Origin of the sequence: Kitasatospora misakiensis (assembly GCF_042656005.1) — a bacterium.
Classification (GTDB): domain Bacteria; phylum Actinomycetota; class Actinomycetes; order Streptomycetales; family Streptomycetaceae; genus Kitasatospora; species Kitasatospora misakiensis.
The window spans coordinates 56543-111530 of sequence record NZ_JBHSOF010000007.1 but is presented as its reverse complement, the minus strand read 5'-3'; the positions used below and the strand labels follow the sequence as shown (position 1 = coordinate 111530).

The 54988-nt window shown below is 73.0% G+C and carries 53 protein-coding genes, 1 tRNA gene and 1 pseudogene (2 of these 55 cut by a window edge); 32 read left to right on the top strand and 23 right to left on the bottom strand.

Annotated features, from left to right (window positions below; translation table 11 throughout):
* A protein-coding gene (locus tag ACFP3U_RS08470) for an FAD/NAD(P)-binding protein (protein WP_380224658.1) crosses the window boundary here: on the top strand, positions 1-1441 show its 3' portion. It extends 584 nt beyond the left edge of the window; only the last 1441 of its 2025 coding nucleotides appear in the window; its start codon lies off the left edge, out of view; its stop codon occupies positions 1439-1441.
* Positions 1438-2853 (top strand): nitrosuccinate lyase, encoded by a 1416-nt coding sequence (locus ACFP3U_RS08465; RefSeq protein ID WP_380224657.1) that lies wholly within the window; start codon positions 1438-1440, stop codon positions 2851-2853. Before ACFP3U_RS08470 ends, ACFP3U_RS08465 begins: the two co-directional genes overlap by 4 nt.
* A gap of 56 nt (positions 2854-2909) precedes the next feature.
* Here the strand turns inward: ACFP3U_RS08465 and ACFP3U_RS08460 are convergent, their stop codons facing one another.
* The 8 genes from ACFP3U_RS08460 to ACFP3U_RS08425 all read right to left on the bottom strand — a co-directional run bounded on the left by ACFP3U_RS08460 (position 2910) and on the right by ACFP3U_RS08425 (position 9713).
* Complete coding sequence (locus tag ACFP3U_RS08460; protein ID WP_380224656.1) at positions 2910-4298, bottom strand: aldehyde dehydrogenase family protein; 1389 nt, start codon at positions 4296-4298, stop codon at positions 2910-2912.
* The gene (locus ACFP3U_RS08455; RefSeq protein WP_380224655.1) at positions 4298-5410 is read right to left on the bottom strand and encodes an AMP-binding protein; all 1113 of its coding nucleotides are present in this window, start codon (positions 5408-5410) and stop codon (positions 4298-4300) included. The genes ACFP3U_RS08460 and ACFP3U_RS08455 overlap by 1 nt, the downstream gene beginning before the upstream one ends.
* A gap of 17 nt (positions 5411-5427) precedes the next feature.
* Positions 5428-5865 (bottom strand): YybH family protein, encoded by a 438-nt coding sequence (locus ACFP3U_RS08450; RefSeq protein ID WP_380224654.1) that lies wholly within the window; start codon positions 5863-5865, stop codon positions 5428-5430.
* Positions 5866-5869: 4 nt separating this feature from the next.
* Complete coding sequence (locus ACFP3U_RS08445; RefSeq protein WP_380224653.1) at positions 5870-6673, bottom strand: arylamine N-acetyltransferase family protein; 804 nt, start codon at positions 6671-6673, stop codon at positions 5870-5872.
* A 188-nt stretch (positions 6674-6861) separates the two neighbouring features.
* On the bottom strand, positions 6862-6993 hold the full coding sequence (locus tag ACFP3U_RS08440; RefSeq protein ID WP_380224652.1) for a hypothetical protein: 132 nt from the start codon (positions 6991-6993) through the stop codon (positions 6862-6864).
* Positions 6986-7759: a 2,3-dihydro-2,3-dihydroxybenzoate dehydrogenase gene (locus ACFP3U_RS08435; protein WP_380224651.1), complete on the bottom strand. Its 774-nt coding sequence runs from the start codon at positions 7757-7759 to the stop codon at positions 6986-6988. Before ACFP3U_RS08435 ends, ACFP3U_RS08440 begins: the two co-directional genes overlap by 8 nt.
* 131 nt (positions 7760-7890) lie before the next feature.
* Entirely contained in the window at positions 7891-9066 is a 1176-nt protein-coding gene (locus ACFP3U_RS08430) for a 3-deoxy-7-phosphoheptulonate synthase (protein ID WP_380224650.1), read from the bottom strand.
* Between the two features lie 32 nt (positions 9067-9098).
* Positions 9099-9713, bottom strand: a complete 615-nt coding sequence (locus ACFP3U_RS08425) for a flavodoxin family protein (RefSeq protein ID WP_380224649.1) — start codon at positions 9711-9713, stop codon at positions 9099-9101.
* A gap of 305 nt (positions 9714-10018) precedes the next feature.
* Between ACFP3U_RS08425 and ACFP3U_RS08420 the strand changes: the two genes are divergently transcribed.
* Both ACFP3U_RS08420 and ACFP3U_RS08415 read left to right on the top strand, forming a co-directional pair.
* Positions 10019-11188 carry a transaldolase family protein gene (locus tag ACFP3U_RS08420; RefSeq protein WP_380224648.1) on the top strand — a complete coding sequence of 390 codons (1170 nt, stop codon included), beginning with the start codon at positions 10019-10021 and terminating at the stop codon, positions 11186-11188.
* 374 nt (positions 11189-11562) lie between these two features.
* A complete protein-coding gene (locus ACFP3U_RS08415) occupies positions 11563-13521 on the top strand; it encodes a helix-turn-helix domain-containing protein (RefSeq protein ID WP_380224647.1) in 1959 nt (652 codons plus the stop codon).
* Between the two features lie 7 nt (positions 13522-13528).
* Here the strand turns inward: ACFP3U_RS08415 and ACFP3U_RS08410 are convergent, their stop codons facing one another.
* From ACFP3U_RS08410 to ACFP3U_RS08400, 3 genes are all read right to left on the bottom strand, one after another.
* Positions 13529-14731, bottom strand: a complete 1203-nt coding sequence (locus tag ACFP3U_RS08410) for an IS701 family transposase (protein WP_380224646.1) — start codon at positions 14729-14731, stop codon at positions 13529-13531.
* 187 nt (positions 14732-14918) lie between these two features.
* Complete coding sequence (locus ACFP3U_RS08405; protein ID WP_380224645.1) at positions 14919-15767, bottom strand: NAD(P)H-binding protein; 849 nt, start codon at positions 15765-15767, stop codon at positions 14919-14921.
* A gap of 44 nt (positions 15768-15811) precedes the next feature.
* Positions 15812-17011, bottom strand: coding sequence for an acyltransferase family protein (locus ACFP3U_RS08400; protein WP_380224643.1), 1200 nt, complete (start codon positions 17009-17011; stop codon positions 15812-15814).
* A 273-nt stretch (positions 17012-17284) separates the two neighbouring features.
* Between ACFP3U_RS08400 and ACFP3U_RS08395 the strand changes: the two genes are divergently transcribed.
* From ACFP3U_RS08395 to ACFP3U_RS08370, 6 genes are all read left to right on the top strand, one after another.
* Entirely contained in the window at positions 17285-18265 is a 981-nt protein-coding gene (locus ACFP3U_RS08395) for an NADPH:quinone reductase (RefSeq protein ID WP_380224642.1), read from the top strand.
* Positions 18266-18329: 64 nt separating this feature from the next.
* Positions 18330-19793 (top strand): MFS transporter, encoded by a 1464-nt coding sequence (locus ACFP3U_RS08390; protein ID WP_380224641.1) that lies wholly within the window; start codon positions 18330-18332, stop codon positions 19791-19793.
* 62 nt (positions 19794-19855) lie between these two features.
* Positions 19856-20638: an alpha/beta fold hydrolase gene (locus ACFP3U_RS08385; RefSeq protein WP_380224640.1), complete on the top strand. Its 783-nt coding sequence runs from the start codon at positions 19856-19858 to the stop codon at positions 20636-20638.
* Between the two features lie 70 nt (positions 20639-20708).
* Positions 20709-21278 (top strand): hypothetical protein, encoded by a 570-nt coding sequence (locus ACFP3U_RS08380; RefSeq protein ID WP_380224639.1) that lies wholly within the window; start codon positions 20709-20711, stop codon positions 21276-21278.
* 218 nt (positions 21279-21496) lie between these two features.
* Positions 21497-25498: an ATP-dependent RNA helicase HrpA gene (hrpA, locus tag ACFP3U_RS08375; protein WP_380224638.1), complete on the top strand. Its 4002-nt coding sequence runs from the start codon at positions 21497-21499 to the stop codon at positions 25496-25498.
* Between the two features lie 167 nt (positions 25499-25665).
* Positions 25666-25739, top strand: a tRNA-Asp gene (locus ACFP3U_RS08370).
* Positions 25740-26118: 379 nt separating this feature from the next.
* Here ACFP3U_RS08370 and bldC read toward each other — a convergent pair.
* Positions 26119-26325 carry a developmental transcriptional regulator BldC gene (gene bldC, locus ACFP3U_RS08365; RefSeq protein WP_014137253.1) on the bottom strand — a complete coding sequence of 69 codons (207 nt, stop codon included), beginning with the start codon at positions 26323-26325 and terminating at the stop codon, positions 26119-26121.
* Positions 26326-26930: 605 nt separating this feature from the next.
* Positions 26931-27830, bottom strand: coding sequence for a DUF8083 family protein (locus ACFP3U_RS08360; protein ID WP_465261956.1), 900 nt, complete (start codon positions 27828-27830; stop codon positions 26931-26933).
* A gap of 275 nt (positions 27831-28105) precedes the next feature.
* On the opposite strand from ACFP3U_RS08360, the gene ACFP3U_RS08355 reads away from it, so the two are divergent.
* A complete protein-coding gene (locus tag ACFP3U_RS08355; protein WP_380224636.1) occupies positions 28106-29266 on the top strand; it encodes a Glu/Leu/Phe/Val dehydrogenase dimerization domain-containing protein in 1161 nt (386 codons plus the stop codon).
* Positions 29267-29677: 411 nt separating this feature from the next.
* Entirely contained in the window at positions 29678-29935 is a 258-nt protein-coding gene (locus ACFP3U_RS08350) for a DUF3073 domain-containing protein (RefSeq protein WP_030306026.1), read from the top strand.
* Between the two features lie 150 nt (positions 29936-30085).
* Here the strand turns inward: ACFP3U_RS08350 and purM are convergent, their stop codons facing one another.
* The 3 genes from purM to ACFP3U_RS08335 all read right to left on the bottom strand — a co-directional run bounded on the left by purM (position 30086) and on the right by ACFP3U_RS08335 (position 34067).
* Positions 30086-31171, bottom strand: a complete 1086-nt coding sequence (gene purM / locus ACFP3U_RS08345) for a phosphoribosylformylglycinamidine cyclo-ligase (RefSeq protein ID WP_380224635.1) — start codon at positions 31169-31171, stop codon at positions 30086-30088.
* An 83-nt stretch (positions 31172-31254) separates the two neighbouring features.
* On the bottom strand, positions 31255-32838 hold the full coding sequence (purF, locus tag ACFP3U_RS08340; protein WP_380224634.1) for an amidophosphoribosyltransferase: 1584 nt from the start codon (positions 32836-32838) through the stop codon (positions 31255-31257).
* Positions 32839-33131: 293 nt separating this feature from the next.
* Positions 33132-34067, bottom strand: a complete 936-nt coding sequence (locus ACFP3U_RS08335) for a diacylglycerol kinase (RefSeq protein WP_380224633.1) — start codon at positions 34065-34067, stop codon at positions 33132-33134.
* Between the two features lie 126 nt (positions 34068-34193).
* Between ACFP3U_RS08335 and ACFP3U_RS08330 the strand changes: the two genes are divergently transcribed.
* A complete protein-coding gene (locus ACFP3U_RS08330) occupies positions 34194-35477 on the top strand; it encodes an adenylosuccinate synthase (protein WP_380224632.1) in 1284 nt (427 codons plus the stop codon).
* 124 nt (positions 35478-35601) lie between these two features.
* Positions 35602-36204 carry a GNAT family N-acetyltransferase gene (locus ACFP3U_RS08325; RefSeq protein WP_380224631.1) on the top strand — a complete coding sequence of 201 codons (603 nt, stop codon included), beginning with the start codon at positions 35602-35604 and terminating at the stop codon, positions 36202-36204.
* A gap of 3 nt (positions 36205-36207) precedes the next feature.
* On the opposite strand, the gene ACFP3U_RS08320 is transcribed toward ACFP3U_RS08325, so the two are convergent.
* Positions 36208-36333 carry a hypothetical protein gene (locus tag ACFP3U_RS08320; RefSeq protein WP_380224630.1) on the bottom strand — a complete coding sequence of 42 codons (126 nt, stop codon included), beginning with the start codon at positions 36331-36333 and terminating at the stop codon, positions 36208-36210.
* Entirely contained in the window at positions 36333-36749 is a 417-nt protein-coding gene (locus ACFP3U_RS08315; protein WP_380224629.1) for an ATP-binding protein, read from the bottom strand. The genes ACFP3U_RS08320 and ACFP3U_RS08315 overlap by 1 nt, the downstream gene beginning before the upstream one ends.
* A 260-nt stretch (positions 36750-37009) precedes the next feature.
* Between ACFP3U_RS08315 and ACFP3U_RS08310 the strand changes: the two genes are divergently transcribed.
* The 4 genes from ACFP3U_RS08310 to metG all read left to right on the top strand — a co-directional run bounded on the left by ACFP3U_RS08310 (position 37010) and on the right by metG (position 40369).
* A complete protein-coding gene (locus ACFP3U_RS08310; RefSeq protein WP_380224628.1) occupies positions 37010-37861 on the top strand; it encodes a helix-turn-helix domain-containing protein in 852 nt (283 codons plus the stop codon).
* Positions 37862-37869: 8 nt separating this feature from the next.
* The gene (locus ACFP3U_RS08305) at positions 37870-38061 is read left to right on the top strand and encodes a DUF397 domain-containing protein (RefSeq protein WP_380224627.1); all 192 of its coding nucleotides are present in this window, start codon (positions 37870-37872) and stop codon (positions 38059-38061) included.
* Between the two features lie 70 nt (positions 38062-38131).
* On the top strand, positions 38132-38323 hold the full coding sequence (locus tag ACFP3U_RS08300; protein WP_380224626.1) for a DUF397 domain-containing protein: 192 nt from the start codon (positions 38132-38134) through the stop codon (positions 38321-38323).
* Positions 38324-38638: 315 nt separating this feature from the next.
* Entirely contained in the window at positions 38639-40369 is a 1731-nt protein-coding gene (gene metG, locus ACFP3U_RS08295) for a methionine--tRNA ligase (RefSeq protein WP_380224625.1), read from the top strand.
* A 161-nt stretch (positions 40370-40530) separates the two neighbouring features.
* Here metG and deoC read toward each other — a convergent pair whose 3' ends face one another.
* A complete protein-coding gene (gene deoC, locus ACFP3U_RS08290) occupies positions 40531-41223 on the bottom strand; it encodes a deoxyribose-phosphate aldolase (RefSeq protein WP_380224624.1) in 693 nt (230 codons plus the stop codon).
* A gap of 272 nt (positions 41224-41495) precedes the next feature.
* Between deoC and ACFP3U_RS08285 the strand changes: the two are divergent.
* The 6 genes and pseudogenes from ACFP3U_RS08285 to ACFP3U_RS08260 all read left to right on the top strand — a co-directional run.
* Positions 41496-41690, top strand: a pseudogene (locus ACFP3U_RS08285) (GntR family transcriptional regulator); the annotation flags it as partial.
* 66 nt (positions 41691-41756) lie between these two features.
* Positions 41757-42209 carry a GntR family transcriptional regulator gene (locus ACFP3U_RS08280; protein WP_380224748.1) on the top strand — a complete coding sequence of 151 codons (453 nt, stop codon included), beginning with the start codon at positions 41757-41759 and terminating at the stop codon, positions 42207-42209.
* A gap of 224 nt (positions 42210-42433) precedes the next feature.
* Complete coding sequence (locus tag ACFP3U_RS08275; protein WP_380224623.1) at positions 42434-43657, top strand: zinc-dependent alcohol dehydrogenase; 1224 nt, start codon at positions 42434-42436, stop codon at positions 43655-43657.
* On the top strand, positions 43654-44958 hold the full coding sequence (locus ACFP3U_RS08270) for an MFS transporter (protein WP_380224622.1): 1305 nt from the start codon (positions 43654-43656) through the stop codon (positions 44956-44958). Before ACFP3U_RS08275 ends, ACFP3U_RS08270 begins: the two co-directional genes overlap by 4 nt.
* Positions 44945-46336 (top strand): amylo-alpha-1,6-glucosidase, encoded by a 1392-nt coding sequence (locus tag ACFP3U_RS08265; protein WP_380224621.1) that lies wholly within the window; start codon positions 44945-44947, stop codon positions 46334-46336. The genes ACFP3U_RS08270 and ACFP3U_RS08265 overlap by 14 nt, the downstream gene beginning before the upstream one ends.
* Before the next feature lie 2 nt (positions 46337-46338).
* Positions 46339-47316: a Gfo/Idh/MocA family protein gene (locus ACFP3U_RS08260; RefSeq protein WP_380224620.1), complete on the top strand. Its 978-nt coding sequence runs from the start codon at positions 46339-46341 to the stop codon at positions 47314-47316.
* Positions 47317-47415: 99 nt separating this feature from the next.
* Here ACFP3U_RS08260 and ACFP3U_RS08255 read toward each other — a convergent pair whose 3' ends face one another.
* Positions 47416-47859, bottom strand: coding sequence for a MarR family winged helix-turn-helix transcriptional regulator (locus tag ACFP3U_RS08255; RefSeq protein WP_380224619.1), 444 nt, complete (start codon positions 47857-47859; stop codon positions 47416-47418).
* Between the two features lie 117 nt (positions 47860-47976).
* Between ACFP3U_RS08255 and ACFP3U_RS08250 the strand changes: the two genes are divergently transcribed.
* Both ACFP3U_RS08250 and ACFP3U_RS08245 read left to right on the top strand, forming a co-directional pair.
* Positions 47977-48348: a DMT family transporter gene (locus ACFP3U_RS08250; RefSeq protein WP_380224618.1), complete on the top strand. Its 372-nt coding sequence runs from the start codon at positions 47977-47979 to the stop codon at positions 48346-48348.
* A 39-nt stretch (positions 48349-48387) separates the two neighbouring features.
* Complete coding sequence (locus ACFP3U_RS08245) at positions 48388-48708, top strand: DMT family transporter (RefSeq protein ID WP_380224617.1); 321 nt, start codon at positions 48388-48390, stop codon at positions 48706-48708.
* A 49-nt stretch (positions 48709-48757) separates the two neighbouring features.
* Here the strand turns inward: ACFP3U_RS08245 and ACFP3U_RS08240 are convergent, their stop codons facing one another.
* A complete protein-coding gene (locus ACFP3U_RS08240) occupies positions 48758-49672 on the bottom strand; it encodes a class I SAM-dependent methyltransferase (RefSeq protein ID WP_380224616.1) in 915 nt (304 codons plus the stop codon).
* Between the two features lie 220 nt (positions 49673-49892).
* On the opposite strand from ACFP3U_RS08240, the gene ACFP3U_RS08235 reads away from it, so the two are divergent.
* The 3 genes from ACFP3U_RS08235 (at position 49893) to ACFP3U_RS08225 (ending at position 51700) form a co-directional block, all read left to right on the top strand.
* Positions 49893-50951 (top strand): aldo/keto reductase, encoded by a 1059-nt coding sequence (locus ACFP3U_RS08235; RefSeq protein ID WP_380224615.1) that lies wholly within the window; start codon positions 49893-49895, stop codon positions 50949-50951.
* A 72-nt stretch (positions 50952-51023) separates the two neighbouring features.
* Positions 51024-51299, top strand: a complete 276-nt coding sequence (locus ACFP3U_RS08230; RefSeq protein ID WP_380224614.1) for a type II toxin-antitoxin system Phd/YefM family antitoxin — start codon at positions 51024-51026, stop codon at positions 51297-51299.
* The gene (locus ACFP3U_RS08225; RefSeq protein WP_380224612.1) at positions 51296-51700 is read left to right on the top strand and encodes a type II toxin-antitoxin system VapC family toxin; all 405 of its coding nucleotides are present in this window, start codon (positions 51296-51298) and stop codon (positions 51698-51700) included. The genes ACFP3U_RS08230 and ACFP3U_RS08225 overlap by 4 nt, the downstream gene beginning before the upstream one ends.
* A 28-nt stretch (positions 51701-51728) precedes the next feature.
* Here ACFP3U_RS08225 and ACFP3U_RS08220 read toward each other — a convergent pair whose 3' ends face one another.
* Positions 51729-52658: an NAD(P)-dependent oxidoreductase gene (locus ACFP3U_RS08220; RefSeq protein ID WP_380224611.1), complete on the bottom strand. Its 930-nt coding sequence runs from the start codon at positions 52656-52658 to the stop codon at positions 51729-51731.
* A 107-nt stretch (positions 52659-52765) separates the two neighbouring features.
* Here ACFP3U_RS08220 and ACFP3U_RS08215 point away from each other — a divergent pair, with 107 nt between their 5' ends.
* The gene (locus ACFP3U_RS08215; RefSeq protein WP_380224610.1) at positions 52766-53110 is read left to right on the top strand and encodes a winged helix-turn-helix transcriptional regulator; all 345 of its coding nucleotides are present in this window, start codon (positions 52766-52768) and stop codon (positions 53108-53110) included.
* A 34-nt stretch (positions 53111-53144) separates the two neighbouring features.
* Here ACFP3U_RS08215 and ACFP3U_RS08210 read toward each other — a convergent pair whose 3' ends face one another.
* Entirely contained in the window at positions 53145-53567 is a 423-nt protein-coding gene (locus tag ACFP3U_RS08210; protein WP_380224609.1) for a DUF350 domain-containing protein, read from the bottom strand.
* Between the two features lie 173 nt (positions 53568-53740).
* On the opposite strand from ACFP3U_RS08210, the gene ACFP3U_RS08205 reads away from it, so the two are divergent.
* The gene (locus ACFP3U_RS08205) at positions 53741-54151 is read left to right on the top strand and encodes a hypothetical protein (protein WP_380224608.1); all 411 of its coding nucleotides are present in this window, start codon (positions 53741-53743) and stop codon (positions 54149-54151) included.
* 6 nt (positions 54152-54157) lie between these two features.
* On the top strand, positions 54158-54988 hold the 5' portion of the coding sequence (locus tag ACFP3U_RS08200; protein WP_380224607.1) for a glutathionylspermidine synthase family protein. The gene runs 399 nt beyond the window's last position; only the first 831 of its 1230 coding nucleotides appear in the window; it begins with the start codon at positions 54158-54160; its stop codon lies off the right edge, out of view.

Genomic DNA, 54988 nt, shown 5'->3' with positions numbered 1-54988 from the left:
CCGGCCCAACCCGCGCGAGGCGCGCACCGCCAGCCTGTCCCGGATCCACCACCTCACCTACGTCACCCCCGCCAACCCCGCCGACGTCCACATCACCGCCCGGCCGGGCCAGGCCGTCCTGCTGCGCGGTCTCGGCCTCAACTTCTTCGACCACATGGCCCTGTTCACGCTCGGCCGGGGCGGCCGGTTCGAGCGGGTGGACGGCGCGCTGGTCTACCGCCCCGCAGGCTCCGAGCCCCGGCTCTACGCCACCTCGCGGCGCGGCATCCCGTACCACGCGCGCGGCGAGAACGAGAAGGGCGCGTACGGCCGCCACCTGCCCCGGCTGCTCACCGCCGAGGTGGTCGCCGGGCTGCGCGAACGCGCCCGCCGGGGCGAGCCGGTGCGCTTCGCCACCGACCTCTGGCCGCTGGTCTCCCGCGAGGTGGAGGCCGTCTACTACGGCACGCTGTTCACCGCCCGGGGCCGCGACGCCGAGCGCGCGGCGTTCACCGACCGGTTCCTGACCGCCGCCGACCCGACCGCCGTGCTCGACGCCCACGGCGTCCCGGAGGCCGATCGGTGGAGCTGGGAGCGGCTCTCCCACCCGTACGCCGGGCGGGAGTTCACCGACCGCGCGGACTTCCGCGGCTGGCTGCTCGACCACCTGCGGCAGGACGTCGCGGAGGCCCGGGCCGGCAATCTGAGCGGGCCGCTCAAGGCCGCCCTCGACGTGCTGCGTGACCTGCGCAACGAGATCCGGCTGGCGGTCGACCACGGCGGCATCGCGGGCGACTCCTACCGGGACGACCTGGACGCCTGGTACACCCCGCTGAACGCCTTCCTCTCCATCGGCCCGCCGGTCGAGCGGATCGAGCAGCTGATCGCCCTGATCGAGGCCGGGGTGGTCGAACTCCTCGGCCCCGGCACGGAGATCCGGATCGACCCGGTCGACCCGGCGTTCACCGCGCACTCGGCCGCCGTACCCGGCCCGCAGGTCCGGACCACCGTGCTGATCGAGGCCCGGCTGCCGGAACCCGACCTGCACCGCACCGACGACCCGCTGCTGCGGCACCTGCTGGACACCGAGCAGTGCGCCGCCTACCGGATCCCCGGGGCGTCCGGGGCCGACCACCTGACCGGCGGCCTGGCCGTCACCGAGCGGCCCTACCGGCTGCTGGACGCGCGCGGCCGGGCGCACCCGCGCCGCTTCGCCTACGGGGTGCCGACCGAGTCGGTGCACTGGGTCACCGCGGCGGGCATCCGGCCCGGCGTCGACTCGGTGACCCTCGGCGACTCGGACGCCATCGCCCGGGCGGTGCTGGCGCTCTCCCCCGCGCCCGAGTGGCCGGCCGCCGCGCCCGGAGCGGAGCCGGCCGGGACCATCGAGACCATTGCGTCCACGGGGACCACTGCGTCCGCCGAGCCCGCCGAGTCCGAACCGAGAGGCGTCGTCGTATGACCGAGCACCACCGTCCACCGGCCGGGGCCGAGCCCGACTCCGGGCTGCTCTCGCCCGTCCGGGCCGGCACCCCGGTCGAGGCGGCCGTGGCCGACCGGGCCTGGCTCCAGGCCATGCTGGACGCCGAGGCGGCCCTGGCCCGGGCCCAGGCCGGCCTCGGCACGGTGCCGCCCGCCGCCGCCGCGGCGATCACCCGGGCCGCCCGCGCCGAACTGTTCGACGCCCGGGAGCTGGCGCTGGCCTGCCGGGAGACCGCCAACCCGGTGGTCGGCCTGGTCCAGTCGCTGACCCGGGCGGTGGCCGCCGAGGACCCGGCCGCCGCCGAGTACGTGCACCGCGGCTCCACCAGCCAGGACATCCTCGACACCGGCGCCATGCTGGTCGCCGCCCGGGCGCTGGCGCTGATCCGCGCCGACCTCGGCCGCACCGCCCGCGCGCTCGCCGCCCTGGCCGCCGAGCACCGGGACACCGTACTGGCCGGCCGCACCCTCGCCCTCCACGCGGTGCCCACCACCTTCGGCCTCAAGGCGGCCGGCTGGCGGCAGCTGGTGCTGGACGCCGACCGCCGGCTCGGCGCCGTCCTCGCGGACGGGCTGCCGGTCGCCCTGGGCGGCGCCGCCGGCACCCTGGCCGGCTACCTGGAGTACGCCCGGCTGGACGGCCCGGACCCGGAGGTGGACGCCGGCGCCTACCTGGACCGGCTGCTGGACGCCTTCGCGGCGGAGACCGGACTGGCCCGCCCGGTGCTGCCCTGGCACGCGCTGCGCACCCCGATGGCCGACCTGGCCGCCGCGCTGGCCTTCACCGCCGGCGCGCTCGGCAAGATCGCGGTGGACGTGCAGTCGCTGACCCGTACCGAGGTCGGCGAGGTGGTCGAACCGGCCGTCACCGGGCGCGGCGCCTCCTCCGCGATGCCGCACAAGCGCAACCCGGTGCTGGCCACCCTGCTGCGCAGCGCCGCGCTCCAGGTCCCGGTGCTCGCCGCCGGGCTGACCCAGTGCCTGGTCACCGAGGACGAGCGCTCGGGCGGCGCCTGGCACGCCGAGTGGCTGCTGCTGCGGGAGTGCCTGCGGCTGGCCGGCGGCGCCGCGCACACCTCGGTCGAGCTGGCCGAGGGGCTGCTGGTCCGGCCGGAGCGGATGCGGGCCAATCTGGAGCTCACCGGCGGGCAGCTGGTCTCCGAGCGGATCGCCGCCCGGCTGGCGCCCGGGCTCGGCAAGGCGGTGGCCCGGCAGCTGCTCACCGAGGTCTCGCTGACCGCCGACCGGGAGGGCCGGACGCTGGCCGAGGTGCTGGCCGAACGGGCCGAGCTGGCGGGGCACTTCACCGCCAAGGAGATCGCCGAACTGTGCGACCCGGCCGGGTACACCGGCGCGGCCGGCGCCCTGGTGGACCGGGCGCTGCGCCCGTAGGAGTGGACAAGCCGGGACCCCGCAGGCCCACGCCTGCGGGGTCCCGGCGCGTCCGGTCAGCCGCGGATGACGGTCTTGGTCCGCATCAGGAACTCCCCCAGGTAGCCGTCGTGCGGCACCCCGGGCCGGATCCAGTACGTCGGGTGGTCGCCCCGGTAGACGTTGCTGATGCTCGGCTCCCGCAGCAGCCGGTCGAACAGCTCGTCGTCCCCGGTGAGCGCGGTCAGCACCAGCGAGTCGCGCAGCGGCGCGACCCCCGCCTCCGGGCTCCACGGCGCCACCCAGACGCAGGGGAAGGCCAGTTCGATGCCGGTCTGCTCGGCGTCCGGCCGGTCCACCTGGTGCACGGCCGGGCGCAGGACGGCACTGCCGTCGCCGAGTTCGGCCACCACGCCGTCCCCGCCGAGCCAGGCGCGGGTGCCGGCCGCCCGGCGCAGCAGATAGGCCTCGATCGCCCGCGCCTCGGCGACCGGCTGGACGGCGAGCACCGCCTTCTCGTCCTCCGGCGGCAGGCTCGGGATGGTCGCCAGCCGTTCGGCGATCGCCCGGGCCAGCGGCGCCGGATCGCCCTCGACCAGCACGGCGGTGGCGTTGATGCAGGCCACGCCGCCCTGGTGGGCGATCGAGTCGACGATGGTGTCCAGGTGCGCGCGCCAGTCGGTGTCCCGGGTGATCAGGATCTTGGACCGGCCGGGCCCCTGCGGCAGCACGGTGCTGCCCGCGTACTTGCGGACCACCTCGTCGCCGCCGTAGACCATGCCGAGGTCGGCGCCGGCCAGGATCTCGTCCGCGGCCTCGTGGTCGGTGGGCAGCAGCATCACCTGGTCGGCGCCGAAGCCGGCCAGCCGCAGCGCGGTGACCAGCCGGTGCGGGGTGAGCGGCTCCCGCCGGGAGGGCCGGACGGCGACCCGGTAGCCGAGCGCCAGCGCCTCCAGCCAGAGCCCGTGCGGGCCGGGGTGGTTGCCGGCCGCGTGGACGGCGAACACCTCGCCGCGCCTGGTCCAGACGGCGCTCCCGTCGAGGGTCGCGCCGTCCCGCCAGTCGCTCACCGCACCGGCCGGGCGGGCCCGGTAGGCGGACCAGCCGGCCTTCTCGGCCGAGTCGGCGATCGCCCGGGTGGCGTCCCGGACGACCGTGATCGGTACCCCGGAGACCCGGGCGACGGCCCGCTCGTAGGCCGGGAAGTCGAGGCCGTCGATGGTCTCCGATGTGAAGATCCGCCCGGCCCTGGCCAGCGCGGCGAACCGCTCCTCGGTCGGCAGCGACTCGCCGGCGCGCAGGGCGCGCATCGCCCGGGTGACGAACAGCTTGGGGACGAGGCTGAGTTCGGCGAACGGCGCGCCGGTGACCTCGTCCACCGCGGTGCGGCGACGGGCCCGGAACGGCTCGCCGGGGCCGAGCGCGTCCAGTTGGAGCAGGGCGGTCGGCCGCGAGGACTCCGTCATCAGTAGACCCCCTCGATCACCGTCTCGTTGTCGAACTCCTGGACCGGGGCGATGTCCGCCACCGCGTCGCCGAGGTGTCCGGGCAGCGCGGCGATCCGGGTGCCGTGGTCGCGCTCCAGGTTGTTGGGCATCAGCAGGCTCTTGGAGACGTGGTGCATGACCACCTGGCCGCGTTCGCCGTACTCCACCGTCCGCCCGGTCTCCGGGTCGATCACGCCGAAGCTCATGTACGGCGAGTACGGGTCGTAGACGCAGGGGTCGTCGTCGGTCAGCCCGTGCCGCTCGCTGGCGTTGCCGAGGATCATGGTCGAGCCGTAGCCGCTGTAGAGCACGGCGTTCGGGAACACCTCGGTGCGGTACAGGTGGCGGGTGTCCGGGTCCATCTGGGTACCGACCCAGTTGATCGCCCGGATCTTCTCGTTGACCAGCTTGGCGAGGCCGTCCCGGCGGGCGATCCGCTCCAGCACCGGCGGGGTGCACATCAGCACCCCGACGTCCTGGGTCTCCAGCAGGTGGGCGACCTGGTCGACGATGTGCTCGGCGTACCCGCCGGCCTCGGCGGCCTTGCCGTCCGAGATCAGCCGCTTCACCCAGCGCGGGTCGAGGTCGACGGTGAAGGAGAGGCCGCCGCGGTACGCGGTCTGCGCCTTGATCACGTCACCGACCATGTGCGGGCCGGTGGGCGCGACGACCAGCCAGTTGACGCCCTGCGGCACGCCGTGGCCGTCGAGCTGGGCGCTGGACCAGCCGAGCAGCCGGTCCAGCCAGTCGCGCAGCAGCACGATCCGCTTGGGCGCGCCGGTGGTGCCGCCGCTCTCGTAGACCCCGACCACGTCGGGGCGGTCGCCGTAGCCGCGCGGGATCAGGTCCTCGACGCGGGCGGTGCGCAGTTCGCCGGCGAGGTTGGGGAACTTGGCGAGGTCGGCGTGGGTGCGGACCTCGGTGAGCGGGTCGAAGCCGAGGCCGGCGGCCCGGGCCAGCCAGAACGGCGAGCCGGTCTCCGGCGAGAAGTGCCAGCGCATCGCGGCGCGCAGGTACGCGTCGGGATCGGGCACGGCGTCGAACGGCAGGTCCAGCAGCGGATCGACGGCGGGGTTGGCTGCAGCAGGCACAGCGGTCCTTCCTCGGGTCAGCGGGCGGTGCCGGGCGGGTTGTCGATGGCGTAGCGCCAGCGGCCGTCCGCGCCGCGCCGGGCGACGTCGGTGGCCGTGCCCTCGTCGCGGACCGGCCCGTCCGGGCCCTCGCCCTCGATCAGGTAGTCGCCGATCAGCAGGGCGAGGTCGTCGGCCACGTAGCAGTGCCGGACCTCGATCCGGATGGGCAGGCCGAGGGCGAGGAACCGGCCGGTGGCGGCGCGCCGCTCGTCGCCGGTCACCGTGTCGCCGGGCGTGTTGACGAAGACCGCGCCCGGCTCGAAGAGCCGCTCCACGGCCGCCGCGTCGCCGGCGTTGAAGGCCTCGGCGAAGACCAGGGGCAGCCGGGCCGGGTCGGTGGGCGGCGCGGACGGCACGGACGGCGCAGGCGGCGCGGACGGCGCGGCGCCCGGGCCGGTTTCGGTGGTGGTCATGCGGTCATCCCGTCTGGACGCCGGCGGTGACCCCGCCGGACGGCTCGTCGGGCAGCCGGTCGAGGCTGAACCCGAAGTGGGTCTTGTACGCCTCCAGGACGGCGGCGTCGCCGGTGAACTCCTCGGTGCTGCGCTCGCTCCCGGCGACCCGGGAGAGCTGGTTGCCCTTGAGGGTGAGCCGGCCGTCCTCGGTCCGCAGCGAGCAGAACACGTCCTGGAGGAACGGGGATTCGGGCGCGGTGCGGTACCACCAGAGGGTGGGCCGGAAGTCCTCGATCCGCACCGGCCGGTCCTCCAGCCGGTACAGCGGCCTGCCGTTCAGCAGCACGTCGAAGCCGCCGCCCTCGACGTCGACCAGCAGGAACTCGCCGTCCGGGTCGTGCTGGACCTCGCGCGAGGCCAGCCGCAGCGGGTGCCGGCTGTTGCGGCCGAAGCCGGTGTCGACCAGCCACTGCTCGCCGTCGGCGGTGACCCGCAGGGCGAGGTGGCACATGGCCGCGCCGAGCGTGCCGCCGGGGCGGTGGACCCGGCCGGGGAGGATCTCCACCGGGTAGCCGAGGGCGGTGAGCAGGAACGAGAGGGCCGGGTTCACCTCGTAGCAGCCGCCGCCCCGGTGCTGGCGGACGATCTTGTCGAGGACCTGCTCGTCCATGTGGATCGGCTCGTCGAGGTGGTAGCCGAGGTTCTCGAACGGCACGGACAGCACGTGCCGTTCCTGGAGGCGGGTGAGCGCGGCGAGGTCGGCCCGCTCGGGCCTTTCGGCGCCGATCCGGGCGAGGTACGCGTCCACCATGGCGTCGTCCAGCACGGTGATCTCCTTGTCGGGTGGGTTCCGGTGGTTCCGGTGGTTCCGGTGCTTCCGTCGGGGTTTTCCGGTTCCGGTCGTGCTTTTCCGGGGGGAACGATTGCTGGGCGTGTACAACCTGTCAGGGGAATTCCGGCCCCCCCGGCGCTTTCCGTACGGCGTTCGACAATTCGAGCGCATGAGCGATCAGTTCAGGCGGAGACCTCGCCGAGCAGCAGCTCGACCACGCCCGGCCCGGTGGCCTCGGGGCGGTGCGGCAGCGCGAACGCGGGCGGCCGGGCGGCCGGCACCCGGTCCAGCGGGGAAGCGGGGACGCTAGGCACCGAGCCCCGCACCCCCGTCCACCGTGAGGTCGTGCAGGGTGATGTGGCCGGCCTCGTCGGAGAGCAGGAAGGCGACGGCGTGGGCGACGTCCACGGGCCGGGCCAGCTTCCCCAGCGGGATGCCGACCTTGTAGGCCGCCGGCAGGCCGGCGATGGTGGCCGCCCGGCCGTCGTCCCCGTCCGCCCACATCGCGCTGAGCATCGGGGTGTCGGTGGAGCCGGGCGCGACCACGTTGCAGCGGATCCCGAAGCGCGCGACCTCCAGGCCGAGGCTCTTGGTGAAGTGGGTGGCCGCCGCCTTGGAGGCCGCGTAGGCGGCCATCTCGGCGCGCGGGGTGAGTCCCGCGTTGGAGGCGACCGTGACGATCGCGCCCCGGCGGCGCGGGATCATCCGGTGGACCACCGCCCGGGAGACCCGGAAGACGCCCTCGGCGTTGATCGCGAAGGTGGTCCGCCAGTCCTCGTCGGTGAGGTCGCGGACCTCGCCGAGCCGCAGCACCCCGGCGTTGTTGACCAGGTGGTCGAGCGGGCCGAGCAGCCGCTCGGCGGTGTCGACGGCCTCCTCGACGGAGGCGCTGTCGGTCACGTCGGCCGGGACGGCCGCCACCGTGAGGCCCTCGGCGGTCAGCTTGCCGGCGAGCTCGGCGAGGCGGCCGGCGTCCCGGTCCACGGCCGCGACCAGAGCGCCGCGCTCGGCCAGCAGCCGGACCACGGCGGCGCCGATGCCGCCCGCCGCGCCGGTGACCAGTGCCACCTTGTTTCTCATGTGCGGACCTCCCTGGGGGACGCGGTCCGGGGGCTCGGGCCGCGGGTGGGTTGGGGGTGGTGCACGGGACGGAGCGGGGTGGTGCGGGGCGTGCGGGTAGTGCGAAGCAGGCAGGGGGTCCGCGGCGCGGCTCAGGCGCGCCAGGCGGACACCACGGCGACGGCCTGCGCCGGATTGAGCCGCGGATCGCACAGGCTCGTGTACTTGTCGCCGACCCGGGCGAGCCCGGCCGCGTCGTCGGCGCACTCGGTGACGTCGTCCGGGGTGGTCTCCAGGTGCAGGCCCCCGGCGGCGCCCCCCTCCGCCCGGACGGCCTGCTGGAACAGCTCGACCTCGCGGACCAGCGCCGGCACCAGCCGGGTGTTCAGCCCGTCCGGCCCGGGGACGGTGTTGCCGTGCATCGGGTCGGTGAGCCAGACCACCGGGTGCCCGGCCGCGTGCACGGCCCTGACCAGCCCCGGGAGCACCTCGGCGACGCGGTCGGCCCCGAGCCGGGCGATCAGGGTGAGCCGGCCCGGCTCCCGGCCGGGGTCGAGCACGGCGCAGAGCCGCAGCAGCTCCTCCGCGGTGGTGGTCGGGCCGACCTTGCAGCCGACCGGGTTGACCACCCGGGCGAGCAGGGCGACGTGCGCGCCGTCCGGGTCCCGGGTGCGCTCGCCGACCCACGGGAAGTGCGTGGAGGCGAGCAGCGGGCGGCCGTGCGGGTCCCGGCGGAGCAGCGGCAGTTCGTAGTCCAGCAGCAGCGCCTCGTGGCTGGTCCACACCGGCGGGCAGGCGACCGACGGGTCGCCGGGGGCGAGCCGTCCCAGGTGGTCCAGCACCCGGCGGGCCGCCTCGTAGCCCGCCGCCAGCCGGCGCGGATCGGGGGTGCGGCGGAGCGGGTCGGGCTCCGGGCCGTTGATCAAGTGCCCCCGGTAGACCGGGAGTTCGACGCCGTCGCACAGCTCGGTGGGGTGGGATCGGGGCTTGGCGAACTGGCCGGCGATCCGGCCGATCCGGACCACCGGGCGGTGCGTGGTGAGCTTCAGCCGGCCGGCCAGTACGTCGAGCAGCGCGGCCTTGCGGGCGATGTCCCCGGCGGTGCACTCCTGCGGGTCCTCGGCGCAGTCGCCGGCCTGCAGGACGTGCGCCCCGCCCGCCGCGACCCGGCCGAGCAGGGCCCGCAGCCGGTGCACGTCGGCGGCCGCCACCAGCGCCGGACGGTCGGCCAACTCCTTCTTCGCCGCCGCGAGTTCGAACGGATCGGGCCAGTCCGGCTGCTGCCCGGCGGGGCGGCCGGCGAGCTGTCCCACGAGCGGGTGGTCCACTGACGTCTCCCTCCCGGACCGGCGGACGCGTGCTAGTCGGCGAGGCCGCGGACCAGCCCGGCCACCCGGACCACCCGGCGGGCCTGGAACTCCACGGCGGCGATGTTCTCCTCGTGCACCTGGCCCGGCACGTTCCGGGAGACCGCGCTGGCCCCGTACGGATTGCCGTTGTGCGGCCGGAACAGCACCGGGTCGGTGGAGCCGGTGGCCAGGATCAGCGAGCCCCAGTGGCAGAACGCGTTGTGCAGCGCGAGGATCGCGGTCTCGTGGCCGCCGTGCGGCGCCGAGCCCGAGGTGAACGCGGAGACCGCCTTGTCGGCCAGCCCGCCGGGGATCGACAGCGGCGCCGTCGAGTCGACGAACCGCAGCACCGGCGCGGCCGGCAGGCCGAACCGCACCGGGGTGCCGATCAGGATGCCGTCCGCCCAGGCCAGGTCGGACAGGGCGGCCTCGGGGACGTCCGCGGTGCGCTCCCGCAGCTCCCGCGCGGCCTGCTCGGTGCCCGGCACATAGGTGTCGTCCGGCAGGTCGGCGATCCGGCGCAGCCGCACCTCGGCGCCCGCCTTCCCGGCGGCGTCGGCCGCCGCCTCGGCCAGCCTGGCGACATTTCCGGTGGACGAGTAATAGATGACGGCAATGGTGGTCACGGCGGCGAACTCCTCGGGGACGGGGGCGCGTTCCACTGATCGTTGACCGTGGACCGCCCACCGGCCAACGGAGTTCCCGGCACTTCGTCAGGTGGCGGCGCACTCCATCAAATACTCGGCGGCCACTTCTCCGGCCGCCCCCGCATTGGCCGTGCCCGACATTGGCCCCCGCCCGGTCCGGCATTGACCTCCGCCCGACCTGACATTGACCGGGGCGCTTACTTTTCCGGGCACGAATTGCTGCCTATCCTCGGCCACGGCACCGTTTTCGGTCCGTCGCAGAGCCGAGGAGCAGTGATCCCGCAGTGAAGAAACCGCAGGCCGCCGAAGCCCGAACCGGAGACCTGCGGCCGTTGATCGCCGAGGGTGTCTCGCCCTGGCTGGACGGGATCAACCGCGGGCTGGTCACCTCGGGCCTGCTCGGCCGGCTGATCGACCGGACCGGTCTGCGCGGCGCCACCACCAATCCCGCCCTGCTGGCCGGCCCGCTGCGCCACGACCCGGTCTACGCCGAGCAGTTGGCCCGACTGGCCGAGCACCACGTCTCCCCGGAGGGCTCGGTCTGGGCCGTCGCGGTGCACGACCTGCGGATGGTCTGCGAGGAGTTCCTGGGCGTCCACCGCGCCACCCACGGCCACGACGGCCTGGTCTCGGCCGACCTGGACCCCCGGCTGGCGCACGACGCCGCCGCGACGGTCGCGGAGGCCGTCGACCTGGCCCGCGCGGTGGACCGGCCCAACCTGCTGGTCAAGATCCCGGCCACCGCCGCCGGCCTGGCCGCGATCCGCGACTGCGTCGGCCGCGGACTCGGCGTGCACGCCACCGGGCTGTACTCGGTGCGCTGCTACGGGCAGGTGGTGGACGCCTACTTCGACGGCCTGGAGCAGGCGCTGGCGGCCGGCCGGCCGCTGGCCGCGATCGCCTCGGTGGCCTCGCTCCCGGTCGGCCGGGTCGACCGGGAGATCGACCGCCGGCTCGCCACGGTCGCCGGCCGGGACGCCGCCGCGCTGCGCGGCCTCACCGCCCAGGCGGCGGCCCGGCTGATGTACCGGGCGTACGAGGAGCGGCTCGGCGACGGCCGCTGGCGCACCCTGCGCGCCTCGGGGGCCCGCCCGCAGCGGCTGCTGTGGACCGACTCGGCGCTGGGCGGGGCCGCCGCGCAGGCCCGGTACGTGGCCGGGCTGGTCTCCTGGGGCACCGCGCACGCGATGACCCGGCCGGTGCTGGACGAGGCGGTCCGCAAGCTCCGGCTGGAGGGCGACACCCTGCTCGGCCAGGACGAGGCGGCCCGGGCGGTGCTCGACCGGCTGGGCCGGCAGGGCATCGACTACGGCACGGTCGCCCGGCGGCTGGAGGAGGAGAGCGTCCCGCTGCTGGTCGACCACTGGCTGCGCCTGCACACCGCCGTCGAGGCCCGCCCGACGGCCCGTCCGACCTCCTGTCCGGGCGATCAGGAACCGGCCCGACTTCCCTGAAACCGAATCCTCCTGATGAACCGTCATTCGGGTACCACCGGCCCTCTCCGGACGGTCCGGACCAGTTCTTGACGGGAACAACCGCCCCCGCATACCTTCCGGATTGCAGGCCGTCACGCACTCCTTCTCTCGGGGGTCCGGGCGCGTCTTGTGGACCAGCCCGGACGAGGCCGCGGCGTCGGGGTGCGTGCACCGCAAGGCGGAGGTGGCGGCACCTCCCGGCTGCCGGGCCGGGGGCGGAGCCGCTGCGACGGGGGCGCCTCCCGGCCGAGGGCCGGGACGAACGTGCCCCGGGGGTACCTCCCGACCGAAGGCCGGGGGAGCGTCGCGGACCGGGGCCGATCCACTCGAACGCCCCAGGGGGAGGGAAGGTCATGACGCGACGGTCGGCCGACTCAATCGCGTTCAACGTCCTGGAACTGCTGGCCAGTGAGGCGCCGGCCGCCCAGTTGGCGGAGCTGGTCGAGCAGGCCCGGCGGAGCTGCGACTCCGCCCGGGAGCGGGAGGCGCTCCGCCGGATCGAGCAGCTCGGCCTGTCCATCCGCTCCCGGTCCCAGCAGCGCCGCCGGCGCGAGGCCGGCCTCGCCGCGCTCGCCGACACCGCCCGCGACCTGGCCCTGCCCTACGAACTGGACGGCCTGCTGCGGGTGATCGCCCGCCGGGCCCGGCTGCTGCTGGGCGCCGACCTGTCCTGCCTGGCCACCGCCGAACCGGCCGGCGCCGACGGCGGGCCGGGAGCGGTCCGGATCCGCACCACCGACGGCCCGAGCGGCGCGCTGCGGATCGGCCTGACCGTCCCCGAGGGCTTCGGCCTGGGCGGCGCCCCGGCCGAGCCGGGGCCGTTCTGGACGCCGGACTACCTCGCCGACGAGCGGATCCGGCGCAACCCGACGGTCGACGGCACGATCCGCGCCGAGGGCCTGCGCGCGGTGCTGGCCGTCCCGCTCGGCCACCGCGCCCGTCCGTTCGGCACGCTGTACGTCGCGGAGCGCGCGGTGCGCTACTTCACCACCGACGAGATCTCGCTGATGGCCGCGCTCGGCGACCTCGCCGGGGTGGCGATCGAGAAGGCCCGGCTGCTGGAGCGGGCCGCCGGGCCGGACAGCCCTGCCGCGGTGGCGGAGCCGGCCGACCCGGCCGGGGAGCTCGCCGAGGCGCACCGCGCCCTGGTCGACCTGGCGCTGTCCGGCCGCGACCCGCGCGCCCTGGTCCGCGACGCCGGCCGCCGCCTCGACCTCGGCCTGCGGGTGTACGCGAGCGACGGCACCGTGCTGGCCTCGGCCGGCGAGCTGCCCGAGCTGGACGGGCCGACCGTCCTGGCCACCGCCGTCGACACCCACGCGGCCGGCCGCCCGGTCCGGCTGGCCGGGCCGCTCTGGGCCGCCCCGGTCCGCGCCGGCTCGACCGATCTGGGCACCCTGCTCGCCCGCCCGTCCGGCCGGCGGGCCGAGCTGGCCGCGGACGCCTGCCGGAGCGTCGCGCAGGCGGTCGCGGTCGCCCTGCTGCTGGAGGGCGAGCGGTCCGCCACCCCGGTCCGCCTGGTCGGGGACGAGCTCCTCGACGAACTGCTCAGCCAGCCGCAGCGCCCGCCCCGGCAGCTCGACGTCCGGGCCCGCCGGCTCGGCATCGACCTGTCCGCCGCGCACGTCCTGGTGGTCGCCCGGCCCGAGGGCGAGGCCCAGGGCAGGACGGCGACCTGGGCCGGCCTGTACGCGCACCGGATGAGCGGCCTCAAGCGGGTGCACAACGGCCGGGCGGTGCTGCTGCTGCCCGGCAGCGACCCGGGCCGGGCCGCCCGCGCGGTCGCCGAGGAGCTCACCCCGCTGCTCGGCATCCCGGTGACGGTCGGCGCGGCCGGGCCGGTGAGCGATCCGACCTCGGTGTTCCACGGCTACCAGGAGGCGCTGCGCTGCCTGGACGCGATGACCTCGCTGGGCGCGGTCGGCCGGGCCGCCTCGGCCCGCGAACTCGGCTTCGTGGGCGTCCTGTTGGCCGACAACCACGACATCGACGGGTTCATCGAGTCGGCCGTCGGCCCGGTGCTCGACTACGACCGGCACCGGCTCACCGAGCTGACCCGCACCCTGCAGGCCTGGTTCGAGACCGGCAACAGCCCGACCCACGCCGCCCAGCGGCTGCACGTCCACCCCAACACGGTGGCCCGCCGGCTGGAGCGGATCGGCGAACTGCTCGGCCCGGACTGGCTGAAGCCCGAGCGCTCCTTCGAGATCCAGCTCGCGCTCAGGCTCTGCCGGGTGCGCCGCGCCCTGCTCGACCGCGGCGCCCCGTCCGACCGAACGGACCGCACCGACCGCACCGGCCCGGCGCTCTGACCCCACCTCAGTAGAGCCGGTCGTCGCCCCGGGCGAGCACCGCGATCGCGTGCGCCGCCGAGGCCAGCGTGATGTGCCGGTGCCAGCCGCCGAACGAGCGCCCGGCGAAGTCCCGCACCCCGACCCGGTCGGCGGTCCGGGTGAAGTCCCGGTCCACCCGGTCGGCCAGCCGGGCCAGCCGGACCAGCCCGGCCACCGGCAGGTCCACCAGATCGGTGAGCCACAGCTCGGCCGGCCAGCGCCCGCCGGCCGCGCCCACGCCGAGCAGCAGCAGTTCCCCGCCGCCGCGCCGGCCCCGGTCCGGGCGGGCCGCCCCCGGGCCGGCCGGGCGCACCCGGACGGCGGCGACCAGCCCGCCGCGCAGCTCGCCGGACGCGTCGGACCAGACCACCGGACGGCGCAGCTCCCGTGCGGCGGTGAGCAGTTGGCAGGCGGGCCCGGGACCGGCCGGGTGGCCGGGCAGCGCCGCGACCGGCCGCAGCGGGAACGAACCGCCGATCCGGACCAGCATCGGCAGCCCTTCGTCCCGCATCCGGCGCACCAGCCGCAGCCCGTCGGCGTCCCGGGCGTCCGCGACCACCGGGCGCACCGGCAGCCCCCAACGGGCCGGCAGGCCGAGCACCGCCTCCAGGGCGCAGTCGCCGAGGGTCTCCGCGTCGACCTCGTCCGGGATCAGCGCCTGGCTGCGCCGGGGCGCGTCCTCCAGCCAGGTCCGCGGCAGGTGCAGCCGCCAGTTGACCGGGCCGCTGAAGCTCTCCGAGGCGGCCCAGACGCCCACCGCCTGCTGGGCGTTGAGCACGTGGCCGAGCGCCGGGATGAAGCGGCGGTCCACGCCCACCGAGTGGTCGCCGGCCTTCGGGACGACCATCGGCCGCAGCACGTACGCCTGCGGCGGGGCGATCCGGGCGAGGTGCTGGGCCAGCGCCTGGCGGACCGGGCCCCAGTCCCAGGTGGAGCTGGTGATGAAGTGGTGCAGGCTCTGCTCGGCGGCCGGGCCGCCGACCACCGTGGCGATGTTGCGGATCGACTTGCGTCCGCGGGCGCCGAGCAGCCCGTGCAGGTACTGGGCGCCCTTGCGCCGCTGGTCGCTGCGCGGCAGCGAGGCGAACAGCACCCCGCACAGCTCCTTGAGCAGCACCTCGTGCGAGGCGTCGAGCAACTGCCCGTCCTCCGGCGGAGCCTGGGGTCCCGTCGGCAGGGGTCGGGTCATGGCCGGGCCGCTCATCGGTCCCCCTCGAATGGCGGATGACTGCGCCGTGCTCACGCTAGGGTCCGCGCCCCGCTCCGCTAAGGTGCGCGGCCCACCCGTCCGGCGCGGACGGTGGTGGCCCGGCCACCGGAGCCCCGACCGCCGGTGCGGCGGGTCCGGATTCCGGTGTGCCGGGCCGGGTGCCCGGTCAGGCGGTGAAGTCGGCCGCGTGGTCGCGGGCCCACTCGGCGAAGGTCCTGGCGGGGCGGCCGGTGAGCCGCTCCACCGTGTCGGACACCTCGGTGGGGATGCCGTCGGAGCCGGCCCAGTAGCCGACCACCGCGTCCATCACCCAGACCGGCACGATCGGGGCGAGCGCCTCGCGCGCCTCGGCGTCGGTCAGCTCCTCGAACTCCAGCGGCCGCCCGAGCGCCTCGGCGAGGTCCGCGAGCTGCTCGCGCTGGGTGATCGAGCGCGGACCGCTGATGAAGTACGCCTGGTTCTCGTGGCCCTGGCCGGTGAGCGCGACCACCGCGACCGCGGCGATGTCCTTCTCGTGGATCGCGTCGCTGTGCGACTCCGGGTACGGGAAGCGGATCCGCCCCTCCGCCCGGATCGACTCCGGCCAGCCCCACATCAGGATGTTGGTGGCGAAGTTGTGCGGCCGCAGGAGGGTGTACGGGATCCCGGAGGCGACGACCGCCTCCTCCACCGCGCGGTGCATCTCGACGATCGGCTTCTGCACCGGGAAGGCGTCCACCACGGTCTGCGAGGAGAGCACCACGACGTGCCGGACGCCGGCCTCCCGCGCCGCCGCGAGGAAGCCGGCCGTCCCCTGCGGCACCGCGTAGAGGAAGACCTTCTCGACGCCGGCCAGCGCCGGGCCGTAGGTGGCCGGGTCGGTCAGGTCGAGCACGGCGGTCTCGACCGGGGCGGGCGGTGCCAGCTTCTCCGGGGTCCGGGCGCCGGCCCGGACGTCGGCGCCGGCCGCCAGCAGCTGCGCCAGCACCTCGGCGCCGACCTGGCCGGTCGCCCCGGTGACGAGGATCTTGCCCATGGGTACGGCTCGCTTTCTCGACGGTCCGTCGAAGAGTCGGAAGGTCAGGGGGTCGGTCGCGCGGTGGTGGCCGCGGCCGGCCGGCGGCGCGGGGAGGAGAACCGCTTGGTGATCGGATCCTCGACGAGCCGGTAGAGCACCCAGGAGAGCAGCACCGTGATCCCGATCGCGAGCAGCAGCAGGCCGATGCCCTCGGGGGTGGAGTACATCCGGGTGCCGAGCAGGTCGCGCAGTTCGGTCAGCACGATGAAGTGCAGCAGGTAGAAGGCGAAGGAGATCTCCCCCAGCCAGGTCATCGCCCGGTTGCGGAAGATCGTGAACCGGCCGTCCCGGTCGGCGATCGCGGCGGCGGCGACGAGCAGCGCGATCGGCACCACGGTCGTGGCGCGCTGGGCGTACAGGTAGGGCACCCAGCGGGTGGCGACGTAGCCGGCGACCAGGAGCAGGCCGGACCAGACCATGCCGATGTCGCGCCAGCGGCCGGAGCGCACCGCGAGCGCGACCAGGATGCCGAGGGCGAAGTCCAGCAGCCGCACCGGCGGGAGCACGTAGGCGAACCAGTACTGCACCACCGAGGACTCGTAGCCGCCGGCGACGCCGGGGGTGTCCGGCAGCACCAGGTAGGCCAGCGCGGGGGTGGCGACGATGGCGGCGACGGTGCCGCCGATCCAGTACAGCAGCCGCTCCGGGCGGATCCGGCGCAGCGCCCGGTGCAGCAGCGGGAAGGAGAGGTAGAAGACCAGCTCGGCGCCGAGCGACCAGCTCGGCGGGTCGACGCTGAAGTAGGTGTTGAAGTCGGGTATCCAGACCTGCACCATCAGCAGGTTGAGGACCGCCGTCCGGGCCGGGGTGTACGCACCCGCGAAGAGGACCATGGCCAGCGCCCAGGCGACCACGTAGTTCGGGACGATCTTGACCAGCCGGCGCCGCCAGAACCCGGTGGCCGTGTCGCCGGGGCGGGCCGACCAGGTGAGCACGAAGCCGCTGAGCACGAAGAAGAAGGCCACGCCCAGGCCGCCGGCCTGGTCGGCGAGGTCGACGAAGCGGAACTCGGTGCTGTCGTCGGCGAAGAACCGCAGGGTGGGGATCGGCAGCGCCGCGTGGTACGCGAAGACCGCGAGGGCGGCGGGGAAGCGCAGGCCGGTCAGGGACGGCAGGCGACTGGCGGAGGGCTGCGTCGTCCGCGCCCCGCTCCCGCCGGCGGGTCTCGGTCCCGGCTGGGCGAGGAGTCGGTCGGTGGCCATGGTTCCGTCCTTGGGTGTCGAGCGGTGAATGTCGAGCGGTGAAAGTCGAGCCGTTGGCGGTCGAGCGGCGGGTCGGGCCGGTGGCAGGCCGGCCCGACCCGGAGGGCAAGTAAACTACTCCGTGCAGATGAGAGATTGCACCGATCGGTGTAGCATCTATGTCAGGTCGGGGGACAACCCGTCCCCACCCGGCTTTCCGCCCGAGACAAGGGAGTTGACGAACGATGCCGCGATCCGCCGCCGCCCGTCCGCGCCTCCCGCAGGATCGGCCCCATGCGTGCAGCGTTCATCCCGCGGCTCGGACCGGCCGAGGCCATCCGCTACGGCGAGGTGCCCGATCCGGTCCCCGGGCCCACCGATGTCCTGGTCGACGTGGCCGCCGTGTCGGTCAACCCGGTCGACACCTTCGTCCGCTCGGGGCTCTTCCGGACCTCCCTGCCCTTCCCGTTCGTGATCGGGCGGGACCTCGTGGGCACCGTGGTCCGGGCCGGCCCCGGCGCTCCCGGCTTCGCCCCCGGTGACCGCGTCTGGTGCAACAGCCTCGGCCACGACGGCCGGCAGGGCGCGGCCGCCGAGCGGGCCGCCGTCCCCGCCGACCGGCTCTACCACCTGCCCCCGGGCGTGGACCCGGCGACCGCCGTCGCCGTGGTCCACCCCGCGGCCACCGCGTACCTCGCCCTGTTCACCCACGGCGGGCTGCGCACCGGCGAGACCGTGCTGGTCGGCGGCGGGGGCGGCAACGTCGGCGGCGCCCTGATCGTGCTGGCCGCCGAGGCCGGCGCCCGGGTGGTCGCGACCGCGCGGCCCGCCGACGCGGAGCACTGCCTGGCCCTCGGCGCCACCGAGGTCCTCGACTACCGCGCCCCCGACCTGCCCGACCTGATCCGCGCCGCCTGCCCGGGCGGCGTCGACCTCCACCTCGACAGCTCCGGCACCAACGACCTCACCACCGCCGTCGACCTGCTCGCCCCGCGCGGCCGGATCGTGCTGCTCGCCGGCGCCCGCTCCCGACCCGAACTCCCCGCCGGACAGCTCTACATGAAGGACGGCTCGATCCGCGGGTTCGTCATCTCGCACGCCACCGGCGCCGAACTCGCGGGCGCTGCGGTCACCGTCAACCGGCTGCTCGCGGCCGGCCGGCTGCGCCCGCGGACCCTGGAGATCCGGCCGCTGAGCGCCGCCGCCGAGACCCACCAGCGGCTGGAGAAAGGCGAGTTGAACGGCCGCCGGGTGGTCCTGACCCCCGGCCCGTGACAGCTCGCAACGCCGTCCTCCCGCACGCCCCCCGTCCGCCCCCGACGCCTCCGAAAGGCTTCCCATGTCCCCGTCCGCCGACGCCGAGCAGGCCGCCGGGCCACGCCGTTCGGGCCTCCTGCTGGCCCTGCTGGCGTTCGCCCAGTTGATCGTCTCGATCGACTACAACATCGTCTACGTGGCACTGCCGGAGATCGGCAGCGGCCTCGGCTTCTCCACCCAGACCCTCCAGTGGGTGGTCAGCGCCTACGCCGTCGCCTTCGGCGGCTTCCTGCTCTTCGGCGGCCGCGCCTCCGACCTCTTCGGCCGCCGCCGGATGTTCGTCCTCGGCCTGTTCCTCTACGCCGGCTCCTCGCTGCTCGGCGGCCTGGCCGGCACGCCCGGCCTGCTGGTCGCGGCCCGCGCCCTCCAGGGCCTCGGCGGCGCCTTCCTGTTCCCCGCCACCCTCGCCCTGGTGGTGCTCAGCTTCACCGAGGGCCGCGAGCGCAACCGGGCGCTCTCGGTCTGGGCGGCGGCCGGCGCCAGCGGCATGATCATCGGCTCGCTGGCCGGCGGGGTGCTCACCCAGGCCTTCGGCTGGGAGGCGGTGTTCTACGTCAACGTGCCGCTGGCGGGCGGCGCCGCCCTGCTCGCACCGCGGCTGATCAGCCCCGACGGACCGCGCGACGCGGCCCGCTCCTTCGACCTGCCCGGCGCGCTGACCGCCACCGCCGGGGCCACCCTGGTGGTCTTCACCCTGGTCCAGGGCCCGGCCTCCGGCTGGACCTCGCCGACCGTGCTGACCACCGCCGTACTCGGCCTCGGCCTGCTCGCCGCCTTCGTCGCGGTCGAGGCCCGGGCCGCCGACCCGCTGATGCCGCTGCGGCTCTTCCGCAACCGCAACCTCTCCACCGGCGTGCTGACCACCTTCCTGTTCATGGCGAGCTTCGGCACCCTGCTGTACTTCCTGACCGTCTACTTCCAGACCGTGCACGAGTACAGCGCGCTGCGCACCGGCGTCGCCTTCCTGATCCCGATGGTCTGCGGCTTCGTCGGCTCGATGCTGGGCGGCCGGCTCGCCACCCGGTTCGGCGCCCGCACCACCCTGATCGCCTCCTACCTGCTCGGCGCGCTCGGCACCGCCGCGACCGCGCTGACCATGGAGCCGGACGGCAGCTACGTCGCGCTGCTGCCCGGCCTGATCGTCCTCAGCCTCTGCCAGGGCGTCATCTTCACCACGATGTTCTCCGCCTCCGCGACCGGCGTGCACCCCTACGAGCAGGGCATCGCCTCCGGCATCGTCTCCACCGGCCAGCAGGTCGGCAGCGCGGTCGGCCTCGGCGCGCTGGTGGCGATCGCCAACGCCGGCACCGACGGCCTGACCGGCGAGGCGCTCCGCTCGGCCACCACCGACGGTCTGCGCACCGCCGTCCTGGTCGCCACCGGCGGCATCGTCGCCCTCGTCCTGGTCGCGCTCGGCTTCGACCGCGCCCCGCGCCAGGCCGCAGCCGTCGTCGACGACGCCTCCGCCGCCAAGAGCCTCGCCTGACCCCGCACGTCCCCCACCCCGCCCCGACCCGTTCCGTCCCCCCTCCGAGGAGAGACCCCACCATGCCCGTCGTCCCCACCCCCAGCGCCCGCGTCTCCTACACCGCGGAGGGCTCCGGCCACCCGGCCCTGGTCTTCGTGCACGGCACCGGCTTCGGCGCCGCGGGCACCTTCGGCCACCTCACCGGCGACTTCACCGACGCCCGCACCGTCCTCCTGCCGGACTTCGCCGGCTGCGGCGACACCGAGGACGACGGCGGCGAGCTGACCCCCGAGCTGCTGGCCGAGCAGATCGCCGCCGTGATCGAGGCGGCCGGCGACGGCCCGGCCGACGTGGTCGGCTTCTCGCTCGGCTCGGTGGTCGCCGCGGCCCTCGCCGCGCTCCGCCCCGAGCTGGTCCGCAGCCTGGTGCTCACCGCCGGCTGGAGCCGCCCGGACGACGCCTACCTGCGCAACCACATGACCACCTGGCGCGCCATCAGCGGCGACGCCGAGGCCTTCGGCCGGTTCGGCACCCTGACGGCGTTCAGCCGCGACCACCTGAACTCGCTGGAGCCCGACGCGCTCGACGGCATCATCAAGGGCAACGAGCCTACCGAGGGCGCGCTGCGCCACATCGACCTCAACCTGAGCGCCGACATCCGCCCGTTGCTGCCCCGGATCACCGCCCGCACCCTGGTGATCGGCTGCACCCAGGACGCCACCGTCCCGGTCGGGCTCTCCCGGGAGCTGGCCGAGGCCATCCCCGGCAGCACCTACGCGGAGATCGACAGCGGCCACGTCGTGCTCTACGAGAAGCCCGCCGAGTGGTCCCGGCTGGTCCGCGACTTCGTCCTCGGCGGCTGACCGCCGGGGCTTCCGGCGGTCCGGTCGACAGAGGTTCCCGGTACGGTTCCTGAGGCGTAGTCTGCGCGCCGTGAACGAACTGATGTTCCGGGGGAGAGACCGGTACCGCCCGTCCTGGTCGCACCTGGCCGTGCTGATCGTCCTGCTGGCCGTCCAGGGCTTCGCCGCCGGGCGCGGGCTCGGCCTGGTGGGCTTCCTCTGGCTCGCCGGTGCCACGCTCGCGCTCTCCGGCCTCGGCCTCTGGGTCACGGTCCGCAGCTGGAGCGCGGTCGGGCCCGAGGGCATCACCATCTCCTGGGGCTTCGGGCGCGGCCGCAGCTACCCCTGGGAGCGGATCCGCTGGATCGACGTCCGCACGGTCGAGGCGCAGGGCAGCACGACCTCGCAGGTGCGGATGTTCCTCGCCGGCGGCCGGCGCCGGACCCTCCCGGGGCTGCTGCACAGCGACCTCTACCCGTCCCCGGACTTCGACGAGCAGTACTACCGCGTCCGCAACTGGTGGGCGCTGAGCACCGAGGCCTCGGCCCGCGTCGAGCCCCGCCGGCGGCCGCGCGACCGGCTCACCCCCACCGTGGCCGGCGTCGTCGCCGGCCTGGCCATCTCCGCCGTCGCCGCCGTGATCTACCTCCGGCCGTTCTAAGGCCTGTCCGGGGCGACTTTGCAAAGTCCCGACGCGACTTTGCAAACAGCCCCTCGGGCCCGCGGGCCGAGCTCCCTCACCCACCGCGACCGCCGCGCTCCGGACGGTTTCCCCGGCGAACCGGGCCGCCGTTGGCAGCGGACGGGCGTCCCCTGTGACACTGGAGGCGCTCGAAAACCGAGGTGCGCTCCACCGCTCCTCCTTGCGAACCTAGAGGGATGCCCGCCGTGAGTTCTCCCGCAGTCCAGTCCGCCGCCGAGCCTGCCCGGAGCGACGGGCCCGGCATCGGCGAGCTGGCCGCGCGCCTGCCCGAACTGACCCTGCGCGACCAGGTGCGGATCGGCCGCCGGCTGGAGGGCGCCCGCCGCGTCCGCAAGCCCGAGGCCCGCGCGAAGATCGCCGCCGAGATCGCCGCCGACATCGAGAAGGCCGAGCTGCTGCTGGAGCGGCGCCGCGGCGCGGTGCCGGTGATCCGGTACCCCGCCGAGCTCCCGGTCAGCCAGAAGAAGGACGAGATCCTGGCGGCCGTCCGCGACCACCAGGTGGTGATCGTGGCCGGTGAGACCGGCTCCGGCAAGACCACCCAGATCCCCAAGATCTGCCTGGAGCTGGGCCGCGGCGTACGGGGCCTGGTCGGCCACACCCAGCCCCGCCGGATCGCCGCCCGCACGGTGGCCGAGCGGGTCGCCGAGGAGCTGGACAGCCCGCTCGGCGGGGCGGTCGGCTGGAAGGTCAGGTTCACCGACCAGGTCGGCCCGGACACCCTGGTCAAGCTGATGACCGACGGCATCCTGCTCGCGGAGATCCAGACCGACCGCGAGCTCCGCCAGTACGACACCCTGATCATCGACGAGGCGCACGAGCGCAGCCTCAACATCGACTTCCTGCTCGGCTACCTCAAGCAGCTGCTGCCCCGCCGCCCCGACCTCAAGGTGATCATCACCTCGGCGACCATCGACCCCGAGCGGTTCGCCCGGCACTTCGAGGACGCCCCGATCGTCGAGGTCTCCGGCCGCACCTATCCGGTCGAGGTCCGCTACCGCCCGATCGTCGACGAGAACGACGAGGACGGCGACGCCGACGAGGTCGACCGCGACCGCGACCAGATCCAGGCGATCTGCGACGCCGCCGAGGAGCTCCAGGCCGAGGGCCCGGGCGACATCCTGGTCTTCCTCTCCGGCGAGCGCGAGATCCGGGACACCGCCGACGCGCTCGGCAAGCTCCGGCTGAAGCACACCGAGGTCCTGCCGCTCTACGCCCGGCTGAGCTCCGCCGAGCAGCACAAGGTCTTCCAGCGCTCCTCCTCCCGCCGGATCGTGCTGGCCACCAACGTCGCCGAGACCAGCCTCACCGTCCCCGGCATCAAGTACGTGATCGACCCGGGCACCGCCCGGATCTCCCGCTACAGCCACCGCACCAAGGTCCAGCGGCTGCCGATCGAGGCGATCAGCCAGGCCAGCGCCAACCAGCGCAAGGGCCGCTGTGGCCGCACCTCGGACGGCATCTGCATCCGGCTCTACTCGGAGGAGGACTTCCTCTCCCGCCCCGAGTTCACCGACGCCGAGATCCTGCGCACCAACCTGGCCTCGGTCATCCTCCAGATGACCGCCGCGGGCCTCGGCGACATCGCCGCCTTCCCGTTCCTGGACCCGCCGGACTCCCGCAACATCAAGGACGGCATCAGCCTCCTGCACGAGCTGGGCGCGCTCGACCCGGCCGAGAAGGACGTCCGCAAACGGCTCACCCCGCTCGGCCGCCAGCTGGCCCAGCTCCCGGTGGACCCGCGGATGGCCCGGATGGTGCTGGAGGCCGACCGGAACGGCTGCGTGCGCGACGTCATGGTGATCGCCGCCGCGCTCTCCATCCAGGACCCGCGCGAGCGCCCCGCCGAGAAGCGCCAGGCCGCCGACGAACGGCACCGCCGGTTCAGCTCGGAGAGCTCCGACTTCCTCTCCTTCCTCGCCATGTGGCGCTACGTACGGGAGCAGCAGCGCGAGCTCTCCTCCTCCGCGTTCCGCCGGATGTGCAAGGCCGAGTTCCTCAACTACCTGCGGATACGGGAGTGGCAGGACATCTACTCCCAGCTCCGCACGGTCGCCAAGCAGCTCGGTGTCACCATCGAGGAGGCCCACGACGACGCCGAGCCGGACGCCGACCGGATCCACCAGTCGCTGCTGGCCGGCCTGCTCTCGCACATCGGCCTGTACGACGTGGAGAAGCGCGAGTACGGCGGCGCCCGCGGCGCCCGGTTCGCGGTCTTCCCCGGCTCCGGCCTGTTCAAGAAGCCGCCGCGCTGGGTGATGTCCGCCGAGCTGGTGGAGACCTCCCGGCTCTGGGCCCGGATCAACGCCAAGATCGAGCCCGAGTGGGTCGAGCCGCTGGCCGGCCACCTGGTGAAGCGCAGCTACAGCGAGCCGCACTGGGAGAAGAAGTCCGGGGCCGTCCTGGCGTTCGAGAAGGTCACCCTCTACGGGGTGCCGGTCGTCGCCCAGCGGAAGGTCAACTACGGCAGGATCGACCCGGAGCTCTGCCGCGAGCTGTTCATCCGCAACGCCCTGGTCGAGGGCGACTGGGAGACCCACCACCGCTTCTTCGCCGAGAACCGCCAGCTGCTCAGCGAGGTCGAGGAGCTGGAGAACCGGGCCCGCCGCCGGGACATCATGGTCGACGACCAGACCCTCTTCGACTTCTACGACGGCCGGCTGCCCGAGGACATCGTCTCCACCCGGCACTTCGACGCCTGGTGGAAGAAGGCCCGGCACGACCAGCCCGACCTGCTCAACTTCGAGAAGTCGATGCTGATCAACGACGCCGCGGACGGCGTCACCGAGGCCGACTACCCGGACCACTGGCAGCAGGGCAAGCTGCGGTTCACGCTGACCTACCAGTTCGAGCCGGGCAGCGACGCGGACGGCGTGACCGTCCACATCCCGCTGCCGGTGCTCAACCAGGTCACCGCGGAGGGCTTCGACTGGCAGATCCCGGGCCTGCGCGAGGAGCTGGTCACGGCCTGGATCAAGTCGCTGCCGAAGGCGGTGCGGCGCAACTTCGTGCCCGCCCCGGACTTCGCCCGCGCCGCGCTGCGCGAGCTGAGGAACCACCAGGAGCGCCAGGAGCCGCTGCTGCCGGCCCTGGAGCACACCCTGAAGCGCCTGACGGCGGTCACCGTGCCGCCGGAGGCCTGGGACGGCGAACGGGTCCCCGAGCACCTCAAGGTGACCTTCCGGGTGGTGGACGGCCGCAAGAGGCTCGCCGAGTCCAAGGACCTGGAGGAGCTGCGCCTGCGGCTCAAGCCGAAGCTGAAGGAGACGCTCTCCTCGGCCGCCTCCGGCCGGGGCATCGAGCAGTCCGGGCTGACCGCCTGGCCGGCCGGCCTGCCGGTGCTCCAGCGCACCTTCGAGCAGCGCTCCCGCGGCCACGCGCTGCGCGCCTACCCGGCGCTGGTGGACGAGGGCGCGTCGGTCGGCATCAAGCTGTTCGACACCCCGCAGGCGCAGCAGCAGGCGATGTGGAAGGGCACCCGGCGGCTGCTGACGCTCTCCACCACCTCGCCCGCCAAGTCGATCCAGGGCCGGCTGGGCAACCAGGCCAAGCTCGCGCTGTCGTACAACCCGCACGGGTCGATCCCGGCGATGTTCGAGGACGTGGTGGCCTGCGCCGCCGACCGGCTGATGACCCTGGCCGGCGGTCCGGCCTGGGACGAGGCGGCGTTCGCGGCGCTGCGCGACAAGGTCCGGGCCGATCTGTACGACCTCTCGGCGGACACCACGCTGAAGACGGCGACCGCGCTGATCGCCTTCCACAAGGCGTCGACCCGGTTGAAGGCGGTGAGCAGCCCGGTGCTGCTGAACGCGGTGAACGACATCCGGCTGCACCTGGCCTCGCTGGTGCACCCGGGCTTCGTCACGGCGACCGGCTGGCAGCGGCTGCCGGACCTCAAGCGCTACCTGCTGGCGGTGGACCGCCGGCTGGAGGCGCTGCCCAACCACCCGCAGCGGGACGCCCAGCAGCTGCTGAAGGTCCAGCAGGTCCAGCAGGCCTACGGGGAGCTGCTGGCGGCCGTGCCGCCCGGCCGGCAGCCGTCCCCGGAGGTGCTGGCGATCCGCTGGATGATCGAGGAGCTGCGGGTCAGCTTCTTCGCCCAGTCGCTGGGCACACCGTCACCCGTCTCGGAGAAGCGGATCCTGAAGGCCATGGAGGCGGCCAGGGCCACGCTCTGAGCCGCCTGACGCTGTCTGCCCCGTCCGGCCCCCGTCCTGCCCGCCTGAGCTGCGGACGGGCCGGGCGGGGGCCCTCGGAAGCCGTTTGGACCTGGGGGCCCCGCATGGGCTACAGTCTGTCTTGTTCGCAGCGCGGCAAGCGAAGCGAACGGATCAGGAAACACTCTGGTCCCGTGGAGCAGTTGGTTAGCTCGCCACCCTGTCAAGGTGGAGGTCGCGGGTTCAAGTCCCGTCGGGATCGCCGTAGTCGAGAGGCCCGGAACCGTTTGGTTCCGGGCCTCTCGCGTTTTGCCGGCCGGTCCCCTTACCCCGGACCGGGCCTGAGCCACAAGTCATCGTGCGTGTGACGGTCACCACGCACCCCCTCCGGGAACCGGTCGTTCGGACACCCGTTCCTGAACCCACTAATTTAATATGTAAAATAGTACTGCTATTCACAGTAAATCCCCCCCATCCCTTCATCCTCAAATCGTTATCCGGAGTTCGACATTCCGGGTGAGTCGCGTGAGTACGACAGTTCTGTAGAAGAACTGCGCCGGGGCAAAACAAAGGGGCCGCTTACCGGACCCGGCGGAGTCCGGTAAGCGGCCCCTTTCAAAGAGCCTTGAGCGGGGCCTCTGTCAGGCCTCGGTTCGCTGGGCCGGAATACCGGCCAGCAGGGCGCGCACCTCCGCCTCACGGTATCGGCGATGGCCCCCCAGGGTGCGGATGGACGTGAGCTTGCCGGCCTTGGCCCAGCGCGTCACGGTCTTCGGATCCACACGGAACATGGTGGCGACCTCTGCCGGCGTCAGCAGGGGCTCGGCATCGGGGGTACGAGCGGTCATGAGCGGCCTCCTCGGGAGAACCGAACCAGGGCGGTTCTATCCTTCAAATTCTGCACCTTGGCCCGCGATGCCCGAAATGGCATAGACGGGCCGAGTCGGTTATAGGACGAACGGCTTGTCCTGGTGTCTACAACTACACCATCCGTCCAGCCCTATCGACCAAACCGCCAAAATTGACCCCTCACGGGTTCAAGGCCGACGGATGGCGATGGACCACCCCATAACGGGCAGTCACCTTATAGTGACATTCGGTTACGAGAGGACCAGACCCGCCGTTTTCCCGCAAAGCACACATCGGCTCCAGAACCACCCAAAAGTGGGCACGCTCACGTGAAGTTGGGCTGGTTGTCCCATTTTTGCACATAGGGGTTAGTTCGCGTCAACGGTGAGTAGTGTCACGTTCGGCAGGTATTGACCCGAACTGGGACCTTGGTCATGCGGGCCGGGCCATAGGGCCCTTGCCGTCTTGCAAGTACCACCGACACCCCCTCCGACCAGCGATGACGCCGCCTCAGCCGGCCGGCCCACCGGCTCCGACCCGGCCGCTCGGCCCGCCCACCGGCTCCGCCGGCCCGTCCACCGGCTCCGCCGGCCCGCCCGACGGCTCAGTTCGCGTGGCGCAGCGCCAGCACCCGCCGCCAGCGCCCCGTCAGCGCCTCGTACGCGCGCAGCGCCTCCGCCGCGTCCCCCGCCCGCAGCGCCCGCAGCCCGTCCTCGAGTTCCCCCGCCGAACGGTCCGCCAGCAGCCGCTCCGGCCCCAGCAGATGCACCAGCCCCCCGTAGTCCAGCTCCACCAGCGACCGCGGATGGAACTCCTCCAGCCACCGCCCGACCTGCTCGGCCCCCCGCACCAGCTCCCCTTCCGGCACCGCCTCGCGCAGCGCCCGGTACGCCCGGGCCACCCGGCGGCGCGCCTGCGCCATCGGCGTCAGATAGAACAGTGACACCCCGTCCCCGCGCTCCCCCTCCTCCTTCTCCCCCGTCCCTGCGGGAACGAAGCATCGATCCTCGTCCCCGAACGGCAGGAACCACCGCACCGGCACCTCCCACCGGCTGGTGAGGATCCACGGCCGGGCGTCCGGATGGTCGGCCCGCCAGCGCTCCCGGTCCGCCTCCGCCACCTCCCGGGTGGCCGGCGGCAGGGCGGTGTCCAGCAGCGCCACCGGCGCCCCCGCGCGCAGCTCCTCCAGCGCCTGCCAGTTGCGCAGCCTGGTCGCCCACGGGCAGACGTACAGCACCCCGTCCACCAGCCGAACGAAGGCCCGGTCGGCCTCCCGGTCCGGCAGCGGCCGCGGGGTCCGGCCGATCAGCTCGGCCAGCGCCGAGCGCTGCTCCGCGAGGACCGCGGCGGCCACCGAGCGGCCCGCCTCCGGCGCGTCCGGCCCGTGCTCCGCCGCGTAGGCCTGCCAGCGCGCCCGCTCGGGTTCCGGGTACGCGGCCAGCGGCTCGTAGACCCGGAGGTGCGCGGCGTAGGGCGGCAGCACGGAGGTACGGACGACGGTCACGTCCTGCATCGTCCCACGCACCCCCGGCCGCCCGGGAGTGTCCGGCCGGCCCGGTCCTGCGGCGGTCCGGCGGCGACCCTGCCGCGGTCCTGCGGCAGTCCGTTCGCGGACGCACTCGCCGACCACGAACGGGCTGCTGACAGCCCTGCCGTCTCACTCCTCGGACAGTCGGCCCGGGCTTCGCCAAGGGGGCGGACCGGCGGAGCCCGCGCGACTACGCTTCGCCTTAGGCGCCCGCACCACAGCAGCGGGCCTCGAATACTGGAGTCACCACAGTGACCGACGTACAGACCGCCGCCACCACGCACTCCGCACCCGGCGTGCTCGGCAGGATCTTCGGCAACTCCCAGGACGGCGCCAACGGCGACGGCCACGAGCAGGTCGTGCTCTGCCACGACCGCTCCTCCGGGCTGAAGGCGATCATCGCCATCCACTCCACCGCGCTGGGCCCGGCCCTCGGCGGCACCCGGTTCTTCCCGTACGCCTCCGAGGAGGCGGCGCTGGAGGACGCGCTCAACCTCTCCCGCGGTATGTCCTACAAGAACGCGCTCGCCGGCCTGGACCTCGGCGGCGGCAAGGCCGTCATCATCGGCGACCCGAACAAGGACAAGAACGAGGCGATGCTCCGCGCCTACGGCCGCTTCGTCGAGTCGCTGCGCGGCCGCTACATCACCGCCTGCGACGTGGGCACCTACGTCCAGGACATGGACGTGGTGGCCCGCGAGACCGGGTTCGTCACCGGCCGCTCGCCCGAGCACGGCGGCGCCGGCGACTCGTCCATCCTCACCGCCTTCGGCGTCTTCCAGGGCATGCGCGCCTCGGCCCAGGCCCGCTGGGGCCAGCCGACCCTGCGCGGCAAGCGGGTCGGCGTCGCCGGCGTCGGCAAGGTCGGCCACTACCTGGTCGGCCACCTGGTCGCGGACGGCGCCACCGTCGTCGTCACCGACGTCTCGGAGACCGCCGTCAACCGCGTGCGCGCCGCCCACCCGGAGGTGGAGGTCGTCGCCGACACCGCCGCGCTGCTCCAGGCCAAGCTGGACGTCTACGCCCCCTGCGCGCTCGGTGGCGCCCTCACCGACGACAGCGTGGCCGCGCTGGGCGAGTTCGGCACCGTCATCGTCTGCGGCGCCGCCAACAACCAGCTGGCCCACCCGGGCGTCGAGAAGGACCTCGCCGACCGCGGCATCCTCTACGCCCCGGACTACCTGGTGAACTCCGGCGGCGTCATCCAGGTCGCCGACGAGATCGACGGCTTCAACTTCGAGCGCGCCAAGAACAAGGCGACGAAGATCTTCGACACCACCCTGGAGATCTTCACCCGGGCCGCCGCCGACGGCGTGCCGCCGGCCGTCGCCGCCGACCGCCTCGCGGAGAAGCGGATGCGCGAGATCAGCGCGCTGCGCTCGGTGCTGCTGCCGGGTGCCCGCCGGGCCTGATCCGGACCGGGGTGCGCGGGGGGCGGCCGGTTGCCGCCCCCCGTTGCCGTCCCCCGCCGCGTCCCCCGCTGCCGTCCCGCGCGCATCACGATGTGGAACCGGATTCTCGAATCTGCCTCCGATCGGGTGATCCGAAGCCCCCCTAGGGGGGATAATCAGTCCGGGAACAACGGACCTGAGACACCTCCGGACAGCGTGCACAAAGCCGCAAAACCTCCCCTGACCTGGGACGACCCGGTCGCGGGTGCAGCCGGTGCGCGCCACGTCACACTGACGACGTACCGTCCAGCGGCAGAAACAGGTACCGTTAATGCTCCAAGGGACGGTCCTCCCCATTCGGGCAGGCCGCTCTTGATCATGAACACGTGTCAGACTCGGGGCCGTGAGCCCCATCGTTGAGGGGGTCGACCCATGGGGCGCGGCCGGGCCAAGGCCAAGCAGACGAAGGTCGCCCGCGAGCTGAAGTACAACAGCGGCGGGTTCGACGCCAATCGTCTCTCCAGCGAGCTGGGCGTATCGCCCTCCACCTCCCCGATCGAGCCTGAGCCGATCGAAGAGGACGAGGACGACGACCCCTACGCGGAGTACGCGGCTCGTTACGCCGATGACGACGAGGACGACGACACCGAGTCGGGTACCGGGCCCTCCCAGGCCCGCCGTCGCGCGTAGTCTCCCAGTCTGACCGACCGGCCTCGGTGCCCAGTGCACCGGGCCGGTTTTCGGCGTTCCCGCACTCCCCCCGCCCGGCGCGCGCTGTGCGGCGGCTGTGCGAAGACCCCGCCGGCGTGACGCCGACGGGGCCTCCCGCGTACCCCGCGCTCAGCCGGCGACGAAGCCCTCGTAGGCGTTGTAGAGGGCCGCGCCGTCCGCGTGCTCGGCGGTCCGGTCGACGATGTCGCCCAGCACCCAGGACTCCACGCCGCGGTCCTCCAGGACCGACAGCACGACGTCCACCGAGTGCGGCGGGACGACCGCGACCATGCCGACGCCCATGTTGAGCGTCTTCTCGATCTCCAGGGTGGCCACCTTGCCGACCTCGGCGACGGTCCGGAAGACCGGCAGCGGGGTCCAGGTGCCGCGGTCCAGGCGGGCGTGCAGGCCGTCCGGGATCACCCGGGCCAGGTTGGCCGCCAGGCCGCCGCCGGTGACGTGCGAGAAGGCGTGCACCTCGGTGGCCCGGATCAGCGCCAGGCAGTCCAGCGAGTAGATCCGGGTCGGCTCCAGCAGTTCCTCGCCGAGCGTGCGGCCGAACTCCTCGACCCTGCGGTCCAGCTTCCAGCCGGCCTGGTTCAGCAGCACGTGGCGGACCAGCGAGTAGCCGTTGGAGTGCAGGCCGGAGGCGGCCATCGCGATCACCACGTCGCCGGCCCGGACGCGCTCGGCGCCCAGCAGCGCGTCCGCCTCGACCACGCCGGTGCCGGCGCCCGCGACGTCGTACTCGTCCGGCCCGAGCAGGCCCGGGTGCTCGGCGGTCTCGCCGCCGACCAGGGCGCAGCCGGCCAGGGCGCAGCCCTCGGCGATGCCCTTGACGATGGCGGCGACCCGCTCCGGGACGACCTTGCCGACGCAGATGTAGTCGGTCATGAAGAGCGGCTCGGCGCCGCACACCACGATGTCGTCCACGACCATGCCCACGAGGTCGTGGCCGATGGTGTCGTGCTTGTCCATGGCGGCCGCGATGGCCACCTTGGTCCCCACGCCGTCGGTGGCCGAGGCCAGCAGTGGCCGCTCGTAGTTCTTGAAGGCCGAGACGTCGAAGAGGCCGGCGAATCCGCCGAGACCGCCGACCACCTCGGGGCGGTTGGCCTTCTTCACCCACTGCTTCATGAGCTCGACGGCGCGGTCGCCCGCCTCGATGTCGACGCCGGCGGCGGCGTAGGTGGCACCGTTCTGGTCGGTAGTCACTGCTGTGCGGCCCTTTCGGGTCTGTGGTGGGGGGTCGGAACAGCGATGGGGTCCCGGATCGCGGGACCCCACCGTGGGAGCGCTTACGGCCGGCGCAGCGCGTCGGCCGCGCCAGCCCCGCCGAGCAGCGACTGGACGCCGTCCAGGTCGCTGCCGCTGGTCGGCTTGCCGCGGACCGGGGGGGCCTGCTGGCCGCCCTTGATCTCGGCCTCCAGCAGGAGCTTGCCGAGCAGCGCCGGGTCCGGCAGCTCCATCGGGTACTCCCCGTCGAAGCAGGCCCGGCAGAGCCGGTCCTTCGGCTGCTTGGTGGCCTCGATCATGCCGTCGATCGAGATGTAGGCGAGCGAGTCCGCACCGAGGGTGCGGCCGATCTCCTCGATGGTCATGCCGTTGGCGATCAGCTCCGCGCGGGTGGCGAAGTCGATGCCGAAGAAGCAGGGCCACTTCACCGGCGGGGAGGAGATCCGGATGTGCACCTCGGCGGCGCCGGCCTCGCGGAGCATCTTCACCAGGGCGCGCTGGGTGTTGCCGCGGACGATCGAGTCGTCCACGACCACCAGGCGCTTGCCCTGGATGACCTCGCGCAGCGGGTTGAGCTTGAGCCGGATGCCGAGCTGGCGGATGGTCTGGCTGGGCTGGATGAAGGTGCGGCCCACGTAGGCGTTCTTCACCAGGCCGGAGCCGTACGGGATTCCGCTGGCCTCGGCGTAGCCGATCGCGGCGGGGGTGCCGGACTCGGGCGTCGCTATCACCAGGTCGGCCTCGACCGGGGCCTCCTTCGCCAGGCGGCGGCCCATCTCCACGCGGGAGAGGTGCACGTTGCGGCCGGCGATGGAGGTGTCGGGGCGGGCCAGGTAGACGTACTCGAAGACGCAGCCCTTGGGCTTCGCCTCGGCGAAGCGCGAGGTGCGCATGCCGTTCTCGTCGATGGCGATGAGCTCGCCGGGCTCGACCTCGCGGATGAAGGAGGCGCCGCAGATGTCCAGCGCCGCCGTCTCGGAGGCGACCACCCAGCCGCGCTCCAGCCGGCCCAGCACCAGCGGGCGGATGCCCTGCGGGTCGCGGGCGGCGTAGAGCGTGTGCTCGTCCATGAAGACGAGCGAGAAGGCGCCCTTGACGCTGGGCAGCACCAGCTTGGCGGTCTCCTCGATGGAGAGGTCCGGGTGGCCGGCGAGCAGCGCGGTCACCAGGTCGGTGTCGTTGGTCGCGGACGACCGCCCGGAGCGGGAGACGTGCTCCTCGCCGGGGAGTTCGGCGACCATGGCCGCCAGTTCGGCGGTGTTCACCAGGTTTCCGTTGTGACCGAGGGCCAGGGAGCCGTGCACGGTCGCCCGGAAGGTCGGCTGGGCGTTCTCCCAGACCGAGGAACCGGTGGTCGAGTAGCGGGCGTGTCCGACGGCGATATGCCCGTGCAACGACCCCAGGGAGGCCTCGTCGAAGACCTGGGAGACGAGCCCCATGTCCTTGAAGACGAGAATCTGGGAGCCGTTGCTCACTGCGATGCCCGCGGATTCCTGACCGCGGTGCTGCAGGGCGTAAAGGCCGAAGAACGTGAGCTTGGCGACCTCCTCGCCGGGAGCCCAGACACCGAAGACGCCGCAAGCGTCCTGGGGGCCTTTCTCACCGGGAAGAAGATCGTGGTTGAGTCTTCCGTCACCACGTGGCACGCCATCGAGTCTAGGACAGTCGGCCCGCCCTTCCGGACCCCGGGCGGCCGGTATTGCGCGGTGGTCTGCCGGTAACGCGCGTAGACAAAACCCCTTACCGGATGCGCATTTCGGCGTACCGGAATTCCGCGGCGACGCGCTTGCCCTTGCGGTTCGCGCCCGTTGGCGCGTTCTGCGCGCGGCGGGCGCTTCGCCGGGCGTTCGGCCGCCGTTCGTTCAACGTGAGCCTGCTCACCCGGGGTGGCACGTCGGCCGGGGTGGAGTCGCCCCGCTACCCAGGGTCGCCCGGCCCGCTATCCGGCGGGCAGCAGCAGGCCCCAGCAGCCCGCGTGGACCGTCCAGGTACGGGCCCGGACCGGGCCGACCGGGCGGCCGTCCGCCTCATAGCCGAAGCCCCGGCCGGCCACCGAGATGCTGGCCGCCCGGGCGCGGAGCAGGGCGCCCGGCGCGCGGACCACGATCTCCATCACGCCCTCGCCGGCCGCCTCGCCGGCGGGCAGGGTCACCTGGACCAGCCGGACCGGGCGGTGGATGTCGGCGAGCAGCCGGCCGTCCGCCTCGACCCGCAGCCGGGAGCTGTGCTCGGCCCGGGGCACCGGCTCGCCCTGCTCCGTCCGCCCGGCCCCCTCACCGCGTTCGCCGCGTTCGCCGCGTTCACGCCACTCGGTCCGTCCGGCCGGTTCAGGGGCGAGTACGGTCCCCTGCTCGGCCGCAGCCAGTTTCGCCCATAGCGAACGCCATCCGCCCGGACGGCCTACCGGACGGCGCGCCCCGCTCCCCGAGATCCGCACCCCGCCGAGCGCCACCCCGCCGCCGTCGTCCACCAGCAGGTCCAGTTTCCGGGCCGTCCCGGTCAGCACCGCGCGCGCCGCCGCGACCGGCGCGGCCGGCACCCCGAGCGCCCGGGCCGCCGCCAGCTCCGCCGGGCGGCCGACCGGAACCAGGCCCACCGGGTCGGTGCCCAGCTCGCGTTGGCGGTACAGCGCCTGGAGGACCCGCTGGAGCGCGAGGTCGGAACCGATCACCACCGGTCGCCTCCGGCCGCGGTGCGAAAGCACCCGATCGAGCTCGGCGGGCGTCTCCGGATAGGCCACCTTGACGTCCGTCCCACCGGAGAGAACGTCCTTCGCGATCCGCACCGACTCCCCGTCGGACTGCCGGGCCGCCGGGTCGAGGAGCAGGAGAAGCGGCTCCGGGCCGCCGGTCGCAGGCGTGGACAGGGACGACACAACCGGTCCTTCCTCAGGTAATCTCTCGGTGCAAGAGCCCCTTGCGCTATTGCGCCAGGGGCTTCGTCTATCTCGGGGCAGACTGCGGCCTACGCAGGATGCCCCAACCGGAAGGGGTGTACGCCTGTGCCGGCACTCGTGCTCGTTGGCGCTCAGTGGGGAGACGAGGGCAAGGGGAAGGCGACCGACCTCCTCGGCGGCTCCGTCGACTACGTCGTCCGCTACCAGGGCGGCAACAACGCCGGTCACACGGTGGTCATCGGCGACCAGAAGTACGCGCTGCACCTGCTGCCTTCCGGCATCCTCAGCCCGAACGTGACGCCGGTGATCGGCAACGGCGTCGTCATCGACCCGGGCGTGCTGCTCTCCGAGCTCAAGGGCCTGAACGAGCGCGGCATCGACACCTCCAAGCTGCTGATCTCGGGCAACGCCCACCTGATCACGCCGTACCACCGCACCCTGGACAAGGTCACCGAGCGCTTCCTCGGCAAGCGCCGGATCGGCACCACCGGCCGCGGCATCGGCCCGACCTACGCGGACAAGATCAACCGCGTCGGCATCCGGGTGCAGGACCTCTTCGACGAGTCGATCCTCCAGCAGAAGATCGAGGCGGCGCTGCACGACAAGAACCAGGTCCTGGTCAAGCTCTACAACCGCCGCGCCATCCCCGCCGACCTGGTGCTCGAGGAGTACCTGGGCTACGCGGACAAGATCAGGCCCTTCCTGGCCGACACCACCCTGGTGCTGGACCAGGCGCTGAAGGCCGGCAAGGTCGTCCTGCTGGAGGGCGGCCAGGGCACCCTGCTCGACGTCGACCACGGCACGTACCCGTTCGTCACCTCCAGCAACCCGACCTCGGGCGGCGCCTGCACCGGTGCCGGCATCGGCCCGACCAAGATCGACCGGGTCATCGGCATCCTGAAGGCCTACACCACCCGCGTCGGCTCCGGCCCGTTCCCGACCGAGCTGCTGGACGCGGACGGCGAGGCGCTGCGCCGGATCGGTGGCGAGCGCGGTGTCACCACCGGCCGCGACCGCCGCTGCGGCTGGTTCGACGCGGTGATCGCGCGCTACGCGACCCGGGTCAACGGCCTCACCGACTTCTTCCTCACCAAGCTCGACGTGCTCACCGGCTGGGAGCAGATCCCGGTCTGCGTCGCGTACGAGATCGACGGCCGCCGGGTCGAGGAGCTGCCGTACAACCAGTCGGACTTCCACCACGCCAAGCCGATCTACGAGACGCTGCCGGGCTGGACCGAGGACATCAGCGGGGCGAAGACCTTCGCCGAGCTGCCGAAGAACGCCCAGGCGTACGTGAAGGCGCTGGAGGAGATGTCGGGCGCCCCGATCTCCGCCATCGGCGTCGGCCCGGGCCGGGACGAGACGATCCAGATCAACTCGTTCCTGTAGGCCTCCGGGTCTTTTGAGCAGGGCCCCGCGGGATCACCCACGGGGCCCTGCCCTTACCTCCTCCCTATTGCACTAGTTCATTAACCCATTGCGTCTAGTTCAATGCCGGGTTACCGTTTGGATCATGACAGCGAAGCTTCCCGCCCCCACCACCCTCACCGGCCGCCACGTCCGACTGGAGCCGCTGGAGCGCCGACACCTGTCCGACCTGTGGACCGCCGTCGGCCCCGACCCCGAGGTCTGGCGCTGGGTCCCGTTCAGCGCACCCGCGTCGGAGGAGGAGCTGGGCGCGATGCTGGACATCCGCCTCGGCGAGGTGGCGGCCGGGAACGCGGTGAAGTTCGCCGTGATCGAGCTCGGGTCCGGCCGGGCCGTCGGCATCACCGGCTACTACGACTTCCGCGCGGAGGACGAGCTCGTCGAGATCGGCGGCACCTGGTACGCGCGGTCCGTGTGGCGCTCCGCCGTCAACACCGAGTCGAAGCTGCTGCTGCTCACCCACGCCTTCGACGACCTGGGCATGGGCCGGGTGTTCTGGAAGACCGACGCGCTCAACGACCGCTCGCGCAACGCGATCCTGCGCCTGGGCGCCCAGTTCGAGGGCGTCCACCGCCGCGAGAAGCGGCGCGCCACCGGCGTCTGGCGCGACACGGCGTACTTCTCGATGCTGCGCGAGGAATGGCCGCCCGCCCGCGCCCGCCTGGAGCAGCGCCTCGCCGCCGGCTGACCGCTACTTGTCGGCCAAGTCCCGTTTCGCCAGGTGTCTTTCGCGCGGCTGACGGGTCGCGATGATCTGCGCCACCACCCCGACGAAGACCACCGACACCAACAGGCCGGTCAACAACACCACGGCCATCAGTGATCGACCGCCGCCACGGCCCAAACCGCTTTGCCACACACCCCGATGAGTTCCACACCCCAGTCATCGGCCAAAGCGGCGACGAGGTCAAGCCCCCGCCCACACGTTCGAGCCACATCCGGCTCCCGCCGCCGGGGCACGGCGGTCGATCCGTCCGCGACGGCGATGTAGAGCCGCCCGCAACGGAGTTCGAGCACCACGCTCGGCGCCCCGGCGCCGTGGAGCAGGGCGTTGGTGACGAGCTCGGAGAGGATCAGACAGGGCCCGTCCGGATCCGCACCGACCACCGTCAGCATCTCCCGCAACAACCGCCGCAGCACCCCCACCACCTCGGGAGCCGCGGGAGGGAAGAGGTCGAGCCGGAATTCTCCGACGGCGTCGGCGTCGAGCGGACGCAGGAGTGGAAGCACCATCGACTGTCTCCAGTCCGATTGAGGGACGAGGTCGGCCACCCACGCAGGCCCATCACCCGTGGCTCGCCCCCGGCATGAACGGGGGTGCTCTTCAGGCGTCCTGTGGCTACGTCAGTGACCCTGCGTCGCCGACGCTAGGCTTCATGGGGCAATCGTTGCTACTAGTTCTGGAGCACTTCACCCTATCGAGCGACCCTGTGGACCCTGTGTCCACAGCGCGGCAGACTGCACCGAAAGCACCGACCTGAGGAGAGACGCGCATGCCACCACGCCTGGCGCCCAGCGTGCGCCAGCAACGACTCGGCGCGGAACTCCGCAGGCTGCGCGAACACGCGGGCATGAGCCCGAAGGCCATGGCTGCGGCACTGGGCACCGACGTACCCAAGATCTCCCAGATGGAGAACGGGAAGTCCGGCATCAGCACCGACCGCCTCCGCTCCTGGGCATCGGCCTGCAAGTCCGCCGACACCCCGCTCCTCGAAGCCCTGATCCTGATGACGCAGGATCGCGGCACGCACTGGTGGCACCACTTTCGAGGCCGGGTCCCCGCCGGAATGCTCGACATCGCCGAGCTCGAACACCACGCCGAATCGCTCCTGGTCCTGAACACGACCTCGATCCCCGGCCTGCTCCAGACCAGCCGATACGCCGCCGCGATGTTCGCCCGACTGCGCCCGCCGCTGCCGCGCCATGACGCCGACGTGCGAACCGCCTTCCGTACGGAACGCCAACAAGTCCTCACCGCTGGACGCCCGTTCACGGCGTTCATACACGAGGCCGCGCTACGGATGCAGTTCGGTGGTCCCGTGGTCCTCCGGGAACAGCTCGCAAGCCTTCTCGACGATGCCGAGCGCCCCTGGGTCACCATCCGGGCGATCCCCTTCAGCGTCGACACGTACCCGGGCTCGGGTGAAGACCTCTTCCTCGCGCGGGGACCTGTCCCCGCGCTGGACACCGTGCAGATCGACCTGACCCAGGGTCCGCAGTTCATCGACTCGGAAGCGGACCTCGCGTCCTATCGCGCCATCGTCGCCGAGTCCGACTCCCTCGCCCTCGACCCCGAGGAGTCCCGCGACTTCATTCGGCGCATCATGACGGACCTGAAAGGCTGACGATCCCGATGACCCGCTGGCAGAAGTCCTCAATGAGCGGCAACAGCAACCAGTGCGTCGAAATACGCACCACCGAAGGCCTCATCCAGATCCGCGAGTCCGACGACCCCGACTCGATCGTCACCACCACCCCCACGAAGTTCGCGCTCTGGATCGAGGGCGTCAAGCGCGGCGAGTTCGACCACTTCACCAAGGCTTAGCCAAATCGTTCCGGTGGCCCCTCGCTCCTCCGCGAGGGGCCGCCGGCAGACCCCCGAAGGGACAAACCCCATGGACACCTGGCAGAAGGCCGCCCCCGGCGGCGAGGGCGAGGACGCCCTGGAGATCCGCACCGTCAACGGCATGGTCGAACTCCGCGACCCCAAGAACGACTCGATCATCGTCCGCACCACCCCCCGCAAGTGGGCCGCCTTCGTCCTCGGCGTCAAGGCCGGCGAGTTCGACCACTTCGTCGCCGACTGACCCACCTCCGCGCAGGAAGTCGGCGCGCCCGACTTCCTGCGCAGGGGGAGAGCTTGCGGACTCGGCGGGAACTGGAAGCCGGGTCCGCAGCGGACGACCCACCGCCGGAGGCGGGTGGGGGGGTGGGCGCGGGAAATGGGCGCGAGAGGGTGGGGTGGGTTTGGATAGAATTGGCGCGCCCACAGTGGAACGTCGATCTGGCCGGCAGCCCGGGAGTCGGCGACTGTGCCCGGTTCCCGCCGCTGTCCCAGACCCTGCGCCTGTCACGGCACTCCGCGACCGGGGTGCGTGCGGGAGAAATCGGAGCATCCGAGGATGGCTCGGCACCTGATCACCAGCGCCCTTCCGTACATCAACGGGATCAAGCACCTGGGCAACATGGTCGGGTCCATGCTGCCGGCGGACGTGTACTCCCGGTACCTGCGGCAGCGCGGCCACGAGGTGCTGTACATCTGCGGGACGGACGAGCACGGCACGCCGGCCGAACTGGCCGCGCAGGAGGCCGGGCTGCCGGTGGCGGAGTTCTGCGCGCGGGCGCACGACCAGCAGAAGGCCGTGTACGACGGCTTCCGGCTGTCCTTCGACTACTTCGGCCGCAGCTCCTCGCCGCAGAACCGGGAGATCACCCAGGAGATCGCGCGCGAGCTGCACGCCAACGGGTTCATCGAGGAGCGGTCGATCCGCCAGGTGTACTCGAACACCGACGGGCGCTTCCTGCCGGACCGGTACATCGTCGGCACCTGCCCGCACTGCGGCTACGACAAGGCGCGCGGCGACCAGTGCGAGAACTGCACCCGGGTCCTCGACCCGACCGACCTGCTGGAGGCGCGGTCGGCGATCAGCGGCAGCGCGGACCTGGAGGTGCGGGAGACCACGCACCTGTTCCTGCTCCAGTCGAAGCTGACCGGGCAGGTCGAGGACTGGGTCGCCGCGCACGGCGACGAGTGGCCGGTGCTCGCCTCCTCGATCGCTCGCAAGTGGCTGACCGAGGGCCTCCAGGACCGCGCGATCACCCGCGACCTGGAGTGGGGCGTGCCGGTGCCGGCCGATGTGTGGCCGGAGCTGGCGGCCGCGGGCAAGGTCTTCTACGTCTGGTTCGACGCGCCGATCGAGTACATCGGCGCGACGAAGGAGTGGGCGGACGCGGCGCCGGCCGGCGAGCTCCGGGACTGGAAGTCCTGGTGGTACGAGGCCGATGACACCGTCCGCTACACCGAGTTCATGGCCAAGGACAACGTCCCGTTCCACACGGTGATGTTCCCGGCGACGATCCTCGGCTCGCGCAAGCCGTGGAAGAAGGTCGACTACGTCAAGGCCTTCAACTGGCTGACGTACTACGGTGGGAAGTTCTCCACCAGCCAGAAGCGGGGTATCTTCACGGACGTCGCGCTGGAGCTGCTGCCGGCCGACTACTGGCGCTACTTCCTGATGGCGCACGCGCCCGAGTCGGACGACTCCAGCTTCACCTGGGACCTCTTCGCCTCCGTGGTCAACAAGGACCTCGCCGACACCCTCGGCAACTTCGTGAACCGGGTGCTGTCGTTCAGCCGCAAGCGGTTCGGCGACGAGGTGCCGACCGCGCACGCGGCGGGCGAGGCGGAGGAGCGCCTGGGCGCGCAGATCGCGGAGCTGCTGGCCGACCACGAGGCCCAGCTGGAGGCGCTCAACTTCCGCAAGGCGGCGCAGAGCCTGCGCGCGCTGTGGAGCGCGGGCAACGCCTACCTGGACGAGAAGGCGCCCTGGCTGCAGGTGAAGACCGACCCGGAGGCGGCGGCGCTGACGCTGCGCACGGCGATGAACCTCATCCACCTGTACGCGGTGGTCTCCGAGCCGTTCATCCCGACGGCGGCGCGGGCGATGCGCGAGGCCTTCGCTCTGCCGACCGACGCCCCGGCGCGCACCCGCACCTGGGTGGACGCGGCCGAGGCGCGCGCACTGGACGCGGTGCCGGCGGGGACGCCGTTCACCGTGCCGCCGGTGCTGTTCGCGAAGATCACGGACGAGGACCTGGCCACCTGGACCACCCGCTTCGGCGGCGGGGAGTGAACGGGGTGTAGATCAGCCCTGGACGGGGACCAGGGTGCCGGCCACCGACTGTCTGGGCGAACTCCGCCCAGGCAGTCGGCCGGTGCCGGTGGCCCGGGCCGTTAGGGCGCCGTTCTCACGGCAGGGCCGAGACGGTGGGACCGGTGCGGCGGGACCGGGGATCAGGCGGCGGCCCGGCGGGCGGCCAGGTCGTCCAGGATGGTGGCGGTCGCGGTCGCGCCGAAGCGTTCGGCGCCGGCGGCCACGAACTCCAGCATGCGGTCCAGGGTGCGCACCCCGCCCGCGGCCTTGACCCTCATGTGCGCGGGGACGTTCGCCCGCATCAACCGGACGTCCTCCAGCGTCGCGCCACCGGGCGCGAAGCCGGTCGAGGTCTTCACGAAGTCGGCGCCGGCCAGCGTGCTGAGCCGGCAGGCGCGCAGCTTCTCCTCGTCGTCGAGGTAGGCGTTCTCGAAGATCACCTTGGTGAGGCCGACGCCCCCCGAGGCATCGACGACCGCCGCGATGTCCTCCCGCACCGCGTCGTCCTCCCCGCTGCGCAGCAGGCCGATGTTGAGCACCATGTCGAGTTCGGTCGCACCGGCCGCCAGGGCGTCGACGACTTCGCCCGCCTTGACCGCCGTGGTGGAACCGCCGTGCGGGAAGCCGATGACGGTGCCGACCGCGACCGCGGTGCCGTCGAGCGCCTTGACCGCGAGGGCGACGTCGGCGGGCCGCACGCAGACCGAGGCGACGTCGTAGGTCGCGGCGAGCTCACAGCCGCGCAGGACCTCGGCGGTGGTGAGTTCGGGCCGCAGGAGCGAGTGGTCGATCATCTTGGCGAGCTGCCGAACGTCGATTGCGGTGGAGTCCATGAGCCTGTCCTAGGGGTGAGGCAACGTCGCGTCCCACCGGTCGGGGCCGCCCGATCCGGGTGCGACAGCGCGGACGGTTCGACGATAGCTCGAACCTATCTAGCTGTCTATACAGCTCCCACAGGTTGCACTCGACGCCGAGATGTGGCGCAGATCACCGTGCACGCCTCTTGCCCTCGGCGCATTTCACCGTGGATTGTCCCGCTCTGTACTGGTCTACTCTGGTTGACTAGACAGCTAGACGGCGTAGTCTCAATTTCGGAGGAGCCATTTTGGAAACGGATTTCGCACCCAGGTACCACCGGATCGAACAGGCCCTCCGAAACAGGATCGCCAAGCATCGTCCGCACGACCCCCTCCCCTCGGAGGCGGATTTGTGCGAGGAATTCGGGGTGAGCCGCATGACTGCCCGAGCGGCCGTTCAACGGCTCGTTACGGAAGGCCTGGTGTACCGGATCTCCGGGCGCGGAACATTCGTCGCCGAGCCGCCGACCCACCGTCGTGCGGAAAACCTGGTCCGTTTCAGCGAGGAAATGCGCAGACAGGGCCGGAAGCCGTCGTCACGACTGATTTCCGCGGTTCTCCGGGCCGCTCTGCCGGAGGAGACCGACCGGCTCCGGCTGCGGAAGTCCGCGCAGGTCGTGGAGGTCGACCGGGTGCGGCTGGCCGACGGGATCCCGACCGCGCTGGAACGGGCGGTGTTCCCCGAGGACCTCACCGCGCTGCTGGAGGTCGACTTCCGTACGGCCTCGATGCACGAGACGCTCGCCGGCCTCGGCCGGACGCCGACCCGCGGGCACTCGTCCATCAGGGCCGCCACGGCCGACGAGCGGGAGGCGGAGCTGCTGGCGGTGGCTCCGGGCACCGCCCTGCTCGTCGAACAGCGCCTCATCACCGACCAGGACGAGCGTCCCTTGGAGCTCACCGAATCCCGGTACGTGGGCGACAGGTACGCCCTGGACGTCGCCTTCGAGGTCGATTCCTGAGGCGATGCCCCCTGGGGCCGTCCGGTCATCCGGACGGACGGACGGACGGACGGCCGACTGTCCGGCCATCCGTGCGACCCGCGAGTCGAGCAACGACGCCGACTGCACCACGCGGGATGAATTTCCGACGGGAAACTGCCCGATCGGCGGCCGACAAAGCCCGATCCGATTGCGGCAGTGGAATGCCATGCAGACGTGGAGGGAAAACCGTGTACGCGTATCTCATGACCTCGCCCGGAAAGATCAACCGCACCCTGGTGCCCGATCCGGAATGCCACGAGGACGAAATCCTGCTGGAGACCGAGGCGGTTTCCATCTGCTCGACCGACGTCTCGTACTTCCGCGGCCACCTCTTCGCCGAGGACTGGCCGATCATTCCCGGGCACGAATACGTGGGAAGGGTCGTCGAGGTCGGGAAGCGGCTCCGGGACGACGTGCGGCCCGGCGACCGGGTGACCTACTGGGGGCAGACCGACTTCGGCGGAATGGCCCAGTACCGGGCGCTCCGGCCGCTCTTCCCGGGCCGGCTCGGCGTGGAGACCGCCTGGTACACCGGGCGCAACTTCTACGACGCCGACCAGGCCGCGGCCGTCGTCCTGCCGGCGCACGTGCCCTCGGACCTGGCCTCCGTGATCGAGCCGCTGACCTCGGTGCTGCGGTCGTTACTGCTCAACCCCCCGAAGCCCGGCGACACCTGCGTCGTCCTCGGCTGCGGCCCCAGCGCCCAGCTGGCCGTCCAGGTGCTCCACCGCCACCTCGGCGCGGGCTCGATCACCGTGCTGGACCGCAACAGCGACCGGATGGACGTCGCGCTGCGGCACGGCGCCTCCCGCGCCTTCAACACGGACACCCAGGCGGAGGAGCTCGAAGCGTACGTGCGCGAGCACCACGACCAGTACGCGGACTACGTGTTCGACGCGCTGCCCCACATCTCGGCGCCGGCCCGCTCGCGTGGACAGGCCGCCGGGCAGGCAGGGCAGGCCGGCACCCCGGGCAAGGACATCCGGGAGATCGCGATGGGCCTGCTGCGCCCCGGCGGCTCGTACGTCATCTACGGGGCGACGGCCGTCCCGCAGCGGCTCAACACCTGGATGATCCTCGCCAAGGGCCTGAAGCTGCTCTCCACCCCCTTCGACGTCCGCTCGTTCCCGATGGCCCGGTCCGCGCACGTCACCGCCGTGGCCCTGCGGCTCGTCGAGTCGGGCCTGGTCGACCCCGCCCCGCTGATCACCACCCGGGCCTGCCTCGACGACGAGGACGCCGTGCGCGAGGCGTTCACCGGCTACGGTCGGGGCGCGTCGATGAAGACCTCGCTGCTGGCCCCGTCCGTCCTCCTCGACCACGTGCGCCGCACGGCCGCCACGGCCGGCACCGTCTCCGCCCTCGGCCCCGGCGACGCGGTCCCCGCCGGCGGGGCCTTCGCCGAGCAGACCGGGATACCCGGGTGACCGGTACCGAGGCCCCGCCGAGCCCCGATCACCGCACCCCCGTCTTCGTCCGCGACCGGCTGACCACCACCGCCTACGGCGGACTGGCCGTGTACGCCTACCTCCTGTACGCGCTCGGCCCACTGCTGCCGCTCCTGCGCCAGGACCTGCGGCTGAGCTACGCCCTGATGAGCCTGCACTCGACGGCCTTCGCCGCCGGCGCGATCCTCACCAACCTGCTGTTCCGCCGGATCCGGACGCGAGTGGACCACCGGGTGCTCTTCTGGTCCGCGCTCGCGGCCCTGGCCCTGGGCTCGCTCCTCCTGGCGACCGGGCTGTCCGCCGCCGTCACCCTGGTGGCGGCGGCGGTGGGCGGCATCGGCGGAGCGCTGCTGCAGACCACGGCCCTGGCGGTGCTGGCCGAGCACCACGGCGCGCACGAGTCGCTGCGGGCGCGGGCCCTGGTCGAGGCCAACGCGGCCGCGAGCGTCAGCGCGGTCGCCGCGCCCCTGGTCATCAGCGGGCTGGAGGGTGTCGGGGTGGCCTGGAACTGGTGCCTGGTCCTGCCCGCCGTCGCGCTGGCCGCCATGTACCCGATGCTCCGCGACGAGCCGCTGCGGCCGCGCACCGCGCCCTCCGAGCCGTCCGACCGGTCCGACCGGTCCGACCGGTCCGACCGGTCCGACCGGTCCAAGGCGACCATCGCGGAGCCGGACCGGCCGACGGGCTCGTTCCCGCTCCGCGCCGCCCTGTGCGGCCTCGTCGTGGGCTTCGAGTTCTGCCTCGCCTACTACGCCGCGCCCCTGCTCACCAGCGCCGTCCACCTGACGGACAATCAGGCCTCGGCGGCGCTGGCCCTGTTCTACGGGGGCGAGCTCGCCGGCCGCCTGGCGGGGAGCCGGCTGACGGCCGGCACCGGTTCCGCCCGCCCGGCCGCCCTGGTGGCCGGCTCCCTGACCGTCGCGGCCGCCGGGTTCCTCGCCCTGTGGCCCGCCCCCACCACCTGGCTCGCCCTGCTGGGCCTGGTCCTGGGCGGGCTTGGGGTCGCCAACCTCTTCCCACTGACCCTCTCGCTCGCGGTGAGCGCGGCGCCCGGCCGCATCGACCAGGCCACGGCCCGCGTCCAACTCGCGGTCAGCACCTGCATCATGCTCGCGCCCCTGCTGCTCGGCACCCTGTCCGACCAGCTCGGCGTCCGGTCGGCCTTCGGCCTCGCCGGCTGCCTGCTGCCCGCCGCCGCGCTGCTGCTCGCCGCCGGGCGCCGCCGCCCGCTCCCCGCCGCCGCGTCCTCCTCGGGAGTCACCCCGCATGTCCCTCGTTGAAAGCTCCGCCCGGGCCCGCGACACCCTGGCCCGCAACCACCGCACCGGGTTCTCCCGGGCCGCGCAGCGCCACTACGACTTCACCTGCCCCTCCCCCGACAGCTACCCCTTCCAATGGGCCTGGGACAGCAGCTTCCACGCCATCGCCCTCACCCACCTCGACACCCGCCGGGCCCGGGACGAACTGCGCTCCCTGCTCAGCGCGGTCACACCCACCGGCTTCCTGCCGCACATGGTGCTCTGGCAGGACGACCTCAGGCCGCGCGCCACGGCGGACTTCAGGATCGACCTCTGGGAGGGCTGGCGTTCCGTCACCATCGCGCCGCCCGTGGTGGCCCGAGCCGTCGAGCGGGTGTACCTGGCCACCGGCGACGAGCTCTGGCTGCGCCGCGTCCTGCCGCCGACGCTGGCCTTCTTCGGCTGGCTCGCGGAGCACCGCACGAGCCCCGGCACCGGCCTGATCGAGATCTACCAGCCCGACGAGTCCGGGCTGGACAGCAGCCCCAAGTACGACGCAGCCCTCGGCATCGAGTCGGTCCCCGGGGACGCCGTGCACACCGCGTGGCACGGCGCGATGCGTTCCCTGATCACGGCCTACGCCTCCACCGCCCGCACACCCGAGACGCCGCTCCGCGACCGCCGGCTGTTCGTCTGGAACGACGTGCTGGTCAACACCGTCTACGCCGACGGGCTGGCCTGCCTGGCGCGCCTCGTCCGGACGGTCGGATCGAACGAGCGCACCGCGGACCGGCTGGCCGAGGAGTCCCGGGCGATCGGCGCCGCGCTGATGCGGCACTGCTGGGACGAGGACAGCGGCGCCTTCTACGACCTCGACCTCGTCGCCGGCAAGCGCTCCGAGGTCCTCACCGCCAGTTCGCTCGTGCCGATCCTCCTCGACTCGGTGCCGGACACCGTCGCGCGCCGGGTCATCGAACAACACCTGCTGAACGAACGGGAGTTCTGGCGGCCCCATCCGGTGCCCAGCGTCGCCGCCACCGAGCCGTCCTACGACCCCACGTTCCGCACCGGGGCCATCTTCCGCGGCTCCAGCTGGGTCAACCTCAACTGGTACCTGTACTGGGGCCTGCGCCGACGCGGCTACCGCGCGGAAGCCGACACGCTCGCGGCGCGCACCTGCGCGCTCGTCGCCGCCTCCGGCACCCGGGAGTGCTACGGCCCGGAGGACGCCGACGGGCACGGCGCGCGGTCCTTCGGCTGGAGCACCCTCGTCCTGGACCTGGCCTCCGCCCTGGCGACGGAGCCTCGCCCGGTGGCGGAGCCTCGCCCGGTGGCGGAGCCTCACGCGGCGGCGGGGACTCACGCGGCGGCGGAGCCTCACGCGGTGGCGGAACCGGCCGGGACGACGGAAGGGCGCTGACCATGGCCAACTGGGGTTTCCTGGGAGCCGGTTCGATCGCCGCCTCCAGCCTGGCACCGGCCGTCCACGCCGCCGACGGACCGCGCCTGCACGCCGTCGCCGCGACCGACGCCCAACGGGCCAAGGCCCTCGACCCGGCCCGGGTGTACACCCGCTACGAGGACCTGCTGGACGACCCGGCCGTCGACGTCGTCTACATCGCGCTCCACAACAGCGCCCACCGCCCCTGGGTGGAGCGCGCCCTACGCGCGGGCAAGCACGTGCTGTGCGAGAAGCCGCTCGGGCTCACCGCCGCCGAGGTCACCGCCATGACCGCCACCGCCCGCTCGACCGGACGGCTGCTCGTCGAGGCGGCCTGGAACCGCTGGCACCCGCGCACCCGGGACCTCGAATCCATGATCACCGGTGGCGCGATCGGCACCGTCCACACCGTCACCGCCCGGTTCGACGGCCTCGCCCCCGCCCCGGGCAACTACCGCCTGGACGCCACCCTGGGCGGCGGCGCCCTCTACGACGTCGGCTACTACGCCGTCTCGGCCGCGCTCGCCGCCTTCGCCTGGCAGGCCCCGGACGTGGTCCGGGCCGAGCAGGACCACTGGGAGACCGGCTCCGCCGACTCCGCCACCCGCTTCCTGCTCACCTTCCCCAGCCGGGGGATGGCCGAGGTCGGCTGCTCGCTCACGGGCGACATGTCCGAGACCTTCACCACCACCGGCACCAGCGGCTCGCTCACCCTCACCCCGCCGGCCTTCTGCGCCGGCGCGGCCCCCAGCACGCTCACCACCACCGGCGGAGGCCTCCCCCGCCACTACCCGGCCCAGGACCCCTACCGCCTCATGGTCGAGTCGGTGGACTCGGCGGCGGATGGCGACACCTCCGCCCACCTCGTCCCGCTCGCCGAGTCACTCCTCATCGCCCGCACCCTGGACGCCGTCCGGAGCCGCGTCGCATCCGGGGACCTACCGTCTCCACGGCACTGAGTTCCCCAGGCCTCCGTAGGTACGACCGCTCGGCCGTTTCGCCCGATTCCGGGGGAGGCGGCCGGGCCGCGTTCCGGGGGCGGTCGTGGGCGGAGGCGGTCAGCTCAGGGAGCGGCGGGCGGTGGTGAGCAGTGGGGCGAGGTCGGGGGTGGTGGTGGCGGCCTCGTCGAGGGCGGTGGTGAGGGTCTGCTCGTAGGTGGTGCGGGCCTCCCGGTGGCGGGTGCGGCCGGCGTCGGTGAGGACGGTGTAGACGCCGCGCTTGTCGTCCGGGCAGACGTCCCGGTAGGTGTAGTCGGCGGCGCCGAGTCGGGCGACCAGGCGGGTCACGGAGCTCTGGTTGAGGCCCAGCCCGGCGGCGAGGTCCTGCATGCGCAGTTCGGACTCGGGCGCCTCGGTGAGCAGGCCGAGGGCGCGGTACTCGGAGAGCCCGAGGCCGTGCCGGCGCTGGAGGGCGGTGGCGAGGCGGCTCTCGACCTGGGCGTGCAGCGCGGTCAGCCGGTTCCACATGCGGGCGTCGGCCGGGCCGTCGGGGGTGGTGGGCACGGGGGTCCTCCCTTGCCGGGCTGGGTGGTTGACACAGGTTACTTGTACATGCATGCTTTTGCCCAGTCCGAAAGTGCTTGCACATACATGCAATAACTATCCCGGGGGGCTCGTCCCATGGCCTGGATCCACCTGCTCATCGCCGCGGTCTTCGAGATCGTCTTCGCCCTCGCCACCAACGCCACCCACGGCTTCACCGAACTCGGCCCGTCCTTGCTGACGGCGGCGGCGGCCGCGGGCGGGATCTTCTTCCTCAGCCTCGCGCTGCGCACCCTCGACGTCGGGGTCGGCTACACCGTGTGGACCGGCATCGGCTCGGTCGGCACCGTCGTCCTCGGCACGCTGATCTTCGACGAGGAGATGAACGCGGGGAAGGCCGTCGCCTTCGTCCTCATCATCGGCGGAGTGCTCGGCCTCAAGCTCGCGGACCGGCTGAGCAGCCGTACCGCCCCCGAAGCGGTGGCCACGCCCGCGCCCGTCTCCGCCTGATCCTCCGATCCACCATCCGTACAAGGGAGTTGAACCGTCATGGCCTGGGCCTACCTGGCAGTCGCCGTCGTCTTCGAGATCGTCTTCGCCCTCGGCACCAACGCCACCAAGGGCTTCACCCGCCTCTGGCCCTCCGTGCTCACCCTGACCGCCGCCGCGGGCGGCATCTACACGCTGAGCCTCGCCCTGCGCACCCTGGACGTCGGTGTCGGCTACACGATCTGGACGGGGCTCGGCTCGATCGGCACGGTCGTGTTCGGCGCGCTGATCTTCAAGGAGCGGATCACCCTGCCCAAGCTGGTCTCCTTCGCCGCGATCATCGCCGGCGCGGTCACCCTCAAGCTCGCCTCCGGGTTCTGACCCCCGGCCGAGCGGCACGCCGGGCGGGCGCGCCACCGCCGGGCGCCCGCTACCGGCCGCCGGCCGCCCGCGCCGTGTGCACGGTGATCGCGGCGAGGTAGAAGGCGTCGGGCCGGGTCAGGATGCCGGTGGGCGCCTCGCGGTCCAGCAGGGCGTCCAGGACGGCCCGGTCGCCGGCGTCCAGCTGCTCGTCCAACTGCTCGCGGCGGCGCGAGAGTTGGACGTGCAGGAACTCCCTGGCCGAGGCGTCCAGCGGGGCCGGGCGGTCGACCAGGAAGGTCCGGGTGCCGCTCGGGACGAGCCCGGCCGCGGCGAGCATGGCCGGCCAGTCCTCCACCACCGCGACCGTCTCCGGCACGGCCTCGCGCATCGCCGCGAACACCTCCTCGTGCGCCGCGTCCAGCCGGGCCTGGAGGCCGGGGCGGCCGAGGCCGAGGTCGCGCGGGAGGTAGCGGGCCGGCAGACCGCGCTCGGCGACGGCCAGCAGGCCGCCGGGGCGCAGCGCGCCGGCCAGGGCGGTCAACGCGGCCTGCTGGTCGCCGAGATGGTGGATCGCGTTGCCGGACCAGATCAGGTCGGCCTCGCCCAGGGTGTCGAACTCCCCCGGCAGGTCGGCCCGTTGGGTCCCGACACGGCCGCCCGAACGAGCCCGGGCGCGCTCCAGCAGGGCGGCGGACTGGTCGACGGCGACCACCTCGGCGGCCGGGAAGACGTCCGCGAGCAGCCCGGCGATCACCCCGGGGCCGCTGCCCACGTCGAGCACGCGCCGGACGGGGGCGCCGTCCCGCAGTCCATACAGCCACTGCGCGGCCTCGGTGACGGCCGGGGACTGGACTTCGGCCTCGCGCTCCAGGTGGACGGCGAGCGCCTCCCAGTCGAAGTCGGCGCCGTGGTCGTGCTGGTGGGCGTGCGCCGGCGTGTGGCCGTGGGCGTGCGCCGGCGTGGGATGGGCGTGGTCGGTCATCGGTACTCCGTTCCTTCGAGGTCCATCGCCAGGCTGCGCCGACCGCCGACCCGGAGGCAACTTTCGTTGCTGTTTCAGCAACACCCCACCGAGAGGGAGAACGCCCCTTGCCTTCGAGCGCACTCCAACTCCTAAGGTCGGCACCCACAGCACCGCACCGGCACCACCCGCACCGCACCACCCGCACCGCGCGCAACCCACGAACCCAGGGGGAACCACCATGCGCTACCGCATCCTCGGCGGCACCGGCATCGAGGTCAGCACCTACTGCCTCGGCACCATGATGTTCGGCGCGATCGGCAACCCCGACCACGACGACTGCGCCCGGATCATCCGCACCGCGCTCGACGCGGGCATCAACTTCATCGACACCGCCGACATGTACTCGCGCGGCGAGTCCGAGGAGATCGTCGGCAAGGCCCTGGAGGCCCGCGGCGACCGCGACGACGTCGTGCTCGCCACCAAGGTGCACTTCCCGATGGGCGAGGGCCGCAACCGGAGCGGCAACTCCCGCCGCTGGATCGTCCGCGAGGTCGAGGAGAGCCTGCGCCGGCTGCGCACCGACCGGATCGACCTCTACCAGGTGCACCGGCCCGACCCCGGCACGGACCTGGAGGAGACCCTCGCCGTCCTCGGCGACCTGGTCCGGGCCGGCAAGATCCTCGCCTTCGGCTGCTCGACCTTCCCCGCCGAGGAGCTCGTCGAGGCCCACCACGTCGCGGAGCGGCGCGGTCTGCCCCGGTTCCGCACCGAGCAGCCGCCGTACTCGCTGCTCGCGCGCGGCATCGAGCGGGACGTCCTGCCGACGGTGCGGCGGCTCGGCATGGGGGCGCTGACCTGGTCGCCGCTCGCCTCCGGCTTCCTCACCGGCCGCTACCGCAAGGACCGGCCGATCGACATGGGCAGCGGGCGCGCCGCGCTCATGCCGGCCCGGTTCGACCCGGCGCTGGCGGTCAACCAGGCCAAGCTGGACGCCGTGGAGGAGCTGACCGCCGTCGCCGAGGACCTCGGCCGCACGCTGCCCGAGCTGGCCCTGGCCTTCCCGCTCGCGCACCCGGCGGTCACCTCGGTGATCATCGGCCCGCGCACCCTCGGCCAGCTGGAGGCGGCCCTCAAGGGCGCCGACCTCGTCCTCGACGACGCCACCCTGGACCGGATCGACGCGATCGTCCCGCCCGGCACCAACGTCTACCACCCGGACGGCGTCTGGCAGCCCCGCGCGCTCACCGACGCCGCCCTCCGCCGCCGACTGCCGGCCGACCGCCCGGCGGCCGGCTGAGCGGCGGCCGGCTGAGCGACAGGGGTCGAATTTCCCGCATCGCAGTGCATAGCACCGCGATACAATGAAGGCATGAAGACCATCACGCAGCGTGAACTCGCCGCCAGGTCCAAGGCCGTGCTCGACGACGTCGAGGCAGGCGAGATCTACCACGTCACTCGCAACGGCACCGAGATCGCCGAGGTTCGGCCCCTCGGCACGCGCCGCCGGTTCGTCCCGGTGGAGGAGCTCCAGCGCAAGTGGAGCAATGCTCCGGCCGTCGATGCGGCGGCCATGCGCGCGGAGGCCGACGCCTTCTACGGGGACGAGGACCGCGTCGACGACGGCGACCCCTGGGAGAACGCGTGACCGAGCGCCGTCTCCGCGGGCTGCTCGACACCTGCGTGGTGATCGACCTGCCCCAGCTCGACCTGGGGCGCCTGCCGGTCGAGGCAGCTGTGTCATCCATCGTCCTGGCCGAATTGGCCCAGGGCGTCGCCATGGCCAAGGACCCGGTGCAGATGCTGGCTCGGGCCCAGCGGCTCGCCGACACCGAGGCCGAGTTCGCCTCCATTCCGTTCGACCGGGAGGCGGCCCGACGCTTCGGCACCCTCGTCGCGCTCACCCTTCAGGCCAAACGCGACCCTCGCCCCCGCCGCATGGATCTGATGATCGCCGCCACGGCTGCCGCACACGGTCTGCCACTGTTCACCCGCAATGCCGACGACTTCAAGGGGCTGGAGGCCGGGGTCGAGATCGTCGAGGTCTGAAGCCGTCGGCGGGGCCGCGATGATCCGACTACGCCCGCAGGAGGTCGACCACGCCCGTGAGGTCCTCGGCGCCGTTGCGGGCGTCGGCCGCCAGGCGGCGCTTCATCAGGTCGAAGTAGGGCGTGAGCAGTTCCGTGCTCACGCCCTGCTCCTCGGCGGTGCGCAGGAACGTCGGCACGCCCGCGACCTGCATGGCCAGGTTGGAGACGACGCCCTTGGTGTAGTCGCCGGCCACCAGTTGCTCCGCCGTCGCCGCGACCGAGCCGGTCATCGCGGTGAGCCAGGAGGAGAGCAGCGGCGCGAGGGCCGCCGGGTCCACCTCCTCGCCCCGGACCACGGCGAAGGCGTGCGCGACACCCGCGAACATGCCGTACATCGCGCTGAGCAGCGCCACGTCGTGCAGCGCGGCGAAGCCGGCGTCCTCGCCGACGTACCGGGTGCCGGCCGGGGCGGCGAGGACCGCCCGGTGCTCCTCGAACAGCTCGCTCGAACCGCTGTAGAAGACGTACCCGCCGGCCGTCGGGACGCCGATCATCGGCGGGACGGCCATGATGCCGCCGTCCAGGTAGCGGGCGCCGCGGCCGGTCACCCAGGCGGCGCGGGCGCGGGCCACGCCGGGTGTGCTCGTGACCAGGTTGACCACGTCCTTGCCGGCCAACTCGGCGCCGGCCAGGGCCTCCTCGACCGACTCGTCGTCCAGCAGGCAGACCACCACCAGCCGGTTGGCGGCGACCGCCCCGGCCGCGGTGCCGGCGACGTCGGCGCCCTTGGCGGCGAGCGGTTCGGCGCGGGCGGCGGTGCGGTTCCAGACGGTGAGCGGGTGCCCGGCGGCCAGCCAGGCCTCGGCCAGCGCGGTGCCCATCGCACCGAGGCCGAGCAGGGTCAGGGGGGCGGGGGCGACGGGGTGGGAGGTGTCCGACGAGGTGTCCGACAAGGTGTCAGCGGTGTTCTGTGTCATGCCGACCAGGCTCGTCGCGGCCCCCGGAAACGATCAAGTACGCACTTCGAAGTGGGTGGTTACCCTGAGGTGAGCGAGCAGGTCGGCGAAGGGCGGGGTGGGGGGACATGGCGACCGGAACGAGGCCCGGCACGTACGTGTGCGGGATCGATGCCGCGATGGACGTGATCGGCGGCAAGTGGAAGGTGCTGATCCTCTGGGCGCTCGCCGAGCGGCCTAGCCTGCGCTTCGGCGAGCTGCGCCGGGGCGTCCCGGGCATCACCGAGAAGGTGCTCGCCGCCCACCTCCGCGAGCTGGAGGCGGACGGCGTCGTGCACCGCGAGTCGTACGACGAGGTGCCGCCGCGGGTCGAGTACTCGCTGACGGCGGACGGGCGGCGGCTGAACGAGGCGCTGGCCCCGCTGGGCGCCTGGGGCAGACGGCATGTGCTGAACGGCCCCCAGGAGCCGTAAAGCCCGGCCCACGCGGGCCCCGCCGGTGCGTACGTCAGGCGATCGAGGCGGACACGATCGCCGCCACCGCGAGGTTGCAGCTGGCGGTGACCCAGACCGCCGGGTGCGGCTCCGGGTCGACCAGGATCGCGCCCAGCTTGCCCGGCGTCAGCACGTCCACCACCCAGAACGCGACGGCCATCAGCACCAGGCCGAGCACACCGAAACAGGCGGTGGAGACCATGCCCTTCCCGAAGTCCTCGTAGGTGTAGAGGATCGCGGTGAAGACGATGCCGCCGATGCCCAGCAGCGCCGAGCTGAGCAGCACGGCGGCGTTGCGGTTGCGCTCCACCCAGATCTGGTGGCCCAGCTTGCCCGGCGTCAGCACGTCCACCAGGAGGATGCCGAGCAGCAGCAGGACCACGCCGAGGCCGCCGAAGGCCGCCGCCGCACCGAGACCGTGCAGGATGTCGTTCATGGTTGTGGCCCCCCGGGTCCGTGTCACAGGTCGCTCGTCGTGGGGCGGGCCGCCCGTGTGGGGCCCGGTCCCGCGGTCAAGGATCGGCAAAAGATAACCCATCCGACCCGGATCCGACCGGGGAACGGAGGCCCCTCGCGTACTATCCCGGCCCGCGCGTACCATCGGACGCCATGACGCAGCCGCCGCCCGCCAGCCCCGCCCCGAGATCCCCGGCGAGATCCACCGCGGGATCCACCGCGAGATCCACCGCGGGATCCACCGCGCCCGGACCGGGCGCCGACGGCCGCCGCCGCTCCGGATTCGTCGCCCTGGGCATGGTCGGCACCCTCGCGCTCGCGCTCTCCGGCTGCTCGTCCTCCTCCGGCGGCAACCCGCCGAGCCGCTGCGTCGACCCGGCCACCCTCAAGGTCCTCGACAGCCACTCGTGCAGCGGCGGCAAGGCCGCCGGCGCCACCGCCGGCCGCTGGTACTACTGCGGCTCCGGCGCCACCACCGCCGTCGGCGGCACCTTCGACAAGGCCGCCACCAAGCGCGGCGGCTTCGGCTGCCCGTCCGGCTCCAGCGGCTCCGGCGGGGGCTGATCCGCCGTGCGCCGCCGTACCGTCGAACCCCGCCCGGACTGGCTGACCACCGTCGAGGGTCAGGGCCTCATCTACGCGATGTGCTCGGACCCGTGCAACCAGGGCGGCCCGCACGCCTACTGGGACGAGTCCGCGTACTACGAGTTCTCGCTGCCCGAGGTGGAGGCGCTGGAGGAGGTGGTCGAGGAGCTGCACGAGCTGTCGCTGGCCGCCGCCGACCACGTGGTGCGCACCGGCCGGTTCGCCGACTACGGCATCACCGACCCGCGGCTCGCCGCCGCCGTCACCGAGTCCTGGCGGCGCCGCGACGAACAGCCCTCCCTCTACGGACGGTTCGACCTCGCCTACGACGGCGCCGGCCCGGCGAAGCTGTTCGAGTACAACGCCGACACCCCGACCTCGCTGATCGAGGCGGCCGGTCCGCAGTGGTTCTGGATGGAGGAGCGGTTCCCGCACGCCGACCAGTGGAACTCGCTGCACGAGCGGCTGGTCGCCTCCTGGGCCCGGCAGAAGCACCTGCTGCCGCCCGGCCCGGTGCACTTCGCGCACCCGCGCGGCGACACCGAGGGCGAGGACTGGATGACCACCCTCTACCTCCAGGAGTGCGCCGAGCAGGCGGGCGTCGAGACGGTCGGCATCGCCATGGAGGACATCGGCTGGGACGGCCTCTCCGGCCGCTTCGTCGACCTCGAACACCGCTTCGTCCGCTCGGCGTTCAAGCTCTACCCGTGGGAGTGGCTGGCCTCCGACGAGTTCGGCGAGCAGCTGCTGGACGTCATCGACCACGGCGGCTCGACCGGCTCCACGATGTGGATCGAGCCGGCCTGGAAGATGCTG

Excerpts from the sequence above, each read along its gene's own strand:
- bldC (WP_014137253.1), bottom strand. The coding sequence starts at position 26,325 with ATGACCGCTCGTACCCCCGATGCCGAGCCCCTGCTGACGCCGGCAGAG.
- hrpA (WP_380224638.1), top strand. The coding sequence starts at position 21,497 with ATGCCCGCCGTGAGTTCTCCCGCAGTCCAGTCCGCCGCCGAGCCTGCC.
- ACFP3U_RS08410 (WP_380224646.1), bottom strand. The coding sequence starts at position 14,731 with ATGACCCGACCCCTGCCGACGGGACCCCAGGCTCCGCCGGAGGACGGG.
- ACFP3U_RS08230 (WP_380224614.1), top strand. The coding sequence starts at position 51,024 with ATGAAGACCATCACGCAGCGTGAACTCGCCGCCAGGTCCAAGGCCGTG.
- ACFP3U_RS08385 (WP_380224640.1), top strand. The coding sequence starts at position 19,856 with ATGCCCGTCGTCCCCACCCCCAGCGCCCGCGTCTCCTACACCGCGGAG.
- ACFP3U_RS08315 (WP_380224629.1), bottom strand. The coding sequence starts at position 36,749 with ATGGTGCTTCCACTCCTGCGTCCGCTCGACGCCGACGCCGTCGGAGAA.
- ACFP3U_RS08400 (WP_380224643.1), bottom strand. The coding sequence starts at position 17,011 with ATGGCCACCGACCGACTCCTCGCCCAGCCGGGACCGAGACCCGCCGGC.
- ACFP3U_RS08220 (WP_380224611.1), bottom strand. The coding sequence starts at position 52,658 with ATGACACAGAACACCGCTGACACCTTGTCGGACACCTCGTCGGACACC.
- ACFP3U_RS08250 (WP_380224618.1), top strand. The coding sequence starts at position 47,977 with ATGGCCTGGATCCACCTGCTCATCGCCGCGGTCTTCGAGATCGTCTTC.
- ACFP3U_RS08465 (WP_380224657.1), top strand. The coding sequence starts at position 1,438 with ATGACCGAGCACCACCGTCCACCGGCCGGGGCCGAGCCCGACTCCGGG.
- ACFP3U_RS08395 (WP_380224642.1), top strand. The coding sequence starts at position 17,285 with ATGCGTGCAGCGTTCATCCCGCGGCTCGGACCGGCCGAGGCCATCCGC.
- ACFP3U_RS08435 (WP_380224651.1), bottom strand. The coding sequence starts at position 7,759 with ATGAGAAACAAGGTGGCACTGGTCACCGGCGCGGCGGGCGGCATCGGC.
- ACFP3U_RS08390 (WP_380224641.1), top strand. The coding sequence starts at position 18,330 with ATGTCCCCGTCCGCCGACGCCGAGCAGGCCGCCGGGCCACGCCGTTCG.
- ACFP3U_RS08305 (WP_380224627.1), top strand. The coding sequence starts at position 37,870 with ATGACCCGCTGGCAGAAGTCCTCAATGAGCGGCAACAGCAACCAGTGC.
- ACFP3U_RS08240 (WP_380224616.1), bottom strand. The coding sequence starts at position 49,672 with ATGACCGACCACGCCCATCCCACGCCGGCGCACGCCCACGGCCACACG.
- ACFP3U_RS08235 (WP_380224615.1), top strand. The coding sequence starts at position 49,893 with ATGCGCTACCGCATCCTCGGCGGCACCGGCATCGAGGTCAGCACCTAC.
- ACFP3U_RS08215 (WP_380224610.1), top strand. The coding sequence starts at position 52,766 with ATGGCGACCGGAACGAGGCCCGGCACGTACGTGTGCGGGATCGATGCC.
- ACFP3U_RS08205 (WP_380224608.1), top strand. The coding sequence starts at position 53,741 with ATGACGCAGCCGCCGCCCGCCAGCCCCGCCCCGAGATCCCCGGCGAGA.
- ACFP3U_RS08350 (WP_030306026.1), top strand. The coding sequence starts at position 29,678 with ATGGGGCGCGGCCGGGCCAAGGCCAAGCAGACGAAGGTCGCCCGCGAG.
- ACFP3U_RS08210 (WP_380224609.1), bottom strand. The coding sequence starts at position 53,567 with ATGAACGACATCCTGCACGGTCTCGGTGCGGCGGCGGCCTTCGGCGGC.
- ACFP3U_RS08415 (WP_380224647.1), top strand. The coding sequence starts at position 11,563 with ATGACGCGACGGTCGGCCGACTCAATCGCGTTCAACGTCCTGGAACTG.
- ACFP3U_RS08275 (WP_380224623.1), top strand. The coding sequence starts at position 42,434 with ATGACCTCGCCCGGAAAGATCAACCGCACCCTGGTGCCCGATCCGGAA.
- ACFP3U_RS08450 (WP_380224654.1), bottom strand. The coding sequence starts at position 5,865 with ATGACCACCACCGAAACCGGCCCGGGCGCCGCGCCGTCCGCGCCGCCT.
- ACFP3U_RS08280 (WP_380224748.1), top strand. The coding sequence starts at position 41,757 with ATGCGCAGACAGGGCCGGAAGCCGTCGTCACGACTGATTTCCGCGGTT.
- ACFP3U_RS08460 (WP_380224656.1), bottom strand. The coding sequence starts at position 4,298 with ATGACGGAGTCCTCGCGGCCGACCGCCCTGCTCCAACTGGACGCGCTC.
- deoC (WP_380224624.1), bottom strand. The coding sequence starts at position 41,223 with ATGGACTCCACCGCAATCGACGTTCGGCAGCTCGCCAAGATGATCGAC.
- ACFP3U_RS08245 (WP_380224617.1), top strand. The coding sequence starts at position 48,388 with ATGGCCTGGGCCTACCTGGCAGTCGCCGTCGTCTTCGAGATCGTCTTC.
- ACFP3U_RS08325 (WP_380224631.1), top strand. The coding sequence starts at position 35,602 with ATGACAGCGAAGCTTCCCGCCCCCACCACCCTCACCGGCCGCCACGTC.
- ACFP3U_RS08405 (WP_380224645.1), bottom strand. The coding sequence starts at position 15,767 with ATGGGCAAGATCCTCGTCACCGGGGCGACCGGCCAGGTCGGCGCCGAG.
- metG (WP_380224625.1), top strand. The coding sequence starts at position 38,639 with ATGGCTCGGCACCTGATCACCAGCGCCCTTCCGTACATCAACGGGATC.
- ACFP3U_RS08320 (WP_380224630.1), bottom strand. The coding sequence starts at position 36,333 with ATGGCCGTGGTGTTGTTGACCGGCCTGTTGGTGTCGGTGGTCTTCGTC.
- ACFP3U_RS08300 (WP_380224626.1), top strand. The coding sequence starts at position 38,132 with ATGGACACCTGGCAGAAGGCCGCCCCCGGCGGCGAGGGCGAGGACGCC.
- ACFP3U_RS08265 (WP_380224621.1), top strand. The coding sequence starts at position 44,945 with ATGTCCCTCGTTGAAAGCTCCGCCCGGGCCCGCGACACCCTGGCCCGC.
- ACFP3U_RS08260 (WP_380224620.1), top strand. The coding sequence starts at position 46,339 with ATGGCCAACTGGGGTTTCCTGGGAGCCGGTTCGATCGCCGCCTCCAGC.
- ACFP3U_RS08310 (WP_380224628.1), top strand. The coding sequence starts at position 37,010 with ATGCCACCACGCCTGGCGCCCAGCGTGCGCCAGCAACGACTCGGCGCG.